Consider the following 47,529-nt stretch of genomic DNA (forward strand, 5'->3'; position numbering starts at 1 on the left):
TTCGAGAAGGCCGGCGTCCACATCTCCACGGTGCATGGGGAGTTCGCCCCGGAATTCCGCGGGCAGATCCCCGGCTCGGCGGAGGATCCCCGCTTCTTCGCCACCGGCATCTCGCTGATCGCCCACCCCTGGAACCCGCACGCGCCGACGGTGCACATGAACACCCGGTTCGTGGTGACGACGAAGGCGTGGTTCGGCGGCGGCGCAGACCTCACCCCGGTGCTGGAGCGGCGCCGCACCCAGGACGACCCGGACAGCCGGCACTTCCATGCCTGCCTGCAGAAGGCCTGCGAGGCTCACGGGGCCGACTACCCCGCGTACAAGGCGTGGTGCGACGAGTATTTCCACCTGAAGCACCGGAACGAGCCCCGGGGCATCGGCGGCATCTTTTATGACTATCGCTGGACCGGGGAGCCGCAGGCCGACCTCGCCTTCACCAAGTCCGTCGGCCTCGCCTTCCTCGACGCCTACCCGCCGATCATGCGCGAGAACATCCGCCGGGCCTGGACCGAGGAGGACCGGACCGAGCAGCAGGTGCGGCGCGGGCGCTACGTGGAGTTCAATTTGCTCTACGACCGGGGGACCATCTTCGGCCTGAGGACCGGCGGCAACGTCGCCTCCATCCTGTCCTCCATGCCGCCGACCGTGCGGTGGCCGTGAGGGCCGGCACCCACCGTCATCGCGGACCCCTCTCCGTCATCGCGAAAGCAGGGAAGCGATCCCTGGCAGCGGCGCCGGCGTGCGTCGCTCCGCTCGCCCTCACGGCAATGGGGCCGGCATGAGCGCCTCGCTGCCCGGCGCCTACGCGCCCCAGCAGGACGCGGCGCTGAAGGCGATCGGTGCATGGCGCCGGGACGGCGGATCGCAGGTGTTCCGCCTGTTCGGCTATGCCGGCACCGGCAAGACGACGCTCGCCCGGCGCATCGCCGAGGATGTCGACGGCACGGTGGTGTTCGGCGCCTTCACCGGCAAGGCCGCCTCGGTGATGCGGCAGAAGGGCTGCCACGACGCCGCGACGATCCACTCGCTGATCTACCGCACCAAGGAAGCGGAAGAGGGTGGCCCGACCTTCACCCTCAACCGCTCCGGCCCGGCGGCCAAGGCCGACCTCATCGTCATCGACGAGTGCTCGATGGTCGATTCCGATCTCGGCAACGACCTCCTGTCCTTCGACAAGCCCGTGCTGGTGCTGGGCGACCCGGCCCAGCTGCCGCCGGTGCGGGGCGGCGGCTTCTTCACCGAGGCCGAGCCCGACGTGATGCTCACCGAGGTCCACCGGCAGGCCAAGGACGACCCGATCGTTCGCATGGCCATGACCGTCCGCGAGGGCGGCCGGCTGGAGCGGGGGGAGTTCGGGGAGAGCCGCGTCGTCTCCCGCCGGGACCTCGACCCCGCCACGGTGCTCGAATGCGATCAGGTGCTGGTCGGCCTCAACAAGACCCGCCGACTTTACAACGGACGCCTGCGGGAGCTCGCCGGCCATACCGACCCGATGCCCGCCGTGGGGGAGAAGCTGGTCTGCCTCCGCAACGACCGGGTGAAGGGCCTTCTCAACGGCTCGACCTGGACGGTCCACGCCCTGCGGGCCCCGCCCCGGCCCGACATGATCCGCCTCGACATCGTGCCCGAGGACGACCCGGCGCTCCGCCGCCGCCCGACGGACATCAAGGTGCTGCGGGCGATGATCAGCGGCGCGGACGAGGAGATCCCCCTCTACCAGCGCCGGGAGACCGACGAGTTCACCTACGGCTACGCGCTCACGGTGCACAAGGCGCAGGGTTCGCAGTGGGACAAGGTGACGTTGTTCGACGAATCCTACGCCTTCCGCGAACACCGGGCGCGGTGGCTTTACACGGGCCTCACCCGGGCAGCGCAGGCGATCACAGTAGTGGTGTGATGCGCCTTCCCGCCTCCTCGCCGTCTTTGCGAGCGAAGCGAAGCAATCCAGGGATCCGCGTCGTCCTGAGGCGTCCCGCTGCCCTGGATTGCTTCGCTGTCGCTCGCAAAGACGATGAGGGTATCGGTGGTCAGCGATCCCATCCGCGACGGTCCCCGCAGGCGGGGAGAGGGGGCCTCACGCCCGCGTCGCCTCGAACCCTTCGCGGATCGCCGCCTCGTCAAGGTTGCGACCGATGAAAACCACGCGGGAAACGCGCTTTTCGTCCTTCCCCCAGTCGCCCTGGACGTCGCCGTCGAGAATCATGTGGACGCCCTGGAAGACGAACCGCTTCGGTTCGTCCGGGAAGGCGACGATGCCCTTGCACCGCAGGATGTCGGGCCCCTGAACCTGGGTCAGGTTCGAGATCCAGGGCATGAACTTCTCCGGATCCACCTCACCCTCGATCTTCGCCGAGATCGAACGGATCTCCGAATCGTGGTGATGGTGGTGGCCCTCTTCCAGGAAGTCGGGCTCCACCTCCAGGATGCGGTCGAGGTCGAAGGCATTGCGCTCCAGCACCGCGTCGAGGGGCACGGCGCAGTTGGTGGTGCGATGGAGCTTCGCCAGGGGATTGATGGCGCGGATCTCGCCCTCCACCCGGTCGAGGTCCGCGGGCGTGACGAGGTCCGCCTTGTTGAGCAGGATCACGTCCGCGAAGGCGATCTGGTTCTTGGCCTCGGGGGCGTCCTTCAGGCGCTCCGTGAGCCACTTGGCGTCGGCCACCGTCACGACGGCGTCGAGCCGGGCGGCCTCGCCGACGTCCTGGTCCACGAAGAAGGTCTGGGCCACGGGGGCCGGGTCGGCGAGCCCGGTGGTCTCCACGATGATGGCGTCGAACTTGCCCCGGCGCTTCACCAGCCCGTCCATGATGCGGATCAGGTCTCCGCGTACGGTGCAGCAGACGCAGCCGTTGTTCATCTCGAACACTTCCTCGTCCGCGCCCACGACGAGGTCGTTGTCGATGCCGATCTCGCCGAACTCGTTGACGATGACCGCGTAGCGGCGGCCATGGTTCTCGGTGAGGATGCGGTTGAGCAGGGTGGTCTTGCCGGCGCCGAGATAGCCGGTCAGCACCGTGACCGGGATCTTGCCGTCCGACTGCGAAGTCGCCGCGGGATTTGCCATGTCGGCCTGCCAGGAAAGGGGAAGGGTCGTTACGGGTTGCGCATGTAACATTGTAGCGCGGCCCCGCCAACGGAAGCCCCCCGGGCACCGCCGGGACCGTCACGAGACCGTCATGCGGGTCGCTCACAGACGAGGGGTGCCTCCCGATGGATGAGCGAGTGTGGCCGCGACAGCGCAGGTGGAGCCCCTTCGGGCGCCTCACGAAACCGTCGTTTGCCCGGCGGCGGGGGAGATTCTAACCCCCATCACCGAGCGGGTCCGCTCGTCCGCCTTGGAAAAGCGCCAACCCTGGATTTCAAGCTGCTGCCGGTGGGCGGCGCGAATCGCGGTCGACCTCTCCCCGCCTGGTTGAAACGACTATGGACGCCCGCAACCCGCACTACCAGGATCAGGCCGGCCTTGAGCCCCAGCGGCCACGCCGCCGGGGCAAGGTGCTGCGCATCCTCGTCCTGCTCGCGGTGCTTGGCGGCGTCGGCGCCTTCGTCGCCCTGCGGCCGGACGAGGCCCGGGAATGGGCCGGGCGGATCGCCGAGGCGGCCCAGGGCCTGTTCTCCTCCAGCAACAAGGATCCGGGGATCGACCTGGAGAAGGCGGGCCCGGTCGAGCGGGTGTTCCGGCCGAGCAAGGAGCAGCGGGCCTCCTTCGAGATCCTCCCCGTGGCGACGCAGGTCTTCCGGCCCGAGGGGGCCGCGGAGGGCCGCATCGCCCTCAACGATGACGACAACGTGCCCGTCGTCTCGCCGTATTCTGGCCGCGTCACCAAGGTGATGGCCCGGGCGGGCGACGACGTGAAGGCCGGCGACGTGCTGTTCGTCGTCGAGGCGACGGACATGGTCCAGGCGCAGAACGACTATCAGGCCGCCCTGAACACCCTTCAGAAGCAGCAGGCCCTGCTGAAGCTCGACCAGACCATCGCCACCCGCCAGCAGGAGCTGTTCCAGGCCAAAGCGGTCGCCCTGAAGGACTACCAGTCGGCCCAGAACGACGTCATCGCCGCCCAGAGCGACCTCAAGACCGCCGAATCCGCCCTCGACGCGGTGAAGAACCGCCTGCGCCTGCTCGGCAAGACCGATGCGGAGATCGTCGCCTACGAGAAGAACGGCACCCTGAGCCCGGAAACGAAGATCCGGGCGCCGATCGCCGGAACCATCGTCCAGCGCAAGGTCGGCATCGGCCAGTACATCAACGCATCGGGCGACCCGCAATTCGTCATCGGCGACCTCTCGACGGTGTGGCTCATCGCCAACGTGCGCGAGAGCGAGATCCCCAAGATCCGCATCGGCCAGGAGGTCGAGGCGAAGGTGGCGGGCTTCGGCAACCGCATCTTCAAGGCGCGGGTCAACTACATGGCCGCCAGCCTCGACCCCGCGACCCGGCGGCTCGCCGTCCGCAGCGAGGTGGACAACCCGGACCGGGTGCTCCGGCCGGAGATGTTCGCCACCTACACGATCATCACCGGCAAGGGCGAGCCGAGCCCGAGCGTGCCCCTTAGCGCCGTCGTCTACGAGGGCGGACGCACCCATGTCTGGGTCGCCCGGCCCGATGGGGCGGTGGAGGCCCGGGACGTTCAACTCGGGCTGATCAATGCCGACAACGCCCAGGTCGTCACCGGCCTCGCGGCGGGGGAGCAGATCGTGACCCGCGGCGCCCTGTTCATCGACAGGGCGGCCAGCGGCGACAAGGCCTCGTGAGGCGGGCGCGATGAACGCTCTGATCGTCTTCGCACTGAGGCAGCGCGTCCTCGTCTGCCTGCTGTTCGTGCTGATGCTCGGCATCGGCTACGCCGCCTACACCAAGCTGAACATCGAGGCCTACCCGGACCCGGTCCCGCCGCTCGTCGACGTCATCACCCAGAACCCCGGCCAGTCGGCCGACGAGATCGAGCGCTACATCACCATCCCCCTGGAGGTGGCGCTGGCGGGCATCCCCAACGCCCAGGTGGTGCGCACGATCTCGCTGTTCGGCCTCTCCGACGTGAAGGTGCAGTTCAACTACGAGTACACTTACTACGAAGCGCAGCAATGGGTGCTCAACCGCCTGTCGCAGGCGCCCCAGCTCCCCAACGGCGCCCAGCCCTCGATCTCGCCGACGAGCCCGGTCGGCGAGATCATGCGCTACAAGCTCGTCGGCCCGAAGGGCTACTCGCCCACCGACATGAAGACCCTGCAGGACTGGGTGCTGCAGCGCCGCTTTAAGGCGATCCCCGGTGTGGTGGACGTCACCGCCTTCGGCGGCAAGGCCAAGGAATACGAGATCGCGGTCGACCTGAACCGGCTCCTGGCACAGGGCCTGACGCTGGTGCAGCTCACGGGCGCCCTGAACAACGCCTCGATCAACGTCGGCGGCCAGACCCTCAACGTCGGCCAGCAATCGGCCGTGGTGCGCGGCGTCGGCCTGATCCGCGACATGGACGACATCAAGGACACGCTGATCAGCCTCGTGAACGGCGTGCCGGTGCTGGTACGGGACGTGGCGGAGGTGCGGGTCTCGAACGCCCCACGGCTCGGCATCGTCGGCCACGACGACCAGCCGGACGTGGTCGAAGGCATCGTGCTGATGACCCGCGGCGGCGAGAGCCTGCCGACCCTGCAGCGGGTCGAGGCCGAGATCGACAAGATCAATTCCTCGACCATCCTGCCGCCGGACGTGAAGATCGAGCGGATCTACGACCGCTCGGGGCTGATCCACACCACCACCCATACGGTGATGCACAACCTCGTCTTCGGCGTGGTCCTGGTCTTCGTGGTGCAGTGGCTGTTCCTGGGGTCGCTGACGAGCGCGATCATCGTGGCGGCGACGATCCCGTTCGCGCTCGGCTTCGCCATCCTGATCCTTGTGGTGCGGGGCGATTCGGCGAACCTCCTCTCGCTCGGCGCCATCGATTTCGGCCTGATCGTCGATGCGACGGTGATCATGGTCGAGAACGTGTTCCGGCATCTGGCCGAGCCCGAGCATTCGGAGGGCCAGGCGGCGCCCGGCGGCCTCAAGGGGCGGCTCGGGACCATCGCCATCGCCGGGGCGGAGGTGAACCGGGCGATCTTCTTCTCAGCCACCATCATCATCGTCGGCTTCCTGCCGCTCTTCACCATGTCGGGCGTCGAGGGCCACATCTTCGGGCCGATGGCCAAGACCTACGCCTATGCGCTCGTCGGCGGATTGATCGCCACCTTCACCGTGTCCCCGGCCCTGTCGGCGCTGATGCTGCCGAAGAAGCTGGAGGAGCGCGATACCCTGATCGTCCGGGTGCTGAGGGTCGGCCACGAGGCGGCCCTGCGCTTCGGCCTGCACAACCGGGTGATCACCATCGCCGTGATGATGGCGGTGCTGCTGGGCTCGGGGCTGGCGGCACGCCATCTCGGCCTGGAGTTCCTGCCGAAGCTGGAAGAGGGCAACCTCTACGTGCGTGGCACGATGCCGGCCTCGATCTCCCTGGAGGCGGGCAACGCCTACGTGCAGCGCCTGCGCAAGATCTTCCAGGAGGTGCCGGAGGTCACGACCGTCCTGTCGCACCAGGGCCGTCCGAACGACGGCACCGACGCCACCGGCTTCTTCAACGTCGAGATCCTGGCGCCGCTCAAGCCCATCGACCAGTGGCGCAAGGGCCTGGACAAGGACACCCTAATCCACGACCTCAACGCCAGGCTCGAACAGGAATTTCCCGGCATCGAGTTCAACTTCTCCCAGTATATCGAGGACAACGTCCAAGAGGCGGCGTCGGGGGTGAAGGGCGAGAACTCGGTCAAGATCTACGGCAGCGACCTCACGGAACTCACCAAGACCGCGAACCAAGTGAAGGCGGTGCTCGCGACGGTGCCCGGGATCACCGACCTCTCGGTGTTCGAGTCCCTTGGCCAGCCCACCGTGCGGATCGACGTCGACCGCCACAAGGCCGCCCGTTACGGCCTGTCGATCAGCGACGTGAACACCACGATCCAGGCGGCGGTCGGCGGCCAGACCGTGGGCGACCTCTACGAATACGGCTCGGACCGGCACTTCCCCATGCGGGTGCGGCTCGCCAAGGAGTACCGCTCGTCGCTGGCCACCATCCGCAACATCGCGGTGGGCGCCCAGAACCCGAATGGCGGCGTGGTGCAGGTGCCCCTCTCCGAGATCGCCGACGTGGACCTCGTCTCCGGCGCCTCGTTCATCTACCGGGAGGACCAGGAGCGCTACATCCCGGTGAAGTTCTCCGTGCGCGGGCGCGACCTCGGCTCGACGGTGCTGGAAGCGCAGAGGCGGGTGCAGCAGGAGGTCGATCTGCCCTCCGGCTACCACATGGAATGGGTCGGCCAGTTCACGAACCTCACCGAGGCGGCGACCCGGCTGAGCCTCGTGGTGCCGATCACGCTGCTGCTGATCGCGCTGCTGCTGTTCGTGAACTTCTCCTCCGTGACGGACATGATGCTGACCCTGTCGGTGATCCCGATGGCGATGATCGGGGGCATCTTCGCGCTGTTTCTGACCGGGACGCCGTTCTCGATCTCGGCGGCGATCGGCTTCATCGCCCTGTTCGGCATCTCGACCATGGAGGGCGTGATCCTGCTCGCCTACTACAACCAGCTCCTCGATGAGGGCTGGGAGCGGGGGGAGGCGATCTGGAACGCCGCCGTGGTGCGCATGCGCCCGGTGATGATGACCTGCGTCGCCGCCTGCGTCGGCCTGCTGCCGGCGGCGATCTCCACGGGAATCGGCTCGCAGGTGCAGAAGCCGCTGGCCCTCGTCGTGGTCGGCGGCATCATCCTGGCGCCGAACCTGATCCTGGTGATCGTGCCGATCCTGATCTCGCTGTTCTCCCGCCGGAAGACCAACCCGGAGGCCCGGGCGCTCCGCGAGCACCGGATGGCGGCGTGATGGGGGGCTGCCCGTGCATCCCCGTGGCCTCGCGGACACAGGCCCGGCGCGGCCTGTGCACCGGCCGTGCCGGCCGCATTGACTCCGCCCTGCGCTCCGGCCCTTGTCTCAGGGGCCGGAGCGGTTTTTCGGCCGCGGCGGGGGAATGATGACGAGGACGGCCCGTAACGGCGCCGCGCGAACCGCGGCGGCCCGGACGATGCCCGGTGTGACGGCTGGCGTGGCGGCCTCCTGCCTCGCGGCCGTTCTCCTCTCCGCCTGCGCGGTGGGACCGAATTTCGTGCCGCCCGAGGCGCCTCCGGTGTCCCGCTACACCAAGGAGAAGCTCGCCAACCCCTCGGCCGCCAACACGATCCGCACCCGGCAGGGCGGCTCGGCCGACCAGAGCTTCGTCTCGGGGGCGGACATCCCGGCCGAATGGTGGAAGCTGTTCCACTCGAAGGCGCTCAACCGCCTTGTGGAGCAGGCGCTGGCCAACAACCCGAATCTGGAGGCCGCGCAGGCGTCCCTGCGCATCGCCCAGCAGAACGTGCTGGCCCAGAAGGGAACCCTCTACCCGAGCCTGAATGCGACGCCCCAGGCCGAGGAGGCGATGGCGCCGGGCCTGCAACTGCAATCGCCTTTGCAGAACCAGAACCGCTACCTCTACTCGCTGTTCACCCCGCAGGCGGTGATCGCCTACAACCCGGACGTGTTCGGCGCGGACCGGCGCCAGATCGAGTCCCTGGAGGCCACCACCGAGAACCAGCGATTCCAGCTGGAGGCCGCCTATCTCAGCCTCACCGCCAACGTCGTGGCGGCGGCGATCCAGGAGGCGTCCCTGCGGGCGCAGATCGACGCCACCAAGAAGGTCATCCAGGCCCAGACCGACGTGCTCGGGCTCTACAACAAGCAGCTCGCCCTGGGGCAGATCGCCGGGGCCGATGTGGTGCAGCAGCAGGCGGCGCTCGCCCTCTCGCAGCAATTGCTGCCGCCGCTGGAAAAGCAGCTCGCCATCCAGCGCAACCTGCTGACGGCGCTGGCCGGCCGCCTGCCCTCGGACGAGGTCGCCGAGACCTTCACCCTCTCGGCCCTGCGCCTGCCGACCAAGCTGCCGGTGAGCCTGCCCTCCCGGCTCGTCCAGCAGCGGCCGGACGTGAAGGCGGCCGAGGCGCTGGTGCAGCAGGCCTCCGCCAATGTCGGCGTCGCGGTGGCCAACCGCCTGCCGCAATTCAACATTTCCGTCACCGGCGGATCGAGCGCCGTGCGCCTCGCGCAGGTGACGAATCCGGGCGCGTCCTTCTTCACGATCATCGGCCAGGCGACGGCGCCGATCTTCGACGCCGGCACCCTGTTCCGGCGCCAGCGGGCGGCGGAGGAGGGGCTGACCCAGGCCCAGGCGCAGTACAAGGCGGTGGTGATCACCGCCTTCCAGAACGTCGCGGATGCCCTGCGGGCGCTCCAGGCCGACGCCAAGGCGGTGGCGGCTGCCCAGGGCGCCGAGGCCGCGACGGGCCAGAGCCTGGAACTGATCCGCAAGCAGTACACGGCCGGCGCCGTGAACTCGACGCAGGTGCTCATCGCCCAGCAGGGCTATCTCTCGGCCCTCGTCACGTCGGCCGCGGCCCGGGCGACGCAGTACGCCGACACGGCGGCCCTGTTCGTGGCGCTGGGAGGCGGCTGGTGGAACCGCAACGACGTCGCGCCTCCGCCTCCGGAAAAGGACCCGCTGAAGTTCCTGTGAGGCATCGCCTCACACGTACATCGTGATCGCGTCCTGCAGCATCTCATTGGCGGCGTTGAGCACCTTGGTGTTGGCGCTGTAGGCCTGCTGCGTCTCGATCATCTTGGTGAACTGGTCCGAGATGCTGGCATTCGACTGTTCCACCGAGCCCGCGGTGACGCTGGCCCCCGCGAATCCGTAGGTCGCGGCGCCGGAACTGGCGGTGGCGACGTAGGTGCCACCATCCAGGGGCGCGAGGTTCTCCGGCCCGTCGAACTGGGCGAGCGTCATCGTCCCGAGGCTCTTGGTGCTGCCGTCGGCATTGGTCGCGGTGAGGACGCCCGCGGGAGAGATGGCGAGGCTCGCCGGGGCGTCGGTGCCGGTGGCCACCTGAACGGGGGTGCTCGCGGAGGGCCCGGCGAACAGGTAGTAGCCCGCGCCGTTCACGAGGTAGCCGTTGGCATCGGTCGAGAAGTCGCCCCGGCGCGTATAGCCGGTCTGGCCGGTGAAGCTCGGCGATGTCACCGTGCCGGAGTTCGGCTTGACGATGAAGTAGCCGTCGCCGGAAATCGCGAGGTTCGTCGCCACCCCGGTGGAGGTGATCGTCCCCTGCAATTGCAGGTTCGACCGGCTGGTGAGGGAGACGCCGCCGGAGGGCTGGTTGCCCGCCTCGGTCTGGGCCAGCATGTCGGCGAAGTGGGTGTCCGTGCTCTTGAAGCCCGCCGTCGACGAGTTGGCGATGTTGCCGGAGATGTTGTTGAGGGCGAAGGCCTGGGCGGACAGACCGCTGGTGGAATTCGAGACGGCGTCGAGGAGGCTCATGGCATCGTCCTGCCCGGACGGCCCGCGGGGGAAGGAGCGGAGCCGGTTCGGCCTACCCTCTATGGTTTAGCGATCGTTAATGTCGGGTATGTTCCCGGATGTTTCGGACGGTCTCGCGTCCCCCTCGCCGTCATTGCGAGCGCAGCGAAGCAAAGACGGAGAGGGGAGAGGAAGGGGCATGCGGCCCGCTAGAGCATTTTCGGGAACCGTTGGATCGCCTGCTCTCCGTCCCAGCTCCCCGTCCTTGCGAGCGAAGCGAAGCAATCCAGGGCAGCGGGCCGCCTCAGGATGGTGCGGATCCCTGGGTTGCTTCGCTTCGCTCGCAATGACCGGGGAGGTGACGTGATCCAAGGATTGCAGAAACCGCTCTAACTCCCCATCACCCCCACCAGAATCTCCCGCCGGTGCGGCCGGTCCCGGTGCTCGATCAGATAGATCCCCTGCCACGTCCCCAGCGCCAGCCGTCCCCCGGCCACCGGCACGACCAGCCCGGAATCGGACAGCATGGTCCGGATATGGGCGGGCATGTCATCGGGCCCCTCGGCGCCGTGGACATAGGCCCCGTGGCGGGGGGCGAGGCCGTCGAGGGCCGTGAGCAGGTCCGTCTGCACGTCCGGGTCGGCGTTCTCCTGGATGGTCAGCGACGCGGAGGTGTGCCGGCAGAACACGTGGGCGAGCCCCGCGGTCACGCCGCTGTCGCGCACGAACTCCGCCACCGCCCCGGTGAAATCCGTGAACCCCTGGCCGGGGGTGGCGATGGTCAGCCGCCCGGTCGCCTGCCGCGTCACCGGGCCGGCGGCCAGGGTCTCGACCCGTCCGATGCTGCCGTGTCCCCTGCCCTGTCTCATGCGTCCTCCTGCAGGCTGCCGCCGGGGGCGATCTCTTTCTCGCCCCGGGCCAGGATCCGCTCCAGCACGTCGATCCGGTCGGCCTCGGCGGGGGGCTTGTCCCAGCGGATGCGGCTGACCCGGGGGAAGCGCATCGCCACGCCGGACTTGTGCCGGGTAGAGCGTTGCACCCCCTCGAAGGCGATTTCCAGCACGAGGCCGCCGTCGCGCCCGTGGGCGACCTCCCGAACCGGGCCGAAGCGCTTGGTGGTGTGGTTGCGGACGTAGCGGTCGAGCTTGGCGAGTTCCGCGTCGGTGAAGCCGTGATACGCCTTGCCCACCGGCACCAGTTCGTCCCCGCCCTCCGGGGCCTCCCGCCAGACCCCGAACGTGTAGTCCGAGTAGAAGGACGAGCGCTTCCCGTGGCCGCGCTGGGCATACATCATCACCGCATCGACGATGTGCGGCTCACGCTTCCACTTCCACCATGGACCCTTGGGTCGGCCGGGCAGGTAGGGGCTGTTGCGGCGCTTGAGCATCACGCCTTCGATGGCGTCCGCATCCTCCCCGGCGCCGACCGAGGCCGGGTCGGCCCGGGCCGCGGCCAAAGCTTCCCAGTCGGCGAAAGGCACGAGGGGCGAGATGTCGACCCGGGCGTGGTCGAGCCTTTTGATGACTTGCTCAAGCCTCTCCCGACGCGTCGAGAACGGTTCGGGGCGCAGGTCCTCGCCGTCGCTGGTCAGCAGGTCGTAGGCCCGGACATGCGCCGGGAACTCCTCGAGGAGCTTGCCCGTCACCGCCTTCCGGTTGAGCCGCTGCTGCAGCACGTTGAAGCTCTGCACCCGGCCCTCGCGGAGGATCAGCAGCTCGCCGTCCAGCGCCCCCTCGAAGGTGATCGCCCCCGCGAGGTCGGGGAAGGCATGGGTGATGTCCTCGCCGGTGCGGGAATAGACCTTGCCGACCTGCACGCCGGCCCGGTCCCGGCCGCCGACGAGTTGCACGCGGATGCCGTCCCACTTCCATTCGGCGGAGAAGGCCTCGGGTTCGAGCTTGTCGAGGTCGTCCCGCTCCTCGATCGGGTGGGAGAGCATCGGCGGCCGGAACGGGGCCGGGTTCAGGGTCTCCGGCCGCTCGGCCCGGCCTTCGACCCAGGCGAAGAGGGTCTCGAAGGGCGGCTCCAGCCCGTGCCAGACCTCCTCCACTTCGTCCGCCTCGTAGCCACCGAGCGCCCCGACCGCGGTCTTGGCGAGCCGCGCCGACACGCCGACCCGCAGGTTACCGGTCACGAGCTTCAGGAGCGCCCAGCGCCCGGTCTCGTCGAGGGCATCGAGCCAGGTGGCAAGGTGCCCCGGCAATTCGCGCTTGGGGATGGTGCTCAGCGTCTCCACCACCTCGGCGAGGGTCGGGGGCGGGGGGTTGTTGTGGCCGATTCCGGCCTGCCGCGGGTGCGCCCCGGACATCCCACCCTGTTCCTCATCCTGAGGTGCTTCCGCGCGGGCGGAAGCCTCGAAGGAGGCCTCCAGAAGGCTCCGCGATCCCTGGAGCCCTCCTTCGAGGCCCGCCGGGGCGGGCACCTCAGGATGAGGACGGGGATGGGAGGGGCCGGCTTCCATGGCAGGGACAGGCGTGGTCGGCCAGATCAGCGCCGTGGTCTCGGCGAGGTCGCCCACGTAGTTGTGCGACAGGCGGAAAAGCAGCGGGTCGATCCGCGCCTCCACCAGCCCGCGGATCAGGGCCGGCTTGGCCTCGCGGAAACTGAGGGTGCCGGTCATGGCGCCCAGGGCGAAGCCGCGCTCGGGGTCGGGCGTCCGGGCAAAATAATCCTGTAACAGCCGCAGCTTGGCGTTGCGGCGGGGCTCGTAGCCGAGGCGGTCGAGGAGATGGGCGAACTCGTTCACGCCGCCTCCTCCGCGGCGGCGGGTGATTCCGCCTCGCCGTCGTCGCCATAGCCCAACAAGTGCAGGGGCTTGGCCCGGATGCCCTCCGTCCCGCACCAGTGGACCAGGGCGTCCTCCTGCCCGTGGGTGACCCAGACCTCCCCGGCCCCGGTCTCGCGGATGGTGCGGCACAGGTCCGGCCAGTCGGCGTGGTCGGAGATCACCAGAGGCAGCTCCACCCCCTTCTGCCGGGCCCGCGCCCGGACCCGCATCCAGCCGGAGGCGAAGCAGGTGACGGGATCGGGAAACTTGCGCGACCACAGGTCCTGGATCGACGAGGGCGGGCAGATCACGATGGCGCCGGCCAGATCCTTGCGCTCGGCGGCCACGACCTTGGGCGTCTCACCCAGCGGGATGCCCTCGCGCTTGTACAGTTCGGTCAGCTTCTCCATCGCCCCGTGCAGGTGGATCGGCCGGTCCCAGCCCTCCTCGCGCAGGAGCGCCATCACCCGCTGCGCCTTGCCGAGCGCGTAGGCGCCGACGATGTGCGTCCGCTCGGGAAAAAGCCGCTGCGAATCGAGGAGCTTGCGCACCTCGCCCCGGGTGTCGGGATGGGTGAAGACCGGCAGGCCGAAGGTGGCCTCGGTGATGAACACGTCGCAGGGCACCACCTCGAAGGGCAGGCAGGTCGGGTCCGGGGCGCGCTTGTAGTCGCCGGAGACGACGACCCGCATCCCCTCCCGCTCGATCACCACCTGCGCCGAGCCCAGCACATGCCCCGCCGGCACGAACCGCACGGTGACGTCGCCGACCCGGATCGCCTCCCCCAGCTTCGCCTCCTGCGACGCGCCGCAAAAGTCCTCGCCGTAGCGCACGGCCATGATCCGCAGGGTCTCGGGCGTCGCCATCACCCGGGCGTGCCCCGCGCGGGCATGGTCGGCATGGCCGTGGGTGATCAGCGCCCGGGGCACGGGCCAAGTCGGATCGACGTGGAAATCCCCGAGCGGGCAGTAGAGCCCCTCTCGGGTAAGAGTGAGCAGGTCGCTCGCGCGTGTGGACATCGACCCTCGGCCATAGGGGGTTCCCAAAGGACGAGTCCTTTGGTGGGGTGTCGGGGCAAGGCCCCGACGCTTGCAGGGCGCTGCCCTGCACCCGCAAAAGGGCTCGCCCTTTTGAAACCTACACCGACGCATGGACACCCACCGCAGTTCCGGCGACCTCTTGGCCGACCGCCGCTATCGCTACGCCGAGGCCTGCCTCGCGGAGGGCGACGCCCCCGCCTGCGCCGACCTCGCCGGGCAGGCGATCGAGATCGCCCCGCGCTATGCCCCCGCATGGCTGCTCCTCGGCCGAGCCCGGGAGGCGCTGTTCCAGGCCTCCGGCGATCCGGCCGACCGGGACGGCGCACGGGCCGCCTACGAATCCGCCCGGAGCCTCGACCCGCAGGACACCCTCGGCGCCGGGCTCCACCTCGCCCGGCTCGGGGGCGGGGCCGGGGCGGAGGATGGCGTCGCCCTCAGCCCGGCCTATATCCGCGCCCTCTTCGACGGCTATGCGCCGCGGTTCGAGAGCCACCTCGTGGAGGGGCTGCGCTATGTCGGGCCGGACCTCGTCGCGGGGGTGCTGCCGGAGGAGCCGGCGCGCTTTCCCGTGGCCCTCGACCTCGGCTGCGGCACCGGCCTCGCGGGGGCGGCGATCACCGGGCGGGTGACGCATCTCACCGGGGTCGACCTGTCCCCCGCGATGCTGGCCCGCGCCCGGGCCAAGGGCTGCTACGACCGGCTGGTGGCGGCCGAACTGGGGGCGTTCCTCGGCGGAGAGCCGGAGGGATCGGCGGATCTCTGCATCGCGGCGGACGTGTTCATCTACTGTGCCGACCTCGGCCCGGTCCTCGCCGGCATCGCCCGGGTGCTGCGGCCGGGGGGCTGGGCGGCCTTCACGGTGCAGTCACCGGCCGAGGGAGGGCCGTCCGGCGTCGTCCTCGGTCGGGACGGGCGCTACGCTCACCCGGACGCCCACCTCCGCGAGGCGGCGGAGGCGTCGGGCCTCGCGCTCCGCGTCCTGCGCGAGGCGGCGGTGCGGTGGGAGGGCGGCGTCCCGGTACCCGGCCGGGTCGTCGCAGGGCAACGGATTGCCGGATGAAACATCCGTCGGCCCCGTCCATTAATGGTCGGCCGTCACGGGGACGGCCAAGCTCGCGGGGTAGCCTTATGGTGGATGAACGGATGGAAACGGACCAGTCCAAGGCCCCGCCGGACAAGTCGTTTCCTGCCGATCCCCGGTCGCGGCTGTTCTTCGCCATCGCCCTGGCGATGCTCGCGGGCACGGCGGATTCCATCGGCTTCCTCGAATTCTCGCAGCTCTTCATGTCGTTCATGTCCGGCAACACCACCCGCTTCGGCGTGGCGGTGGCCAATGCCGACTGGGACAACGTCACCCGCGTGGCGAGCACCATCGCCCTGTTCTGCTTCGGCGCCTTCCTGGGGACGCTGATTGCCGCCGCCGTCGGGCGCTGGCGGCTGTCCGTGCTCCTGACGCTCCAGGCTGCCCTGCTGGCCACCGGCCTTTTCATGCCCTGGGGCACCTTCGCCTACCCGTTGCACGCCTATCCCATCGTCCTGGCCCTGGGGCTGCAGAACGCGACCCTGCAGGACGAGGGCGGGCGCTCCCTGGCGCTCACCTACGTGACGGGCGCCGTGGTGCGCTTCGGCACCGGCTGCGCCAACCTGCTGCTCGGCACGGTGGCGCCCTCGTTCTGGATCCAGGCGCCCCTCTGGGCGGGCCTGAGCACCGGCGCCGTGCTGGGCGGCCTCCTCGACTACCGGTTCGGCGAGATGGCCTTCCTGTTCCCGGCGGCCCTTGCCGCCATCCTCGCCCTGATCGCCATCGCCCTGACCGCCGCCAAGCCGGGGAGCACCCTCGTCGCCGGGTCCTCGCCGGCCCCTGACGCCAGCCCCAAGGCGAAGGTCATCGACGCGATCCATTGACCGGGCACCGCGGCGCCAGCCTGTGGGCGAGGTGACCGCCGCGGTTTCCCCTTGGCCCAGCCTGCCTTAAGCCTGCCTGACCCGGAATCAGGCGGCCTCTCCGCCCGCGACGGGGACGGACGGACGCGATGGACCCCCGCGACACGGGACCCCAACCCCAGGGCGGCCGCCGGTGAGCGCCGCTTTCAGACCCCGCGTCGTGGCCGTCGCGGTCCAGAAGGGTGGGACCGGCAAGACCACCCTGGCCACCTCCCTGGCCGTCGCGGCGACGCAGGCCGGCGAGCGGGTGACGGCCTTCGATGCGGACCCGCAGGGTTCCCTCGCCGCCTGGGGCACCCTCCGGGCGGAGGCCGAGCCCGTGGTGGATCGGCTGCGCCCCTGGGAGTTCGCCCAGTTCTCGGCGATCCTCGAGCAGCAGGCCGAGGAGGGAAGGACCCTAGCCATCGTCGACACGCCCGGCGCCTCGATCGGCGGGATCGCCGCGCTCCTGCGCTTGGCCGATCTCGTCGTCATCCCGATCCGGCCGTCCCGCCTCGACCTGATGGCCGCCCTGCCGACCATCGAGCTCTTGGTCGCCCAGGGCTTGGCCGAGCGGCTCGCCCTGGTCCTCAACCAGTGCCCGCCGCCGCCCTCGCCCCGGACCGGCCTCTATGCCAAGCAACTCGCGGGGCTGGGCATGATGGCCGAGCCCGCCATCCTCCAGCGGGTCGATCATCAGGACGCGATCGCCCTCGGCCGGGGCGTCACCGAGCACGCCCCCCTGGGCTTCGCCGCCGCCGAGATCCGCGCCCTGTGGACGTGGATCGACCGGCGGATCGGCCCCCCCGCCAGGGGCTGATCCGGCGGCACGTCCCACGCCGCGCCTCGCCGGCGACGTTCGGGATGCCGCTTTCATCCCGGTGGAAGCCTGGAAGGTGTGCCGACGCACCGTTCCGGCAAAGTATTCGGATTAAAATCCGACGATATATACTGTGCGAATGCGCACTAATAGACTTTTGATCGTCGCTTATAGTCATCTCATCGGCGCAGGACAGCGGGTCCGGCCCGGAGAACAGCCAAGAAAGGTTGACGAGATGAAGCGCTTCGCGATCCTGGGCCTTGCCACCCTCACCCTGGCCGTGCCGGGCCTCGCCTGGGCCGAAGGCGGCGAGGGGAGCCGCCAATCCGCGGGCGGCGGCCATATGAGCAGCTACATCAGCGACCCGTACCACAACCCCAAGTCGCTCCATTCCCAGCGCATGGGCACGGGCCAGATCTCCGGCGCCCCGATGTACCATGACGGCCACCGGGCGACGGTCTCCCGCGGGGACATCGTCGCCCCGCACTGGGCTTCCGGCACGGCGCCCCGGCGCGCCCATCGCTGACGCCGTCACCGCCCTGAGGGGGGGGAGGACGATCCCGGGACCGGCCCGCCCCCCGGGGGGCGGGGGTCCGGCCCGGAGGGCTCGCCCTTACCCCCGGGCGCCGAGGGCGGAGAGGATCCGCGCCCAGGAGCGGGTGCCCTTGTGGAAGCTTGTCAGGTCGTACTTCTCGTTGGGCGAGTGGATCCGGTCGTCATCGAGGCCGAAGCCGATGAGCAGCGTGTCCTTGCCGAGGATGCGCTTGAAGTCGCCGACGATGGGGATCGACCCACCCGCGCCCACGGTCACTGCGGGCACGCCCCATTCCGCTTCCAGGGCCGCCCTGGCGGCGGTGAGTTCGGGCATGTCGAAGGGCAGGCTGATGGCCCGGGAGCCCTTGTAGGTGACGACCTCGACGGAACAGTCCGCGGGCACCCGCTCGCGCACGAAGGCCTCGAAGCTGCGGGCGAGCGCCGCGGGATCCTGATCGTCCACGAGGCGGAACGAGACCTTGGCCGAGGCGGTGGAGGCGATCACCGTCTTGGTCCCCTCCCCCGTATAGCCGCCCCAGATCCCGTTCACGTCGCAGGCGGGCCGCGACTGCACGAGTTCCAGGGGCAACCGCCCCTTTTCGCCCGCGGGCTCCTTGAGGCCGATGGGCCCGAGCAGGGTCTCGGGCGTCATGCCGAGGCCGCGCCATTGGGCGATGACCTCGGCCGGGCGCTCGTGGACGCCGTCGTAGAAGCCGGGCACCGTGACCCGCCCGTCCGCATCGTGCAGGTCGGCGACGATCCGGGACAGGACGTGGATCGGGTTGCGCGCCGCGCCCCCGAAGAAGCCCGAATGCAGGTCCCGGTCGGCGCAGGTGACCTTCACCTCAAAATAGCAGAGCCCCCGCAGGGACGAGGTGATCTGCGGGGTCTTCGGGTCCCACATCCCGGTGTCGCAGACGAGGACCACGTCGCAGCCGAGTTTGTCGCGGTTCGCCGCGACCCATTCGGGGAGCCCCTGGGAGCCGCTCTCCTCGGCGCCCTCGATCAGGATCGTCACCCCACAGGGCAACTCGCCCGCCATCGCCAGATGCGCCCGGCAGGCTTCCACGAAGGTCATGACCTGACCCTTGTCGTCCGACGCACCGCGGGCGACGATCGTCCTGTGACCCTCCGGCCCGGTCGCGATGCGCGGCTCGAAGGGCGGATGCGTCCACAAGTCCAGCGGGTCGACCGGCTGCACGTCGTAGTGGCCGTAGAACAGGACGTGGGGGGCGCCGGGCTTCGGCTTGTGGGCCAGGACGACCGGGTGCAGCGACGTCTCCTCCACGCTGGTCTGGAAGCCGAGCGCGGTCAGGTCCGTGGCGAGCCACGCGGCGGCCTCCCGGCACTGCCCGGCATAGGCCGGGTCCGTCGAGATCGACGGGATGCGCAGGAAGGCGAAGAGCCGTTCCAGGGCGTTGTCGAGATCCGCGTCGATATCGTTCAGGATCGCGTCGAGGGCGGACATGGGGGCTCCGGGGTGCCTGGGGTCGGCCCAGGGTTAGCCGAGGCCGGCGGCGGGCGGCAATGCCCGCCGCCGCTCCGCCATCCGCAAGGGACGCCGGAGAGGCCCGCTTCCGTGGACGACGCCTAGTGCAGTGACGCACTCACTCCGTTCATGCGCCCCTACCCTAGATCCTTGTTTTTGCATCAATTTTTCCAGACACGGCTGAAGCCTTCGTCTGGATCGATGCACTAGAACGGGATGTCGTCGTCGAGCTCGTAGCCGCCCCGGGAGCCGCCGCCGCCCGAGGACGGAGCCGGCGGACGGCGCTCGCCGCCGCCCTGGGCGCGACCGCCGCCGAAATCGCCGCCGCGGCTGATCTGGCCGCCGCCTTCCTCCTCGGACGCGAACTCGCCGCCGCCGCCGCCCCGGCCGTCGAGGATCGTCAGCTCACCGCGGAAGCGCTGGAGCACCACCTCCGTCGTGTACTTCTCGACGCCCGACTGGTCGGTCCACTTCCGGGTCTGGAGCTGGCCCTCGATGTAGACCTTCGAGCCCTTGCGCAGATACTGCTCGGCGACCCGCGACAGGTTGTCGTTATAGATCACCACCGAGTGCCACTCGGTCTTTTCCTTGCGCTCGCCGGTCGACTTGTCCTTCCAGGATTCCGAGGTGGCGATCCGCAGGTTGCAGACCGGGTCACCCGAACCCAGGCGACGGATCTCGGGATCACGCCCGAGATTGCCCACCAGAATCACCTTGTTGACGCTGCCCGCCATCGATCTCTCCTCGCGTTCCGCATCTCACGGGGCCGTTCGTCGGCACGCCCCAACACATGCGCCCCGCGCCGTCCGTCTTCAATGCCGGCGGATCGGGCGCCCACAGGCAGCTGAGGCGTCCCATATGTTCTAGTTTTGTTCGGTAAACGGGGCAAGGGCCCCGGCCTCTCGCGGCGGCTAAGAACGGGAAGCGGCGCCGGGCCATGGGCGATCCGGCCGAAAAGCCCGAAAGCGATGGGGATCATGCCCTAAAATCCGGCCGAATCGGCGAGACCCGTCAGAATTCGTTGAAGTCTCCCGTGGCATCACCTTCCCCGGCCGATCGCTTTTAGAGGTCGAATTCAACCCCAAAGCGATTGTACGCCGGAGAGCATCATGGTCGCCATCCTCCGTGTTCTGGTTGTGCTGGCTTTCGCCTTGGGAATGGGTCCCGGACCAGCCCTGGCCGAGACCATCCCCGTCGCCTCCGGCGTGCGGTACGAGTTCATCGGCCGCTGGGACACGGACAGGCTCGACCGTATCCTCACCGTCGACACCCCGGCCTTCGCCGGCATCCCGGCGACCTACACGCCAGCCCGGAACGCGGTGAAGCTCTACCGGGTGACCTATCCGTCGGTGATCCCTGAGCGGGGCAATAAGCCGACCGTGGCGTCGGGCCTCGTCGCCGTGCCGGAGACCGGGGCGGTGCCCCTCCCGACGGTGTCGTACCAGCACGGGACGGTCTACGGCAAACAGCAGGTCCCCTCGTTTCCCGACCAGTCCCCCGAGACGCAGCTCATGCTCGCCCAGTTCGCCGGGCAGGGCTACGTGCTGATCGGCGCCGACTATTTCGGCCTCGGCCTGTCGGACGAGCCGGAAGGCTACATGGTGAAGGCCAGCCACCAGCAGGCGACCTACGACATGCTCATGGCAGCCCGGGCCGTCCTCGCCGATCTGAAAATCCCCACCACCGACCTGTTCCTGGCCGGCTGGTCGCAGGGCGGGTTCGTCACCCTCGCCATGCTGGAGAAGCTCGAAGCCGCGGGCGTGCCGGTGCGGGCGACCGGGACGGCGAGCACCCCGGCCGACGTGTTCGCGGCCCTGAGCGGCTTCCTCGACTACCCGCGCCCGAACGATGCGACCTGGGTGCCGACGCTGTTCATCCTGTCGGCCTTCTCCTTCGAGAACTATTACGGCGTGCCGGGCCTCGCCCGGTCGCTCCTCACGGACGAGTCCTACGACCTCTCCCGCCGGGCCTACGAGCGCCTGCCCTTCGACCCGGCCGCGGTGCCCACCGACCTGCACAAGATCGTCAAGCCCGAGTATTTCGACCCGCAGTTCTTCGCGACCTCGGCCTATGGGCGCCTCGTGGCGACCACGCAATGCTACCGCTGGGTGGTGAAGACGCCCGTCCGCACCTTCTACGGCGAGGCCGACGAGGCGATCCGTACGGAACTCGGGCGGTTGCCGATGGCCTACCAGAAGGCCCTGGGCAACGACCGCGTGGAGGCGGTCTCCACCGGTGCCACCAGCCACCGGGGCACCTTCGCCAGGGCCGTGCCCCAGTGGAAGGCGTGGTTCGACGGGCGATAGGGCGCCTCACTCCTCCCGGAGGACGCGGAGCGAACGCACGGTCAGCTCGTCGATCTCCAGGGAGCCGATCCGCGCCCGGCTGACCGACAGGCGGCCGATGGCGACCGCGCCGAACACCACCACGCCCAGCGCCAGTGCCCCGAGGGCGAAGGCGCCGGCTGCCCCGGCACCGAGGGTCTGCGCCCCCGTCGCGGCGGTGCCGCGGGCGCGCGCATGCTCCGGGGGGCGGACGGCGTCGGGTCTCGAAACGGTCATGGGGGGCGGTCTCCTGCGGCCGGTCAGTATAGCCGGGTCCGGTAGGCATCCGCGATGGACGCCTCCGCCTCCTCGACGGGAATCGCCGCCGTCTGATCCGCGAGGATGCGGCCGAGGCTCGGGAAGCTGTCCCGGGGCACATGCCTCTCCGCATCCCACAGGCGCGAGCGGATCAGCGCCTTGCCGCAATGGAACAGTGCTTCCTCGACCCGCACGACGAGGCCGGTCTCGGGGGTCTTGCCCTGGGCCGCCAGGGGTTCCAGCAGGGCCGGATCGCGGGTGATCGACGCCGCGCCGTTGACCCGCAGGGTCTCGGCGATGCCCGGCACGAAGAAGATCAGCCCGACATTCGGATTGCCGAGGATGTTGACGAAGGAATCGACCCGGTTGTTGCCGCGCCGGTCGGGGATCACCAGCGTGTGCGCATCGGGGGTGGCCACGAAGCCGGGGGCATCACCCCGGGGGCTCGCGTCCACAGTCCCCGCCGCATCCGCACTGGCGAGCACGAGGAAGGGCGACAGGGCGATGAAATGCAGGGCGTAGTGGTCGAGGTGGTCGAGCACCTTCTCGGCGGCAAGCGGTCTCACCGGTCCGATACCGGCCCGCAATTCCCCCTCGTCCTGGATCGTCTGATGATCGCTCATGTCGGGCACCCTGGGGCCTGCGGCTGCGGGCAGGAGTGCATTCCCCGGACCATCGGTCAATCGGGCAAGGATCAGGGAAGGGGCCGGGCAAGGATCAGGGAAGGGGCCGCGGAAGGCGCGGGCGACGTCGTCCCCCTTGGCCGGTGCAGCCCTTACGGCCAGACGGTGATCGCCACCGGCCGGCGCAGCAGGTCCCGGTCGGAGGTGACGGTGCAGCCCTCGACGCGCAGGCTCGCGTAGGTCAGCAGGGCGGCGTCGCCCGCATCGTCGAAGTTGCGGCCCTGCGCCTTCGGATCGAGGAGGGAGGGGTAGGCGATCAGGTGCCCGCCCGCGGTGCAGGGGTCGTCGTAGAGGGTCCTGCCCTCCAGGAGGAGCCGGGGCCGGTCCCAGGCGAGGAGGTCGCGGGAGGTGGTCCAGTAGAAGCCGGGCTTCTCGAACTCTCCGCCGGCCTTTGCCATGAACACCGCGACGAAGGCGCCGGTCTCCCGGTGCCGGACTACGGCTCCGACGGGGCCGGGAAACGGGCCGACCGGGCGGCAGGTCGCCGGGTTGCGCACCGATGTCCGGTAGGGATCGGGGAAGGCGGCGGTGAAGCCCAGGCCGGTCCAGGCCCGCCAGCGGGACGGATCGGCGGGGGCGTCGGTGCGGAACAGGCAGACGCCCGGGGGCTGTCCCGCCCAGCCGGTGGTCGCGATGAGGACGTAGCGCCACTGCCCGTCCGAGACGATGTTCGAGGGGTTGAAGAAGCCCCGGTGGCGGCCCTGCCCGACCTCCTGCCGGAAGGGCGCCGCGGCGGCGACGGCGGGCGGGCTCGTCCGGGTGAAGCTGCGCCCGCCATCGGCCGAGGCGGCGGCGGTGATCGTGTTGTACCAGCAGGCCATGGACTCCCCGGCCGGACATCGCCCGGGATGCGTATGGGCCTGATACTCGTGGTGCAGGAGGGCCGCGACGGCGCGCCCGTCCTCGGTCCAGGTCGCGGTGATCCACGACCGGTCGTCATGGGCAGCGGGATCGGCGCTCCCACCGGATTCGAGCACCACCGTGCAGTCGAGCTTGAGGTGGAGCAGGTCGGGCCCGCGCAGCGCCCGGTTGCGATAGTGCATCCCGAACACGGCGACGGCCCCGGCGGCATCGCGAAAAGCGCGGGCGGGGGCGTCCGGGACGTCGGCCCCGTCACAGGCGTCGCGGGTCGCGGAAAAGACCGTCGCCGGCGGCCCGACGAGGGTCAGCGCCGAGAGCGGAGGCTCGCGCCCGTCCTGCCCGAGCGCGGGCGGCACGGCGATCCCCGCGAGCAGGAGGGCGAGGGCGATGCGCAGGGTCGGAACCGGGCTGCGTCCGGGCGGCGCCTGGACAAGCGGTGCGAACTTCGCTTGAGAACCGTTACCGTTCGCTTTTCGCGCGAGGCCCCATGTTCCTGCTCATCCTCGGCCTCGTGCTGTTCCTCGGCACGCATGCCTTCACCATGCTCCGGTCCCGCCGGGCGAGCCTCGTCGGCGAGATCGGCGAGAATCGCTACAAGCTCGGCTACACGGCCCTCTCCCTGCTGGGCCTGATCCTGATCGGGGTGGGGTTCCACGATTACCGGCAGGAGGGGATGATCCCGGTCTGGGATCCCCCCGTCTGGACCCGCCACCTCGCCCTGACCCTGGTGCTGCTCGCCTTCATCAGCTTCGCGGCCACCTACATCCCGAGCCACATCCGCGCGAAGGCCAAGCATCCGATGCTGCTCGCCGTGAAGATCTGGGCGACGGCGCACCTCCTCGCCAACGGCGACCTCGGCTCGATCCTGCTGTTCGGCGGCTTCCTGGCCTGGGCGGTCTCCGCCCGGATCAGCATCAAGCGGCGGGAGCGGGCCGCCGGGATCCCCGCGGGGGGCCGCGCCGCCGTCGCGGTGCCGGCGGGCTGGCGCAACGACGTGCTCGTGGTGCTGATCGGCACCGCCGCGTGGTTCATCTTCGCCCGCTACCTGCACTACGTGCTGATCGGCGTGTCGGTCTGGCCCGGAACCATGGGAGCCTGACGCCATGACGACACGCCGCACGATCCTCGCGGCCCTCTGCCTGACCGGTCTCGCCCCCACCCTCGCGGCGGCCGAAGAGACCGCGGCCTGCGGCCATTCCGCGTGGTCGATCGAGCGGGAGCGGGCCGCCTTCGCCGGGAGTCTGCCGACGGTCGCCTCGGGGTCCGCGCTTCCGGCGGGAAGCCCGGCGGCCGTGGTGACGCTCACCCCGGCCGCGGAACTGTCGCTCCCCGTCCCCTCGGACCGGCCGGCCAAACCCGGGACCTACGGCGGATACGTGACCGCCGCAGCACCGGCCGAACCCGGCACCTACCAAGTGACCCTGTCCGAGGAAGCCTGGATCGACGTGAGCCAGGACGGCCGCACGACCCTCAAGGCGGACGCCTTCGCCGGGAAGATCGGATGCCCCGGCATACACAAGAGCGTGCGCTTCACCCTCGGCGCGGTGCCGGTGATCATCGAGGTCAGCCGGGTGCCCGGCCCGCAGATCAAGGTCGGCCTGTTCAAGGCTGAGTGAGACCGCCCGCTTACGGGATGTCGTCGCCCGTCGGAAGGTCGCGCTTGCGGGTGGCGGGCAGGCCCGCATACTCGCCGTTCGGCACGGTGCTCTTCAGCAGGACGCCGCAGGCCAGGAGCGTGCAGCCCTCGGCCATGGTGACGCCGGGGCCGATCATGCCCCGCGACTGGATCCAGCACCCCCGCTCGATCGTGACCGGGCGGCGGACATGGTCACCCTCCTTGCGGCGGTAGACGCTGTTCTCCGTGTTGTGCGAGCCGGTGATGATCATCGACTGATACCCGAGGCGCGCCCTCTCGCCGATGGAGACCGGCGCGGAACAGTCGATGAACGACCCGATGTTGATCACCACCCCGTCGCCGAGGGTCAGGTTGCCCGGTTGGCCGATGAAGACCTTCTGCGCGATGCGGACCTTGCGGCCGACCTTGGCGCCGAACAGGCGCAGGAGCGGCGGCCTGAGACGCCCGGGAAAGAGCAATGACTGCATGCCCGCCATCGCCACCTTTTCCGCCACCATCTGAAGCCGGCCGAGGCGGCGATGCACCGGCTCGACCGAGGCGGCCCGCGGGGCCGGTGAGAAGGTGTCGTGCATCATCGCTCTCGGGTGCATTTTATCTCCGGCCCCCGGAATGTAGGCTTCACGGGTGGAAAGATTCGGGCCCTAGACGAGCCTGAAGGACTTTTGGCAGTTCGGTGGGAATAGACTTCAGCAACTGGCTGTAAGTCGGAAAATAACGACTATAGCTGCATTGCTGCCGACACAATACTAGCGCCGCTCGACATGCCGTGGCGCGGAAATGTGCTGGCAACACGCCTGGAAGACTGTCCTTAGCCGAGCTATCAAGAATCTGTGTTCAGCACAATAGTACGTTTCCGCTTTGCGGAGCCGCGTGTCCGGCAGGCGACACGGATCGTCCCCGGGACCCCGCAGGCCGGCGAAAGTCGCCAAAGGTCGCCAAGTCCTCGGCCCTGTGTTAGGCGCACGGCCTTCGAGGATCGCGAGGTGGTCCGGCGCCCCGCGCCGACCGGGATACGATGGCCGAGAACAACGAATTCATCCGCGAGGTCGACGAGGATTACCGCCGCGAGCAGATCCTCCAGGTCTGGCGTCGCTACAGCGGCGTGATCATCGCCCTGGCGGTCCTCCTGGTCGCGGGCGTCGCGGGCTGGCGCTACTGGCAGGCGCAGCAGCATGCGGCAGCCGAGGCGGCCTCGATCCGATTCGATGCGGCGAACCGTCTCGCCCGGGACGGCAAGGTCGAGGAGGCCGACAAGGCCTTCACCGCCCTGGAGCAGGATGGCACCGCGGGCTACCGGCTGCTCTCCCGGTTCCGGGCGGCGGCCGAGACGTCGAAGGCCGACCCGGCCAAGGCGGCCTCGGACTTCGATGCCCTGGCCGGCGACGCGGCCCTGGGCGACGGCCTGCGCGACCTCGCCCGGCTGCGCGCCGCGCTCATCCGCATGGACGGGCCGAACCCGGACGCCGCGCTCGCCAACCTCCAGAGCCTCGCCGCGGGCAGCCCCTACCGGCATACGGCACGGGAGATGCTGGGCCTCGCCGCCCTGAAGAAGGGCGATTACGAGGAGGCGAGCCGGTGGTTCGACCAGATCGTCGCCGACCCGGATACGCCCCGCGCCCTGCGCGAGCGGATCGAGGTCTACGCGGCCATCGTCGCGGGGGGCCCCGTCACGCAGACGGCGGCCAAGCCCGAGGCCGCCGCACCGCCCCCGCCGATCACCCGCTGACCGAAGGACTGAGACACTGACGATGGACATGCCGACCGTCGCGATCGTCGGCCGGCCGAATGTCGGCAAGTCGACGCTGTTCAACCGCCTCGTGGGCAAGAAGCTCGCCCTTGTGGACGACCGCCCCGGCGTGACCCGTGACCGGCGCGAGGGCGATGTCGCCTTCGGCGGCCTGATCTTCCGGGTCATCGACACCGCCGGCTTGGAAGAGGCCGACGACGACACCCTGACCGGCCGGATGCGGATGCAGACCGAAGCGGCGATCCTCGCCGCCGACGTGGTGCTGTTCGTGATCGACGCCCGCGCCGGTGTTCTGCCGGCCGACCAATCCTTCGCCGAACTGACCCGCCGGGCGGGATGCCCGGTCATCCTCATCGCCAACAAGGCCGAGGGCGGGGCCGGTATGTCCGGCGCCTACGAGGCGTTCTCCCTTGGGCTCGGCGACCCGATCCCCTTCTCCGCCGAGCACGGCGAAGGCCTCGGCGAATTGCACAACGCCCTGATCGAGGCCCTGCCGAAGCCCGATCCCGACGAGGAGGAAGACGAGGACGGCTCCGGCAGCCGCTCGCTCCGCGTCGCCATCGTCGGGCGGCCCAATGCCGGCAAGTCGACGCTGATCAACAACATGCTCGGCGAGGAGCGACTGCTGGTCGGCCCGGAGGCCGGCATCACCCGCGATTCGATCTCCCTCGACTGGGAATGGCGGGGCCGGCGGATCAAGCTGCACGACACGGCCGGGATGCGCCGCCGCGCCCGCATCGACGACAAACTGGAGAAGCTCGCCGTCTCGGATGGGTTGCGCGCCGTCCGCTTCGCCGAGGTGGTGGTGGTGCTCCTCGACGCCACCATCCCCTTCGAGAAGCAGGATCTCACCATCGTCGACCTCGTGGAGAGCGAGGGCCGCGCCTTGGTGATCGGTCTCAACAAGTGGGACCTCGTGGCCGACCAGCCCGGCCTCCTCAAGCAGCTGCGCGAGGATTGCACCCGCCTGCTGCCGCAGGTGCGCGGGGTTTCCGTGGTGCCTCTCTCGGGCCTCGCCGGCCAGGGGGTCGACAAGCTGATGCAGGCGGTCGTCGATGCCGCCGCAGTGTGGGACCGGCGCGTCTCCACCTCGCGCATCAATGACTGGTTGAGCGAGGCGACGTCCCGCAACCCGCCCCCGGCGGTGTCGGGCCGGCGGATCAAGATCCGCTACGCCACCCAGGTGAAGAGCCGGCCGCCCCACTTCGCCCTGTTCGGCAACCAGCTCGACGCGCTGCCGAAATCCTACACCCGCTACCTCGTGAACGGCCTGCGGGAGGCTTTCGACCTGCCCGGCACCCCGATCCGCCTGTCCCTGCGCACGTCCCAGAACCCGTTTGACAAGGGCTGAGGACGAGCGGAGGCGGTCGTCTCGCACACCGTTACGAAACGTTACCGGCCGGATACCGCCCGGCCACGGAACGGATGCGGCCGACCTGTCTCATGGCCCCGTCGAACCCCGGACCGGGGCCGGCCGGACAGGAGCCAGACCATGACACGCGCCACACCTTCGTTCCTTGCCCTCGCAGTGGTGCTGGGCCTCCCCGCCGCCGCCCTCGCGCAGGCGGAGGCGCCGGCCACGGGCGGACCCTCGGCCAGGGCCCAGTGCCGGGCACAGGTCGACAGCCGGAGCCTGACGGGGCCGGAGCGCAAGGCGGCGATGCACGATTGCATGAAGCCCCAACGCGACGCCTGCCGGAGCCAGGCCGTCGCCAAGGGCCTTGCGAAGGGGCCGGACCGCAAGGCCTTCATGCATCAGTGCCTGACCGGAAGCCTCGCTCAGGCGCAGTAGGGCGGCACCCGGCCCGATCCGGGGGCCTCGTGCTCCGGCGCCTTCACCTCGCGCCATGACCGTGGTGATGACGTGATCCCAGCGTCCCGGAAACCGCCCTAGCCCTCGATCAAACCGCGGATGCGCCCGGCCAGGGCGTCGAGGGCGAAGGGCTTCGTCAGCACCTGCGTGCCGGGGGCGAGGTGGCCATGGTTCAGGGCCGCGTTCTCGGCATAGCCGGTGATGAACAGCACCTTCAGGCCCGGCCGGCAGGTCCTGGCGGCATCCGCCATCTGCCGGCCGTTCATTCCCCCCGGCAGGCCCACATCCGTGATGAGCAGATCGATGCGCAGGTCGGATCGCAGCAGCGTGAGGCCGCCGGGGCCGTCTTCCGCCTCGATGGCGCGGTAGCCGAGATCCTCCAGCACTTCGACGACCAGCATGCGCACGGTGGGCTCGTCGTCCACGACCAGCACCGTCTCGCCCGCCCGCGCCAGGGGCTTGGGCGGGCGGTTCTCGATCTCGTCCGGCCCTTCCGCCTCGCCGCGATGGCGGGGCAGGTAGAGGCAGACCGTCGTGCCACGCCCGACCTCGGAATAGATGCGCGCCTGCCCGCCGGACTGGCGGACGAATCCGTAGATCATCGACAGGCCGAGGCCGGTGCCCTCGCCCAGGGGCTTGGTGGTGAAGAACGGATCGAAGGCCTTGGCGACCACGTCCGGGGTCATGCCGGTGCCGTCGTCCGAGACGCAGATGGACACGTACTGGCCCGGCGCGACGTCGCGTTCCGCCGCGGCCCGGTGATCGAGCCAGCGGTTGCAGGTCTCGATCACGATGCGCCCGCCCCCCGGCATGGCGTCCCGGGCGTTGATGCAGAGGTTCAGCAGGGCGTTCTCCAGCTGGCTCGGATCGACCAGGGTCGGCCAGAGCCCCCCGGCCGCCGCCACCTCCACCGTCACCGGAGGTCCGACCGTGCGCCGGACCAGTTCCTCCATGCCGGCGACCAGCCGGTTCACGTCGGTGGGCTTCGGGTCGAGGGTCTGCCGGCGGGAGAAGGCCAGCAGGCGGTGCGTCAGCGCCGCCGCGCGCTTGGCCGCCCCCTGCGCCGCGGCGATGTAGCGGTCGAGCTCGCCCGTCCGCCCTTGCAGCACCCGGGTCTGCATCATCTCCAGGGAGCCGGCGATGCCCGCCAGCATGTTGTTGAAGTCGTGGGCGAGCCCCCCCGTGAGCTGGCCCACGGCCTCCATCTTCTGCGCCTGCCGCAGGGCCGCCTCGGTCCGCGCCAGGGCCTCGGCCCGCTCCCGTTCCGCGGTGACGTCGCGCCCCACCGCGTTGATCAGGTCCTCGCTCGGCCGCGTGGACCACGCGATCCAGCGGTAGCTCCCGTCCCTGGCCCGGTAGCGGTTGTCGAACCGGGCGTGGGACATGCCCCTGGACAGGTCCCGGACCCCCTCGCGGGGCCGGGCGGCGTCGTCGGGATGGACCAAGTCGGACAGGTTGCGCCCGAGGAGTTCGTCCTCGCGCCAGCCCAGGATCTCGGTCCAGGCCGGGTTCACCGCGGTGATGACGCCCTCGAAGGTGCAGCGGAGCATGAGGTCGCGGGACAGTTGCCAGAGGGCGTTGCGGTCGGCGGTGCGCTCCGCCACCAGCCGCTCCAGTTCCGCCGCCCGGCGCTTGCCCTCGTCGATGTCGACATCGGTGCCGACCCAGCGGGCGATCGCTCCGGCCGCGTCGCGGACCGGTTCGGCCCGGACCAGGAACCAGCGGTAGGCCCCGTCCGCCCGGCGGAGGCGCATCTCGTGCTGGTAGACGACGCCCGTGGCGAGGGCGTGCGCCCAGTCCGCGGCGGCCGGCGGCGCGGTCCTCCGGATGCACCACCGTCTGCCACGCCAGGGGCCCTTCCAGGCCACCCGGCGGCATGCCGGTATAGGCGTAGGTCTGCGCGTTGAACCACGTCAGGCTGCCGTCCGGGCGGGCCGACCAGACGTGGTTCGGGATCGCCTCGGTGAGGATGCGGAACTGCTCCTCGCTCTCCCGCAGGCGTTCCTCGGCCCGCTTGCGCTCGGTGATATCGCGGAACAGCACCGACACCTGGCGGCGGCTCGCCGGCTCGACCCGGGCGGCGGAGACCTCGATATGGCGGCCCACGGCGACGAAGGCCCGCTCGAAGCGGACCGGCACGCCGCTGCGCAGCACCCCGCCGTAGAGGTCGAGCCACCCCTCCTCCTCGCCGGGGGCGATCTCGCGCAACCGCTTGCCGACGATGTCCGGGATGCCCGTATGCCGCTGGTAGCCGGAATTGGCCTCCACATGGACGTAGTCGCTCATCGGGCCGTCGGGACCGTCGATGAACTCGATGATGCAGAACCCGTCATCCACCGCCTCGAACAGGGCGCGGTAGCGCTGTTCGCTCTCGGCCAGGGCCATCCGGACGGCGCGCTCCGAGTCCCCCCGGGCCGGTGTGCCGGGAGAGCCGGCCTCGGCCCGGAGCCGGGCCGCTTCCTCTTCGAAGGCGGCGGCGCGATCGAGCAAGATCTCTGGCTTGGGCCGGTCCATGGAATCGTACTGCAGGACTGTCAGCCCCGTTGTAGTCTCAAAGCCTTACCGAATACGGGACGACCGAAACGGGACAAGCACGGCAAAGTCATGGCAGGAAACCTGTCAGGCCTAGTGGAGCCGGCGATCTCGCCCGACGGCGGCGCAATTTCGCTCTCAGGTTGAACTCTTTGATCCATGTAATTGTCCCGGGGCGGCGTCATCCGCACTGTCGCCGGGTCGGATCCGTCCGGCCGGCCCTGCCGAGTGTGGCATCCCCCCGTTCATGGTCGGTGGGGCCGTTCCTGCGGACAAGCTCCTGGCCCGTCACCAGGATTCGCGTCGGCCACCACGGCCGCTTTCCTTATTTCTAATTTATTTACCTTTTTAATCCGCGAGATCCCGCCAACTCTGTTTTTGAATAGTATAGATTATTTAGGAATCGCCTGCCATTCTAGCGATCCGTCCGAGTCGGAAACGCTCATAATGTCGACTGGGTCATGGTACCACGTCTCCATGTGCTGGTGCGATGCATGGCTCTCCGGCCGGTCTACTCACGCGGGTGAGGGTGGGTCGGCCGAATGACCACTGAGACTGCCGCGGACATCATGTTCCGCAACGTGCGCCGCGAGGAGCGCAAGGAGACGAACTGGATCGCCAAGATCCGGCTCTTCGACGGCAGCGAGATCGCGACGTCGGTCAAGGACATCTCCGCCTCGGGCGCCCGGCTCGCCGTGCCGGAATCCATGGAGCTTCCCGAGCGCTTCATGTTCCGGGTCATCGGGCACGACTTCGTCTGCGCGGTGAAGGTGGCATGGCGCCGGGGCTCCCAGGTCGGGGTCCGGATCGAGCGGGTCGGCAAGCTGGACACGAAGACGGTCAAGCCACAACAGGAAGAGGCACCTGCGGCGGCGGAGACCAAGGAGACCGGTGGCGACATGATGCGCAGGCGCGGCAGCCGGATCTCGCAGTTCTAGCAGGCTGCTGCAAAGGCCCTATGAGGGTGTCCTCAAAGGTGGCAGATCCGAAGCTCTCACTTCGGGGCCGGCGGCATCCTTTCCTGCACGAGGTACTTCACCCCGTGCTCGAACGAGGTGTCGGTGTCGCCGCGGATATCGACGCTGTAGGCCTGCTCGGGCGTGCCTGCCTTGAGATCCTTCACATAGACATTGATGTTGAGGATCAGCGCCGAGACCTTCTGGATCTCGCCGGTGATGGCCACATCCGCACCGAGCTTGCGGGCGTAGTCGTCCGCGCAGCCGCCGCATTGGCGCAGGTCAGCACCATCGCGGACCTCGTCCCTCACCGGCGCCGTGGACACGATCCGGTAGCGGCCCGTATCCGCGAGCCGCTGCCTCAGGAGGTCGCTGATGGGCCGCAGGCGCTTCGTATCCGCCTCGGTCGGCCCCTGGGCCCCGAGATTGGCGAGCTGGAAATCGAACACCGCCGCCTTCGGCGGCTCCGCCCGGGCGGCGGTGGCGGCCAGGACCGCGATCGCGGCCAGCGGCAGGGCACGGCACGTCATGGGATGTCCTCTCGGTCTGCCTGAGGGAAACGCCCCGGGGAGGCACACCGTCCCCGAGCCGTGATACTGCGGGCCGGAGAGGGCTGCGGAGGCGGCTTCGGACCAATGGCGCAGCTCAGCATTCGGATCGATCTCGGCCCGGACTTCCGGATCGGGCCGGGCAAGATCGCGCTTCTGGAGATGATCGCCCGGCACGGCTCGATCTCCGCGGCGGGTCGGGCGCTCGGCATGTCCTACCGGCGGGCCTGGATGCTCGTGGAGGCGATGAATACGGGCTTCGGCCGGCCGGTGGTGGAGGCGCAGAGTGGCGGCCGCTCGGGCGGCGGTGCCCGCCTCTCTCCCCTCGGCGCCGACCTCGTCGCCCGCTACCGGGCGATCGAGCGCGAGGCTACCGCCGCCGCCGCACCGTTCCTCGACGGGCTCGCCCCCGGCCCGGACGGGCACTGACGGGCGGGGATGTCCGCGGCGTCCTGCTGAAGCGGTTTCGGGTTGATCTGGATCGCCCGCTCAACCGTCTTTGCGAGCGACAGCGAAGCAACCCAGGGCAGCGGAACCTGCCCGGATGTGGCGGATCCCTGAATTGCTTCGCTTCGCTCGCAAAGACGAGAGACGCGGCATGATTCGAGGATGACAGAACACGCTCTAGATGACCGCCCCCGCGATCCAGTCCACGGCGGCGACAAGGCCGGCGGAGTGGTCCGACCCTGCGGCCCGCGCCGCCGCGTAGGCCGCGACCTGCCGGTCGGCGCTTGTACCCTCCGCGGCGATGGCACGGGCGCGCGCTACCTCCGGCACGCAACCCAGGGCGTCCGCATCCTCCGCGATCAGGGCCAGCACCGCGTCCAGGGCTTCGTTGAAGGGGACCGCCCCGCCGCGGGCCTCGTCGATCAGGGCGGCGCGGACGCCATCCCGCTGGGCTCGCCAGAGGTTCTCGAGGGTGAGGGCCCGGGAGACGCCGTCGAGGCCGGCATTGAGATCGGGCCGGCGCACGCAGAGCCGCACGAGGCAGCGGAACAGGGCCGCGAGGCAGAGGGAATCCTCGAGCCGGGTGCAGGCGTCGGCGATCCGCAGCTCCAGGGTCGGGTACTTGATCGAGGGACGCAGGGACCACCACAGGTAGCTCGCATCGGCGATGGCGCCCGCCCGAGTCATGATCGCTACGAACCGGTCATGGGCGGCGGCGTCGGCAAAGATCTCCGGGAGCCCGGTGCGGGGCAATTCGCCGAACACGCTGAGGCGGTAGGCCATGAGGCCCGTGGCCTCCCCCTGCCAGAACGGCGAGGAGGCCGAGAGGGCGAGCAGCATCGGCTGGAACGGCAGAAGCCGGTTCATGAGATCGATGCGCCCGTCGGGATCGGGCACCTCGATATGGACATGCATGCCGCAGATCAGCGCCCGCCGGGCGGCGATGCCGAGATCGGAGAGGATGCCCTGGTAGCGCTCGCCGTCCGATGCGGTCTGGCTTTCGCGCCTCGCGACGGGATGGGTGCCGCAGGACAGGAGGGTCAGCCCGTGGCGGCCCGCGATCATCGCGAGGCGGGCGCGCTGCCCGCCGAGGTTGCGGCGTGCTTCGTCCATCACGGCGAGCGGCGGGGTGCACAGCTCGATCTGCGCCGCGACCAGCTCGCGTCCGGTCTCCGGCAGCCCCGCCTTCGCCTCGGCATGAAAGGCCGCAAGGTCGCCCTGCGGCGTTCCCCGGGTCCGCGCATCGGCCAGGAAATATTCCTCTTCGATGCCGAAGCTGTAGGGATGGCCGCTCATGCGCCGCGCAGGCCGCCGCCGACGAGCCAGGCCGGATCGAACCAGCGGTCGGCCTCCCCGTCATAGGGAAGGCGGGTGATGTCCCATTGCTGGATGAAGGGCGCATAGACGTTCCACACCGCGATCCCGCCGCCGACGAAGATCCGCCGGCCGGGATAGCGGGCGAGGACCGCCCGCGGGTCCTCGTGGGAGCGGATCACGTCAATGGTGCGGTCGCGGAAGGCGAAGTCCGGAACCGACGCGATGGTCTTGGGGCCGGCGATCAGCACGTGGCCCTGCGTCTCTGCGAAGAAGCGAGTCACGTCCTCGACGTAGAGCGGATCGGTGTTGCCCTCCCAGGGCAGATGCCCGTGCAGGCCGAGCTGGCCCCGCTGCCCGATGGCGCACATCGCCCGCACGTCGATCATTCGGTGTCTCCCGCCCTCCGGCCCGTCATAGCCGCCCGCCCCCCGGGCGACCAGCGGAGGGACAGCCGTTCCGCCGCGTTTCCGGCATCAGGCCAATTAATCAATCACTACGCTTCATCTATGAAATATAACTCCAAAGCTATCAAGAAATCTATGTAAGAACGTCGCGTTAACAACCGCAGTCTTAAAAGCTGTCATCTCAGGCGAAGGTTCTTCCGCTTCCGGATCTTTCCCATGCGTGCCTTTAACGATCTCAAGCTCATCGCCAAGCTCGCCCTCCCGGCGGCGCTCGTCCTGCTCATGGCGGTGGGGCTCGTGCTCATGGCCCGCTCCGGCCTCGACACCCTGCGCCACACCACCGACGAGGTCGTCGAGCAGCAGGTGAACCGGGTCGTCGCCGCCCTGCGGATGGCGGACGCCCTGAACGCGGCCACGATCGCGCAGAAGGGCGTGATCGTGGAGGGCAGCGGCGACGTGCTCCAGACCCTGGCGGTGCGCCATCAGGAGGCCGTGGCCCGGGCGGAGCGCGAGGCCGACCGCCTCGTCTCCCTCGGCGCCGATGCCGGGCAGCGCACCCAGGACGAGGCCGCCCGCGGGGTGGTGAAGGACTACCTCGCCTTCTCCGACAAGGTGGTCACCAACGCCAAGCAGGGCATGACCGACATCGCCTTCGCCATGTCCACCCAGGAGGATGCCGCCCTCCGGGCGAAGGCCCTCGCCGCCGTCGAGGCGAGGGTGACGCAGGCCCTGGCCGACCTCGCCGCGGCGCGGGAGACCGCCGGGCAGGTCGCCGGCTCCACGAAGGACCGCCTGACCTGGCTGGCAGCGGTCGGCCTGAGCGCGGCTTTCGCCCTGCTCGCGGCCATCGCGGTGCTCGGTATCGCCCGTCCCCTCGCCCGCATGGCGCAGGCGATGAACGACCTTGCGGCGGGTGACCTCGCCGTGACCGTGGTGGGAACGGAGCGCCGGGACGAGGTCGGGCTCCTCGCCCGGGCGCTGCAGGTCTTCAAGGACGACGCCGCCACGGCCCGGCGCCTGTCCGCATCGGAAGTCTCCCGCAGCGAAGCCGCCGCGGGACGGGCGGCAGCCCTGGACAGCCTCGCCCGGTCCTTCGAGGAGCGGGTCTCCGGCCTGACCGGCGCCCTCTCGGCGGCCTCCGGTGAGTTGGAAGCCACCGCCCGGTCCATGACCGGCACCGCGCAGGACGGGACCGGCCGCACCATCGCGGCGGGCGCCGTCGCCCGGCAGACCTCCGAGAGCGTGCAGACCGCCGCCGCCGCCAGCGAGGAGATGACCGCGTCGATCCGCGAGATCGTGGATCAGGTCGCCCAATCCTCCGAGATGGCCGAGCGGGCCGTCGCGGATGCGAAGCGGACCGATGCGACGGTGCAGCAGCTCTCCGCCGCCGCCATGCGGATCGGCGAGGTGGTGCAGATGATCTCCGCCATCGCCGGCCAGACCAACCTCCTCGCCCTGAATGCGACGATCGAGGCGGCCCGGGCCGGGGAAGCCGGCAGGGGCTTCGCCGTCGTAGCCGCGGAGGTGAAGGAACTCGCCGGCCAGACGGCCCGCGCCACCGACGAGATCGGCGTGCAGGTCGGCCAGATCCAGGCGGCGACCCAGGCCGCCGTGGGCGACATCCGCCGCATCGGCGACGCCATCGGCGAGATGTCCGCCCGGGTCGGGGGCGTGGCCGCGGCCATGGAACAACAGGGCAGTGCCACGGGGGAGATCGCCCGAAGCGTCGCCCATGCGGCCGGGGGTACCGCCGAGGTGAGCGCCACCCTCGCCGAGTTGCGCGACGGGAGCGAGCGCACGGGTCAGGCCGCCGCCCGGGTGCTCGAGGCCGCCCGGGCCCTGTCGACCCAGTCGGAGCGGCTCACGCAGGAGGTCGGCGGCTTCCTGGCAGAGGTGAAGGCGGCGTAAGGACGCCACCCCCAACGCCTGCGGTCAGGGTGGTAGAACTCGTCCCACCTTCTCTCTCATCCTGAGGTGCCCGCCCCGGCGGGCCTCGAAGGAGGGCTTCAGAAAACGTCGCGATCCCTGGATCCCTCCTTCGAGGCCGCTTCGCGGCACCTCAGGATGAGGGAAAGGATGGGATCACGCGCGGGTGGCCGGAGTATCGCGCGCCTCTCCGCAGGACGCGGTGAGAGGGGATGTTTCACGGCCGGACTTCCCGCTCACTCCGGCCCGCGCGGCGTCAGCAGGCGGTCCTGCCGGAAATCGTAGATCAGCCCGGTCTCGGCCCAGTTCGGGGAGGCGAGGCGCACGAAATGCGGGGCCAGATCCTCCGGGGTGCGCAGGGTCTGCGGATCCTCGCCGGGCATGGCCGAGCGGCGCATCCGCGTGCGCAGGGGGCCGGGGCTCACCAGCATCGTCCGGATCGCCGTCGTCTCGGTCTCGGCGGCATAGGTCCGCACCAGGGCCTCCAGGGCCGCCTTGGTCACGGCGTAGGGCCCCCAATAGGCCCTGCACGCACTCGCCGCGCCGGAGGTGACGAAGATCGCCCGGCCGGCATCGGACATGCGCAGCAGCGGATCGAGGGACCGGATCAGCCGCCAGTTGGCGGTGACGTTGATGTCCAGGGTGCTCGCCCAGATCTTCGGATCGATATGGGAGAGCGGCATCAGGACGCCGAGCACGCCGGCATTGCCGATGAGGATGTCGAGCTTGCCCCAGCGCTCGTGGATCGCCTTGCCGAGCCGATCGATGGCGTCGAAATCCTTGAGGTCGAGGGGCACCAGGGTGGCGCTGCCGCCGACCTGACGGATCTCGTCGTCGAGTTCCTCCAGGGCACCCTGCGTGCGGGCCACCGCCACGACATGCGCTCCGGCCTCGGCGAGGGCCAGGGCGGCGGCGCGGCCGATCCCCCGCGAGGCACCGGTGACGACGGCCACGCGGCCGTCGAGGGGCAGGTTCGCCGGAAAGCCAGGCATGAGATCAATCGGCCTCGGCGAGCATCGCCATCTGGCGGGGGCTGGCGATCGAAAGGTCCGTCAGGCCCGTCGGGTAGTCGCCGGTGAAGCAGTGGTCGGTGTATTGCGGGCAGGCGCCGTTGCGCTCCTCCTCGCCCATAGCCCGGTAGAGGCCGGGGATCGAGAGGAAGGCCAGGGAATCCGCGCCGATATACTGGCGCATCCCTTCGAGGTCGTGGGTGGCGGCCAGCAGCTTCTCCCGCTCCGGCGTATCGATGCCGTAGAAGTCGGGATGGGTGATCGGCGGCGAGGCGATGCGGAAATGCACCTCCGCCGCCCCGGCCTCGCGCATCATGCGCACGATCTTCACCGAGGTCGTCCCACGCACGAGGCTGTCGTCCACCAGCACGATGCGCTTGCCGGCCACCGCCGCCCGGTTGGCCGAGTGCTTCATGCGCACGCCGAGTTCCCGCACCGATTGGGTCGGCTGGATGAAGGTGCGCCCGACATAGTGGTTGCGGATGATCCCCATCTCGAAGGGGATGCCCGTCTCCTGGCTGTAGCCGAGGGCCGCCGGCACGCCGGAATCGGGCACCGGCACCACCACGTCCGCCTCCGCCCGGGCCTCCCGGGCGAGTTCGTGGCCGATGGCCTTGCGCACGCCGTAGACGCTCTTGCCGTTCACGATGGAATCCGGCCGGGCGAAGTAAATGTACTCGAAGATGCAAGGCCGCATCGGTTTCGCCTCGGCGAAGCGGATCGATTCGATGCCCTCTTCGGAGATCACGACGATCTCGCCGTTCTCGATGTCCCGGACATAGCGGGCGCCGATGATGTCGAGGGCGCAGGTCTCGGAGGCCAGGAGGTAGCGCCCGTCGAGCTCACCCAGGACGAGGGGGCGGATGCCCAGCGGATCGCGGGCGCCGATCAGCTTCTTGTTGGTCAGGGCGACGAGGGCGTAGGCCCCCTGGATCGCCTGCAGGGCGTCGATGAAGCGCTGGATGATCCGCGGCTTCCGGGACCGGGCGGCGAGGTGGAGGATCACCTCCGTGTCCGAGGTGGACTGGGTGATGGCCCCGTCGCGGACGAGGTCCCGGCGGATCGAGAGCGCGTTGGTCAGGTTGCCGTTATGGGCCACCGCCAGCCCGCCGCCGGCGAGTTCCGCGAAGAGCGGCTGGACGTTGCGCAGGATCGTCCCGCCCGTGGTCGAGTAGCGGACGTGGCCGATGGCAGACCGGCCCTTCAGGCGCTCGATGGTGGCCGCATCCGAGAACGAATCACCCACGAGGCCCGGCCTGCGCTCCGAGTGGAACACCGACCCGTCGAAGGACACGATGCCCGCCGCCTCCTGGCCGCGGTGCTGCAGGGCGTGCAGCCCCAGCGCCACGATGGCCGAGGCATCCGGGTGGCCGAAGATGCCGAACACCCCGCATTCCTCGCGCAGGGTATCGCCGTCGAGATCGAAATCGGCGGAGGTGTCAGCGTCAGTTCGCGACATGCTCGGGCTCGGTCCCTTCCAGGGGCGACGTGTCGGTGCGACGTGTCAGGGTGACCGGCGCTGCAACGGGCCGCGCGTCACGCACTCGTCATGTAATCGCTCCGGCACGTCAGGCCAACGGCGTTGGCCGCAGGGCAGCGGCCCGCGCGGCTCAGCGCTTGAAGCCCGCGCGGGCTAGCGCTTGGGGGCAGGCGCCGTCTCCGTGCGCTTCTGGACCGCCGTGTCGTCGGCCGGCGCGTCGGCCGCCTCGTTGGGCGGGGTGACGGGCTTGGGCTTCTTGAACTGCTTGAGGAACCCTTCGGGGTTCTCGGGAAGCTGGGCCACCAGGGCATCGCCGGACTTCTCCAGCATCGGCCGGCTGCGGGCCTGGGCTGCCCAATCCGGCACCTTGCCCTGGACCAGCCAGGACAGGAACACCCAGCCGATCACGCAGATCAGGAAGCCCCGGGCGGCGCCGAACAGGAAGCCGAGGGAGCGGTCCACCGCGCCGATGCGCGAATCGAGCACCACGTCGGAGATCTTCACGGTGATGATCGACACCACGATCAGCGTGACGAGGAAGATCGAGGCGATGGATCCCACCAGGGCGACCGTGTCGCTGCTGACGTGCTGCTTCACCGTGGGAAGGAGCAGGGGATAGAACGACCAAGCCACCGCGGCCGCGACGACCCAGGCGACGATCGCCAGGACCTCACGGGTGACGCCGCGGACGGCCGCCAAAAGCGCGGACACGGCAACGATGCCGAGGACCACGAGATCGAGGACTGTAAACGGCATCGCCTCACTTCAGGATACGCACGGGAGGCGCCGACGAGGCCCGTGCGGCTCTCCCGACGAAGGGGTTCACTATAAACTGCCGAACCTCGGCCGTCACCACCATGCGGGCCGGGATGCCCATTCTGTGTCGCCGATGCATCGGGGCGTCACCCGATGCCCTTTCAGTAGGCGCCCGCGCCACCGAGGCAGGCCGCCGCCGCGGAGCTGGCACAGGGGTCGTTGGCCGCCGTCGCGGGAGCCCCGGAGATGCCGGCCCCCCCGCCTCCGGCCCCCCCGCCTCCGGCCCCGCCCGCCGTGGGGGTGACCGCGGCGGGGGTCACGGAGGCGGCGACAGGGTCCGTCGCCCCGCTGCCGGCCGCGATGCCGGCACCCCCCGTGCCGCCGCCACCCCCTGTGGCCGGCGTCGCGATCCCGCTCCGGGCCGTCGTGGCCGTGCCGCCGAGGCTGAACCCGCCGGTGGTGAGGGTCCCGAGGCCGGTCGCGGCGGTCTGGCTCGTTCCGGAGAAGCCGGTGGCACCGATGCCCGCCGTCGCGAGCCCGCTCGATGCCCCTACGCCGCCCAAGCCTGTGAGGCTGCTGCCCTGCAGGCCGGAAATCCCGCCTCCGAAGGAAGAGCCGCCGAGGACCGAAGAGGACAATCCAGTCGACGAGAGTCCCGTCGACGAGAGGCCGAGGCTGCCGGTGGCCCCGATGGACAGGCCCGTTCCGGTGGTGGTTCCGATCCTCCCCACGGAGACGCCGGAGCCGAAGCTCAGCCCGCTGGCGTTGAGGATGCTTCCGGTCTGAGCGGAGACCGTCGGAAAGGCCCCAGAGCCCGAACTCGACGTGCTGCCGAGGCTCAGGCCGCCGGGGTTGGTGAGGGAGACCTGCGGTTCGACGGCGGCCTGCTGATTCGTGAAGCCGGGGGCCGCCGGCGCCACGGTGACCGTGCCGAGGGAGCTTCCCCCCGGCCCGATGGGGGTGGTCTGCGCCAGGGCCGGGCCTATCCAGGGCATCAGCGCCGCAGCGAGGATGGCGATGCGCATCAGACGGGTCCTCGACAGGGGTGTCTCCCTGGAATCGGGGGCGGGAACCGGAGTTCCGTCGTTGCCAGGGCATCGGGTGTGGCACTAGGTCCGGGGCGTGCATCGCGGCGGGTCGGGCGGGCGGGAGCGTTGGGCGTGGCGGGTTCGGGACGGAGCGGGACGGGGGTGCACGGCGCCCGGCTGACGGTCGATCTCTCCGCCCTCGCGGCCAACTGGCGCCGCCTCGCCGCCCTCGCGGCGGGGGCGGAATGCGCGGCGGTGATCAAGGCCGACGCCTATGGCACCGGCATCGGCCGCGCCGCGCCGGCCCTTTGGGCGGCGGGCTGCCGCACCTTCTTCGTCGCCCACCTGTCCGAAGGCCTCGCCGCCCGGGCCGTCGTGCCGGAGGCGGCGGTCTACGTGCTGAACGGGCTCCCCTCGGGCTCGGCGGAGGCCTTCGCGGCGGCCGGCCTGCGGCCCGTCCTCGGCAGCCTGGAGGAATTGACGGAATGGGCCGCCCTGGCGGGAGGCCCCCGGCCGGCGGCGCTCCATGTCGACACCGGCATGAACCGGCTCGGCCTCTCCGTCCCCGACGCCCTGGCCCTGGCGGGGGATCCACGGATCCCGGCGGCGGGGATCGACCTCGTCATCAGCCACTTCGTCAGCGCGGAAAGGCCGGAGGACCCGGTCAACGCCCGGCAGATCGCCGACTTCGCCCTCGTGCGGGCGGCGCTGCCGGGGCCGCGGGGCTCGCTGGCCAACTCGTCCGGCCTCTTCCTCGACGGTGCGAGGCACGATCTCGTGCGGCCGGGCTACGCCCTGTTCGGGGGCAACCCCACCCCCGGCCGGACCAACCCGATGCGGCCGGTGGTGCGCCTGGAGGCGGGGATCGTCCAGGTGCGCGAGGTCGAGGCCGGCATGACCGCAGGCTATAATGGGCGCTGGACCGCGCCGGGCCCGCGCCGCCTCGCCACCCTGTCGCTGGGCTACGCCGACGGCCTGCCCCGGTCCCTGAGCGGGCGCGGCCATGCGCTGGTGGGCGGCGTGGCCTGCCCGATCCTCGGCCTCGTCTCCATGGACCTGATCATCCTCGACGTCACGGAGGCCCCCGACGCGCGCCGGGGCGCAGGCGCGGTGCTGATCGGCGATACCCTCGACGTCGATACGGTCGGCCGTTCGGCAGGGACCATCGGCTACGAGATCCTCACCAGCCTTGGTTCTCGTTATGTTCGAGATTATGGTGGGTAGGACGGCGAGTCTCCCGGCCTCGCCCTCGTCTTCCTCCGAAACCGAACCGGACAATCACCGGAACCTTCCGTCCTTGCGAGCGGAGCGAAGCAATCCAGGGATGCGCCAAGGCCTCGGGATGTCCCATTGCCCTGGGTTGCTTCGCTCCGCTCGCAAGGACGGCAAGAATTTCCGGATGAGGGCGACGGCCGGAGACCGGTGACAAGCGGCAAAAGTCTTCGAAAGCATGGCCAAGATCCACCAGACCTTCGTCTGCCAGTCCTGCGGGGCGGTCTACAACCGCTGGCGCGGGCGCTGCGAGGCCTGCGACGGCTGGAACACGATCCAGGAGGAAACCTCCGCCGGGCCCGGCCAGTCCGGCCCCGCCGCCACCCGGCCCTCTCGGGCCCGGGGGCGGATCTTCCCCCTGGAGGGCCTGACCGGGGAGGCCAAGGAGGCCCCCCGCACCCCCTCCGGCATCGGCGAGCTCGACCGGGTGACCGGCGGCGGCTTCGTCCGCGGCTCGGTGATCCTGCTCGGCGGCGATCCCGGCATCGGCAAGTCGACCCTGCTTATGCAGGCCGCCGCCGCGATGGCCAAGCAGGGGGCGGGGGTCGCCTACATCTCCGGCGAGGAGGCGGTGGGGCAGGTGCGCCTGCGGGCCGAGCGCCTCGGCCTCGCCCAGGCCGACGTGCAGCTCGCGGCGCAGACCAACGTCGAGGACATCGTGGAGACCCTGAGCCAGGGCAGGCCCCCGGCGCTGGCGGTGATCGATTCGATCCAGACCATGTGGACCGAGACCGTCGAATCGGCCCCCGGCACGGTCACGCAGGTGCGCTCCTCAGCCCAGGCGCTGATCCGCTTCGCCAAGACCACGGGGACGGCGGTGATTCTGGTGGGCCACGTCACCAAGGACGGGCAGATCGCCGGCCCGCGCGTGGTGGAGCACATGGTCGATGCGGTCGCCTCCTTCGAGGGCGACCAGGGCCACCACTTCCGCATCCTCCGCGCCGTGAAGAACCGCTTCGGGCCCACCGACGAGATCGGCGTGTTCGAGATGACCGATGCCGGGCTCTCGGAGGTCCCGAATCCCTCGGCCCTGTTCCTGGCGGGGCGGGACCAGCAGGCGGCGGGCACCGCCGTCTTCGCGGGGATGGAGGGCACGCGGCCGCTGCTCGTCGAGATCCAGGCCCTGGTGGCCCCCTCCTCCCTGGGCATGCCCCGCCGGGCGGTGGTGGGCTGGGATCCGAACCGCCTGTCCATGGTGCTCGCCGTGCTGGAGGCCCATGCGGGCATCCGGCTCGGGAGCCACGACGTCTACCTCAACGTCGCGGGGGGCCTTCGGGTGGTGGAGCCGGCGGCCGACCTCGCGGTGGCCGCCGCCCTGGTCTCGTCCCTGTCGGGGGCGGTGCTGCCGGCCGAGACGGTCTATTTCGGCGAGATCGGCCTGTCGGGGGCGATCCGCCCGGTCGCCCAGGCGGGGGCTCGGCTGAAGGAAGCCCAGAAGCTCGGCTTCGCCAAGGCCCTCATCCCCCAGGGGCGGGGCGAGGGCGAGAAGGTGCTGTCCGTCGAGACCCTGCGCCACATCGCCGACCTCGTGGCCGGCATCGGCGCCGGCTCGGCCCGCCGGGGCGGGCGCGGCCGGGCGCCGGCCCGGGCGATGGAGGACGACGATTACTGAGCGCCCTCAGGCGATGTAGGGCGTGTGCTTGTCGCCGCCGTGGGCGTTCGATCCGTCGTTCTCGCCGGAATTGAAGGGGTTGGTCTCGCCGCGCTGATCGTGCGGGGGCTCGGGGAACTGGGTGAGCGGACGCCAGGGCGTCGGCGGAACGCCCATACGCAGGGCGCTCGGCAGACGAAACAGCCACGCCGCCAGGAGCATCCAGGGGACGACGAAGAACACGAACGCGGCGAGACCCATCTCGATCCTCCCGAAAGAGGGGCAATGCGCCAGGGGCCAAAGGGGATCCGGGGCGCGGTGCAACAGGCCGCGGCTCCCCCGACCAAGTAGGGGTTCGGCACTCGCCCGCGTTGCGTGACGATCCTCCCGGCGGAGACGGAAAGGACGCGTCAGCGGGACAAGACCCGCCATCCCTCGCCGGGCTCCCCCGCTCCGCATCATCCGGCTGTGGACGCCCCACCCCTCCCCTGCGTAAGAACTGAAGGGTGAGCGCGCGACAGCCCTCCCCTGGAGCGGCGGCCGAACCGGACGCCGGACCCGTGGCCGCTCAGGCCCGCGGGCGGCGGGTTCATGCGCCCTTCGTCCAGGCGCCGGGTCGGCTGCGGGCCTTCGTGCGTCGGAGCGAAGGCGGCCTCGTCCTTCTCGCGACCTTCGTCGGCGCCATCTCGGGCGTCGCCGTCTCGGGCATGACGTGGATGACCCAGGGCCTGCGCGAGGTGCTCTACCGGCTGCCCGCCGGCAGCCGCCTCAGCGCGATGGATGTGGTGACGCCGATCCTGCTGCTGGCCGGCCCTTGCCTCGGGGGCATGGCGCTCGGCCTTCTCATCGTCCTGGTCAACTACATCCGCGGGCCGCGCAAGCGCCCGGCCATCGACCCGATCGAGGCAAATGCCCTGCACGGGGGGCGGATGTCCCTGCGCGACAGCCTCTACCTCGCCCTGCAGAACATCATCTCCAACGGGTGCGGCGCCTCCGTCGGCCTGGAGGCGGGCTATACGCAGCTTTGCTCGGGCGTCGCGTCGCGGCTCGGCATCGCCTTCGAGCTGCGCCGGGGCGACCTGCGGACGCTGGTCGGCTGCGGCGCGGCGGCGGCCATCGCGGCGGCGTTCGGCGCGCCCCTCACAGGGGCCTTCTACGCCTTCGAACTGATCATCGGCACCTATTCCATCGCTACGTTGACGCCCGTCGTGGTCGCGGCCTTGTGCGGGAGCCTGATCTCGCAGGCGATCCTCGGCACCCAGCCCCTCGTGGCCTTCGACAACATGCAGGCGGTGACGACCTCCCACGTCACCAGCCTGGAGATCATCCCGAGCCTGATGCTCGGCCTGTTCTGCGCGGTCCTCGGCATCGCGGTGATGCGCGGCGTCACCCTGGTGGAGCAGGTGGTGCAGGCCTCCGGCCTTCCCCGGATCACCGCCCCGGCCATCGGCGGCCTCTGCGTCGGGGCCCTGGCGCTCGCCGGGACGCCGCAGGTGCTTTCGGGGGGCCACGGCGCCCTACACATGCACTTCGCCGAGAGCGCCCAGGGCACCACGGCCCTGGCCCTCGCCGGGCTGTTCGCGGCCAAGGCGGTCGCCTCCGCCGTCTCCATCGGCTCAGGGTTCCGGGGCGGGCTATTCTTCGCCTCCCTGTTCCTCGGGGCGGTCGCGGGCAAGTTCTTCGCCGTGGCCGCGCCCCTCCTCGTGCCCGTGATGGCCGGGTTCGGGCTGACGCCGCTGGCCTATGCCGTGATCGGCATGAGCGCCCTCGCCGTGGCGGTGATCGGCGGCCCGCTCACCATGACCTTCCTCGCCCTGGAGGCGACGGGGAGCCTGCCCATCACCGGCCTCGTGCTGGCGGCGGTGATCGCCTCCTCCCTCACGGTGCGGAAGACGTTCGGCTACTCCTTCGCCACCTGGCGCTTCCACCTGCGGGGCGAGAGCATCCGCAGCGCCCACGATATCGGCTGGATCCGCTCCCTCACCGTCGGCCGCCTGATGCGGCGGGAGGTGCGGCCCGTACCCCTCGACACTCCGCTGCCGACCTTCCTGCGCGCCCATCCCCTCGGATCGCCCTCGCGGGTGGTGGTGATCGACGGGAAGGGCCGCTACGCCGGCATCGTCTCCGTGCCCGAGGCCCATGCCCTGGCGCGGGAGGCCGCCTCCGGGGAGCAGCCGGCCCTGGCCGACCTCCTGCGCCTCACGGACGACTTCCTGACGCCGGAGATGAACGCCAAGGAGGCCGCCGCCGCCTTCGACCGGACGGAGAGCGAGGCGCTGGCCGTGCTCGACGCCTCGCGGACGGTGCTCGGCCTGCTCACCGAGAGCCACACCCTCAAGCGCTACAGCGAGGAACTCGACCGCCAGCGCCGGGCGATGGTGGGGGAACCCGGATAGAGCCCTGCTAATCCCAAGGGCTTCGCCCCTGGACCCCACCCAAGGACGTAACGCAGGGGCGTGACGCAGGGGCGTGATGCCCTTGGGGATCCCCGGCACCTTGACCGGGCGACCGGTCTCATCACCTTGAGCCCAACGAGACCAGCGGAGGATTCCATGTCCGGTTCTGAGCGCAGCTACCGCATCGCGGTGATTCCCGGCGACGGCATCGGCAAGGAGGTCGTCCCCGAAGGCGTGCGCGTGCTGGAGAAGGCCGCCAAGCGCCACGGATTCACCCTCCAGCTCGACTGGTTCGACTTCGCGAGCTGCGACTACTACGAGCAGCACGGCCGGATGATGCCGGAGGACTGGAAGGCCCAGATCTCCGGCCACGACGCGATCTTCTTCGGCGCCGTCGGCATGCCGGCCCGGGTGCCGGACCACATCTCCCTCTGGGGCTCGTTGATCCTGTTCCGGCGGGAGTTCGACCAGTACGTCAACCTGCGCCCGGTGCGGCTGATGCCCGGCGTGAAATGCCCCCTTGCCGACCGGAAGCCCGGCGACATCGACTTCTGGGTCGTCCGCGAGAACACGGAGGGCGAGTACTCGAACGCGGGTGGGCGCATGTTTGCCGGCACCGACCGGGAATTCGCCCTGCAGGAGACGATCATGACGCGCTACGGCGTCGACCGCGTCCTGAAGTTCGCCTTCGAGCTGGCCAAGACGAGGCCGCGCAAGCACCTGACCTCGGCCACCAAGTCCAACGGCATCTCGATCACCATGCCGTACTGGGACGAGCGGGTGCGGGCCATGGCGAAGGACTATCCCGACATCACCTGGGACCAGTACCACATCGACATCCTGACCGCGCATTTCGTGCTGAACCCGGACCGGTTCGACGTGGTGGTCGCCTCGAACCTGTTCGGCGACATCCTGTCGGACCTCGGCCCCGCCTGCACGGGCACGATCGGCATCGCGCCGTCCGGCAACATCAACCCGGAGCGGGTGCATCCGTCGGTGTTCGAGCCGGTCCACGGCTCAGCCCCCGACATCGCCGGCCAGGGCATCGCCAACCCGATCGGTCAGATCTGGTCCGGGGCGATGATGCTGGAACACCTCGGCGAGGCCGAGGCGGCGGCCGAGATCGTCACCGGCATCGAACGGGTGCTAGCCGAGCGGACTCTTCGGACCCGCGACCTCGGCGGCAACGCCGACACGCAGGCCTGCGGCAAGGCAGTGGAAGAGGCGTTGGGCTGAAGGCTGGCCGATCGTCGCTTTTCTCCCCTCTCCCCGCCCGCGGGGAGAGGGCTTCGGCGACCTCGTCGTCGCCGGAGCGAGGCGGCAGCCGGGGGTGAGGGGTGGGCCGAAGGCGTCACATCCTGTGAGCCCCCTCACCGCCGCTACGGCTTCGCCTCCGCTTCCCGCCGACACGACAAGGTGTCGGCGGGCCTCTCCCCGCAAGACGGGGAGAGGGGGAATAACGCCCTCAGCGCGGCCGGCGGCGGACGTTGACGACGTTGCTGGCCTGATCCGCCGTCTCGGCCTTGTCAGACGGCAGGGCGGCGGTGACGGCC

At 70.1% G+C, this 47,529-nt stretch carries 42 protein-coding genes and 1 pseudogene (1 of these 43 cut by a window edge); 22 read left to right on the top strand and 21 right to left on the bottom strand.

The window, feature by feature from the left end; translation table 11 throughout:
• Positions 1 to 660, top strand: partial view of an oxygen-dependent coproporphyrinogen oxidase gene (gene hemF, locus MFF22_RS08585; protein ID WP_238248547.1) — the 3' portion only. 273 nt of this gene lie to the left of the window's left edge; 660 of the gene's 933 nt are visible here — the last part of the coding sequence; its start codon lies beyond the left edge, outside the window; its stop codon occupies positions 658 to 660.
• A 118-nt stretch (positions 661 to 778) separates the two neighbouring features.
• Positions 779 to 1,897: an ATP-dependent DNA helicase gene (locus MFF22_RS08590; protein WP_238248548.1), complete on the top strand. Its 1,119-nt coding sequence runs from the start codon at positions 779 to 781 to the stop codon at positions 1,895 to 1,897.
• A 177-nt stretch (positions 1,898 to 2,074) separates the two neighbouring features.
• Here MFF22_RS08590 and MFF22_RS08595 read toward each other — a convergent pair whose 3' ends face one another.
• Positions 2,075 to 3,064: a CobW family GTP-binding protein gene (locus tag MFF22_RS08595; protein WP_238248549.1), complete on the bottom strand. Its 990-nt coding sequence runs from the start codon at positions 3,062 to 3,064 to the stop codon at positions 2,075 to 2,077.
• 359 nt (positions 3,065 to 3,423) lie between these two features.
• Between MFF22_RS08595 and MFF22_RS08600 the strand changes: the two genes are divergently transcribed.
• From MFF22_RS08600 to MFF22_RS08610, 3 genes are all read left to right on the top strand, one after another.
• A complete protein-coding gene (locus MFF22_RS08600; protein ID WP_238248550.1) occupies positions 3,424 to 4,755 on the top strand; it encodes an efflux RND transporter periplasmic adaptor subunit in 1,332 nt (443 codons plus the stop codon).
• Positions 4,756 to 4,765: 10 nt separating this feature from the next.
• Positions 4,766 to 7,915 (top strand): efflux RND transporter permease subunit, encoded by a 3,150-nt coding sequence (locus MFF22_RS08605; RefSeq protein WP_238248551.1) that lies wholly within the window; start codon positions 4,766 to 4,768, stop codon positions 7,913 to 7,915.
• A 145-nt stretch (positions 7,916 to 8,060) separates the two neighbouring features.
• On the top strand, positions 8,061 to 9,638 hold the full coding sequence (locus tag MFF22_RS08610; protein WP_238248552.1) for an efflux transporter outer membrane subunit: 1,578 nt from the start codon (positions 8,061 to 8,063) through the stop codon (positions 9,636 to 9,638).
• A gap of 9 nt (positions 9,639 to 9,647) precedes the next feature.
• On the opposite strand, the gene MFF22_RS08615 is transcribed toward MFF22_RS08610, so the two are convergent.
• From MFF22_RS08615 to MFF22_RS08630, 4 genes are all read right to left on the bottom strand, one after another.
• Entirely contained in the window at positions 9,648 to 10,439 is a 792-nt protein-coding gene (locus MFF22_RS08615) for a flagellar hook basal-body protein (RefSeq protein ID WP_238248553.1), read from the bottom strand.
• A 368-nt stretch (positions 10,440 to 10,807) separates the two neighbouring features.
• A complete protein-coding gene (locus MFF22_RS08620; protein WP_238248554.1) occupies positions 10,808 to 11,287 on the bottom strand; it encodes a secondary thiamine-phosphate synthase enzyme YjbQ in 480 nt (159 codons plus the stop codon).
• Positions 11,284 to 13,164: a cisplatin damage response ATP-dependent DNA ligase gene (locus MFF22_RS08625; protein WP_238248555.1), complete on the bottom strand. Its 1,881-nt coding sequence runs from the start codon at positions 13,162 to 13,164 to the stop codon at positions 11,284 to 11,286. Before MFF22_RS08625 ends, MFF22_RS08620 begins: the two co-directional genes overlap by 4 nt.
• Positions 13,161 to 14,204, bottom strand: coding sequence for a ligase-associated DNA damage response exonuclease (locus tag MFF22_RS08630; RefSeq protein WP_238248556.1), 1,044 nt, complete (start codon positions 14,202 to 14,204; stop codon positions 13,161 to 13,163). The genes MFF22_RS08625 and MFF22_RS08630 overlap by 4 nt, the downstream gene beginning before the upstream one ends.
• 130 nt (positions 14,205 to 14,334) lie before the next feature.
• Here MFF22_RS08630 and MFF22_RS08635 point away from each other — a divergent pair, with 130 nt between their 5' ends.
• The 4 genes from MFF22_RS08635 (at position 14,335) to MFF22_RS08650 (ending at position 17,494) form a co-directional block, all read left to right on the top strand.
• Entirely contained in the window at positions 14,335 to 15,285 is a 951-nt protein-coding gene (locus tag MFF22_RS08635; protein WP_238248557.1) for a class I SAM-dependent DNA methyltransferase, read from the top strand.
• Between the two features lie 83 nt (positions 15,286 to 15,368).
• Entirely contained in the window at positions 15,369 to 16,130 is a 762-nt protein-coding gene (locus MFF22_RS08640; protein WP_238248558.1) for a YoaK family protein, read from the top strand.
• 172 nt (positions 16,131 to 16,302) lie between these two features.
• Entirely contained in the window at positions 16,303 to 16,968 is a 666-nt protein-coding gene (locus tag MFF22_RS08645; protein WP_238248559.1) for a nucleotide-binding protein, read from the top strand.
• A 235-nt stretch (positions 16,969 to 17,203) separates the two neighbouring features.
• Positions 17,204 to 17,494: a hypothetical protein gene (locus MFF22_RS08650; RefSeq protein WP_238248560.1), complete on the top strand. Its 291-nt coding sequence runs from the start codon at positions 17,204 to 17,206 to the stop codon at positions 17,492 to 17,494.
• 87 nt (positions 17,495 to 17,581) lie between these two features.
• On the opposite strand, the gene MFF22_RS08655 is transcribed toward MFF22_RS08650, so the two are convergent.
• A complete protein-coding gene (locus MFF22_RS08655; protein WP_238248561.1) occupies positions 17,582 to 18,970 on the bottom strand; it encodes a M20/M25/M40 family metallo-hydrolase in 1,389 nt (462 codons plus the stop codon).
• A 227-nt stretch (positions 18,971 to 19,197) separates the two neighbouring features.
• Positions 19,198 to 19,725, bottom strand: a complete 528-nt coding sequence (gene ssb, locus MFF22_RS08660; protein WP_238248562.1) for a single-stranded DNA-binding protein — start codon at positions 19,723 to 19,725, stop codon at positions 19,198 to 19,200.
• Positions 19,726 to 20,100: 375 nt separating this feature from the next.
• Here ssb and MFF22_RS08665 point away from each other — a divergent pair, with 375 nt between their 5' ends.
• Positions 20,101 to 21,297 carry an alpha/beta hydrolase family protein gene (locus MFF22_RS08665; protein WP_370877571.1) on the top strand — a complete coding sequence of 399 codons (1,197 nt, stop codon included), beginning with the start codon at positions 20,101 to 20,103 and terminating at the stop codon, positions 21,295 to 21,297.
• Between the two features lie 6 nt (positions 21,298 to 21,303).
• Here the strand turns inward: MFF22_RS08665 and MFF22_RS08670 are convergent, their stop codons facing one another.
• From MFF22_RS08670 to MFF22_RS08680, 3 genes are all read right to left on the bottom strand, one after another.
• Positions 21,304 to 21,552 (bottom strand): hypothetical protein, encoded by a 249-nt coding sequence (locus MFF22_RS08670; protein WP_238248563.1) that lies wholly within the window; start codon positions 21,550 to 21,552, stop codon positions 21,304 to 21,306.
• A gap of 23 nt (positions 21,553 to 21,575) precedes the next feature.
• Positions 21,576 to 22,196: a pyridoxamine 5'-phosphate oxidase family protein gene (locus MFF22_RS08675; protein ID WP_238248564.1), complete on the bottom strand. Its 621-nt coding sequence runs from the start codon at positions 22,194 to 22,196 to the stop codon at positions 21,576 to 21,578.
• A 152-nt stretch (positions 22,197 to 22,348) separates the two neighbouring features.
• Positions 22,349 to 23,506 (bottom strand): hypothetical protein, encoded by a 1,158-nt coding sequence (locus MFF22_RS08680; RefSeq protein WP_370877573.1) that lies wholly within the window; start codon positions 23,504 to 23,506, stop codon positions 22,349 to 22,351.
• 98 nt (positions 23,507 to 23,604) lie between these two features.
• On the opposite strand from MFF22_RS08680, the gene MFF22_RS08685 reads away from it, so the two are divergent.
• Positions 23,605 to 24,216 carry an NnrU family protein gene (locus MFF22_RS08685; protein ID WP_238248565.1) on the top strand — a complete coding sequence of 204 codons (612 nt, stop codon included), beginning with the start codon at positions 23,605 to 23,607 and terminating at the stop codon, positions 24,214 to 24,216.
• A gap of 4 nt (positions 24,217 to 24,220) precedes the next feature.
• Complete coding sequence (locus MFF22_RS08690) at positions 24,221 to 24,733, top strand: hypothetical protein (protein WP_238248566.1); 513 nt, start codon at positions 24,221 to 24,223, stop codon at positions 24,731 to 24,733.
• Between the two features lie 10 nt (positions 24,734 to 24,743).
• On the opposite strand, the gene MFF22_RS08695 is transcribed toward MFF22_RS08690, so the two are convergent.
• Complete coding sequence (locus MFF22_RS08695) at positions 24,744 to 25,343, bottom strand: LbetaH domain-containing protein (protein WP_238248567.1); 600 nt, start codon at positions 25,341 to 25,343, stop codon at positions 24,744 to 24,746.
• Between the two features lie 425 nt (positions 25,344 to 25,768).
• Here MFF22_RS08695 and MFF22_RS08700 point away from each other — a divergent pair, with 425 nt between their 5' ends.
• The 3 genes from MFF22_RS08700 to MFF22_RS08710 all read left to right on the top strand — a co-directional run bounded on the left by MFF22_RS08700 (position 25,769) and on the right by MFF22_RS08710 (position 28,292).
• The gene (locus tag MFF22_RS08700) at positions 25,769 to 26,479 is read left to right on the top strand and encodes a tetratricopeptide repeat protein (RefSeq protein WP_238248568.1); all 711 of its coding nucleotides are present in this window, start codon (positions 25,769 to 25,771) and stop codon (positions 26,477 to 26,479) included.
• Positions 26,480 to 26,501: 22 nt separating this feature from the next.
• On the top strand, positions 26,502 to 27,851 hold the full coding sequence (gene der / locus MFF22_RS08705; RefSeq protein WP_238248569.1) for a ribosome biogenesis GTPase Der: 1,350 nt from the start codon (positions 26,502 to 26,504) through the stop codon (positions 27,849 to 27,851).
• A 141-nt stretch (positions 27,852 to 27,992) separates the two neighbouring features.
• Positions 27,993 to 28,292 carry a PsiF family protein gene (locus MFF22_RS08710; protein ID WP_238248570.1) on the top strand — a complete coding sequence of 100 codons (300 nt, stop codon included), beginning with the start codon at positions 27,993 to 27,995 and terminating at the stop codon, positions 28,290 to 28,292.
• A gap of 98 nt (positions 28,293 to 28,390) precedes the next feature.
• Here MFF22_RS08710 and MFF22_RS08715 read toward each other — a convergent pair whose 3' ends face one another.
• Both MFF22_RS08715 and MFF22_RS08720 read right to left on the bottom strand, forming a co-directional pair.
• A complete protein-coding gene (locus MFF22_RS08715; protein ID WP_238248571.1) occupies positions 28,391 to 30,181 on the bottom strand; it encodes a PAS domain-containing hybrid sensor histidine kinase/response regulator family protein in 1,791 nt (596 codons plus the stop codon).
• Between the two features lie 187 nt (positions 30,182 to 30,368).
• A pseudogene (locus MFF22_RS08720) lies at positions 30,369 to 30,827 on the bottom strand (hybrid sensor histidine kinase/response regulator); the annotation flags it as partial.
• Between the two features lie 560 nt (positions 30,828 to 31,387).
• Here MFF22_RS08720 and MFF22_RS08725 point away from each other — a divergent pair.
• On the top strand, positions 31,388 to 31,783 hold the full coding sequence (locus MFF22_RS08725; RefSeq protein WP_238248572.1) for a PilZ domain-containing protein: 396 nt from the start codon (positions 31,388 to 31,390) through the stop codon (positions 31,781 to 31,783).
• 56 nt (positions 31,784 to 31,839) lie between these two features.
• On the opposite strand, the gene MFF22_RS08730 is transcribed toward MFF22_RS08725, so the two are convergent.
• Positions 31,840 to 32,331, bottom strand: coding sequence for a DUF3280 domain-containing protein (locus tag MFF22_RS08730; RefSeq protein ID WP_238248573.1), 492 nt, complete (start codon positions 32,329 to 32,331; stop codon positions 31,840 to 31,842).
• 105 nt (positions 32,332 to 32,436) lie between these two features.
• Here MFF22_RS08730 and MFF22_RS08735 point away from each other — a divergent pair, with 105 nt between their 5' ends.
• Positions 32,437 to 32,778: a winged helix-turn-helix domain-containing protein gene (locus tag MFF22_RS08735; RefSeq protein ID WP_238248574.1), complete on the top strand. Its 342-nt coding sequence runs from the start codon at positions 32,437 to 32,439 to the stop codon at positions 32,776 to 32,778.
• Positions 32,779 to 32,973: 195 nt separating this feature from the next.
• On the opposite strand, the gene MFF22_RS08740 is transcribed toward MFF22_RS08735, so the two are convergent.
• Complete coding sequence (locus tag MFF22_RS08740) at positions 32,974 to 34,092, bottom strand: carboxylate-amine ligase (protein WP_238248575.1); 1,119 nt, start codon at positions 34,090 to 34,092, stop codon at positions 32,974 to 32,976.
• A complete protein-coding gene (locus tag MFF22_RS08745) occupies positions 34,089 to 34,499 on the bottom strand; it encodes a dihydrofolate reductase family protein (protein WP_238248576.1) in 411 nt (136 codons plus the stop codon). Before MFF22_RS08745 ends, MFF22_RS08740 begins: the two co-directional genes overlap by 4 nt.
• 234 nt (positions 34,500 to 34,733) lie before the next feature.
• Between MFF22_RS08745 and MFF22_RS08750 the strand changes: the two genes are divergently transcribed.
• On the top strand, positions 34,734 to 36,425 hold the full coding sequence (locus MFF22_RS08750) for a methyl-accepting chemotaxis protein (RefSeq protein ID WP_238248577.1): 1,692 nt from the start codon (positions 34,734 to 34,736) through the stop codon (positions 36,423 to 36,425).
• A 254-nt stretch (positions 36,426 to 36,679) separates the two neighbouring features.
• Here MFF22_RS08750 and MFF22_RS08755 read toward each other — a convergent pair whose 3' ends face one another.
• The 4 genes from MFF22_RS08755 to MFF22_RS08770 all read right to left on the bottom strand — a co-directional run bounded on the left by MFF22_RS08755 (position 36,680) and on the right by MFF22_RS08770 (position 40,714).
• Positions 36,680 to 37,435, bottom strand: a complete 756-nt coding sequence (locus tag MFF22_RS08755; protein WP_238248578.1) for an SDR family NAD(P)-dependent oxidoreductase — start codon at positions 37,433 to 37,435, stop codon at positions 36,680 to 36,682.
• Between the two features lie 4 nt (positions 37,436 to 37,439).
• The gene (gene purF / locus MFF22_RS08760) at positions 37,440 to 38,912 is read right to left on the bottom strand and encodes an amidophosphoribosyltransferase (RefSeq protein WP_238248579.1); all 1,473 of its coding nucleotides are present in this window, start codon (positions 38,910 to 38,912) and stop codon (positions 37,440 to 37,442) included.
• A gap of 174 nt (positions 38,913 to 39,086) precedes the next feature.
• Positions 39,087 to 39,689, bottom strand: coding sequence for a CvpA family protein (locus tag MFF22_RS08765; RefSeq protein ID WP_238248580.1), 603 nt, complete (start codon positions 39,687 to 39,689; stop codon positions 39,087 to 39,089).
• 161 nt (positions 39,690 to 39,850) lie between these two features.
• Positions 39,851 to 40,714, bottom strand: a complete 864-nt coding sequence (locus MFF22_RS08770) for a hypothetical protein (protein WP_238248581.1) — start codon at positions 40,712 to 40,714, stop codon at positions 39,851 to 39,853.
• A gap of 135 nt (positions 40,715 to 40,849) precedes the next feature.
• On the opposite strand from MFF22_RS08770, the gene alr reads away from it, so the two are divergent.
• Complete coding sequence (gene alr, locus MFF22_RS08775; RefSeq protein ID WP_238248582.1) at positions 40,850 to 41,941, top strand: alanine racemase; 1,092 nt, start codon at positions 40,850 to 40,852, stop codon at positions 41,939 to 41,941.
• Between the two features lie 226 nt (positions 41,942 to 42,167).
• Complete coding sequence (gene radA, locus MFF22_RS08780) at positions 42,168 to 43,601, top strand: DNA repair protein RadA (RefSeq protein WP_238248583.1); 1,434 nt, start codon at positions 42,168 to 42,170, stop codon at positions 43,599 to 43,601.
• Positions 43,602 to 43,607: 6 nt separating this feature from the next.
• Here radA and MFF22_RS08785 read toward each other — a convergent pair whose 3' ends face one another.
• On the bottom strand, positions 43,608 to 43,841 hold the full coding sequence (locus MFF22_RS08785; RefSeq protein WP_238248584.1) for a hypothetical protein: 234 nt from the start codon (positions 43,839 to 43,841) through the stop codon (positions 43,608 to 43,610).
• Positions 43,842 to 44,140: 299 nt separating this feature from the next.
• On the opposite strand from MFF22_RS08785, the gene MFF22_RS08790 reads away from it, so the two are divergent.
• Positions 44,141 to 45,976, top strand: a complete 1,836-nt coding sequence (locus MFF22_RS08790; protein WP_370877570.1) for a chloride channel protein — start codon at positions 44,141 to 44,143, stop codon at positions 45,974 to 45,976.
• Positions 45,977 to 46,132: 156 nt separating this feature from the next.
• The gene (locus MFF22_RS08795) at positions 46,133 to 47,212 is read left to right on the top strand and encodes a tartrate dehydrogenase (RefSeq protein ID WP_238248585.1); all 1,080 of its coding nucleotides are present in this window, start codon (positions 46,133 to 46,135) and stop codon (positions 47,210 to 47,212) included.
• Positions 47,213 to 47,529 lie beyond the last annotated feature (317 nt).

Origin of the sequence: Methylobacterium persicinum (genome assembly GCF_022179525.1) — a bacterium.
Lineage (GTDB): Bacteria > Pseudomonadota > Alphaproteobacteria > Rhizobiales > Beijerinckiaceae > Methylobacterium > Methylobacterium persicinum.

Coding starts and splice junctions, on each gene's coding strand:
- MFF22_RS08740 (WP_238248575.1), bottom strand. CDS start 34,092: ATGAGCGGCCATCCCTACAGCTTCGGCATCGAAGAGGAATATTTCCTG.
- radA (WP_238248583.1), top strand. CDS start 42,168: ATGGCCAAGATCCACCAGACCTTCGTCTGCCAGTCCTGCGGGGCGGTC.
- MFF22_RS08635 (WP_238248557.1), top strand. CDS start 14,335: ATGGACACCCACCGCAGTTCCGGCGACCTCTTGGCCGACCGCCGCTAT.
- MFF22_RS08620 (WP_238248554.1), bottom strand. CDS start 11,287: ATGAGACAGGGCAGGGGACACGGCAGCATCGGACGGGTCGAGACCCTG.
- MFF22_RS08600 (WP_238248550.1), top strand. CDS start 3,424: ATGGACGCCCGCAACCCGCACTACCAGGATCAGGCCGGCCTTGAGCCC.
- MFF22_RS08765 (WP_238248580.1), bottom strand. CDS start 39,689: ATGCCGTTTACAGTCCTCGATCTCGTGGTCCTCGGCATCGTTGCCGTG.
- MFF22_RS08665 (WP_370877571.1), top strand. CDS start 20,101: ATGGTCGCCATCCTCCGTGTTCTGGTTGTGCTGGCTTTCGCCTTGGGA.
- MFF22_RS08590 (WP_238248548.1), top strand. CDS start 779: ATGAGCGCCTCGCTGCCCGGCGCCTACGCGCCCCAGCAGGACGCGGCG.
- MFF22_RS08785 (WP_238248584.1), bottom strand. CDS start 43,841: ATGGGTCTCGCCGCGTTCGTGTTCTTCGTCGTCCCCTGGATGCTCCTG.
- MFF22_RS08710 (WP_238248570.1), top strand. CDS start 27,993: ATGACACGCGCCACACCTTCGTTCCTTGCCCTCGCAGTGGTGCTGGGC.
- ssb (WP_238248562.1), bottom strand. CDS start 19,725: ATGGCGGGCAGCGTCAACAAGGTGATTCTGGTGGGCAATCTCGGGCGT.
- MFF22_RS08655 (WP_238248561.1), bottom strand. CDS start 18,970: ATGTCCGCCCTCGACGCGATCCTGAACGATATCGACGCGGATCTCGAC.
- MFF22_RS08640 (WP_238248558.1), top strand. CDS start 15,369: ATGGAAACGGACCAGTCCAAGGCCCCGCCGGACAAGTCGTTTCCTGCC.
- MFF22_RS08675 (WP_238248564.1), bottom strand. CDS start 22,196: ATGAGCGATCATCAGACGATCCAGGACGAGGGGGAATTGCGGGCCGGT.
- MFF22_RS08735 (WP_238248574.1), top strand. CDS start 32,437: ATGGCGCAGCTCAGCATTCGGATCGATCTCGGCCCGGACTTCCGGATC.
- MFF22_RS08690 (WP_238248566.1), top strand. CDS start 24,221: ATGACGACACGCCGCACGATCCTCGCGGCCCTCTGCCTGACCGGTCTC.
- MFF22_RS08610 (WP_238248552.1), top strand. CDS start 8,061: ATGATGACGAGGACGGCCCGTAACGGCGCCGCGCGAACCGCGGCGGCC.
- MFF22_RS08650 (WP_238248560.1), top strand. CDS start 17,204: ATGAAGCGCTTCGCGATCCTGGGCCTTGCCACCCTCACCCTGGCCGTG.
- MFF22_RS08730 (WP_238248573.1), bottom strand. CDS start 32,331: ATGACGTGCCGTGCCCTGCCGCTGGCCGCGATCGCGGTCCTGGCCGCC.
- MFF22_RS08695 (WP_238248567.1), bottom strand. CDS start 25,343: ATGCACCCGAGAGCGATGATGCACGACACCTTCTCACCGGCCCCGCGG.
- MFF22_RS08755 (WP_238248578.1), bottom strand. CDS start 37,435: ATGCCTGGCTTTCCGGCGAACCTGCCCCTCGACGGCCGCGTGGCCGTC.
- MFF22_RS08795 (WP_238248585.1), top strand. CDS start 46,133: ATGTCCGGTTCTGAGCGCAGCTACCGCATCGCGGTGATTCCCGGCGAC.
- MFF22_RS08685 (WP_238248565.1), top strand. CDS start 23,605: ATGTTCCTGCTCATCCTCGGCCTCGTGCTGTTCCTCGGCACGCATGCC.
- MFF22_RS08700 (WP_238248568.1), top strand. CDS start 25,769: ATGGCCGAGAACAACGAATTCATCCGCGAGGTCGACGAGGATTACCGC.
- MFF22_RS08605 (WP_238248551.1), top strand. CDS start 4,766: ATGAACGCTCTGATCGTCTTCGCACTGAGGCAGCGCGTCCTCGTCTGC.
- MFF22_RS08770 (WP_238248581.1), bottom strand. CDS start 40,714: ATGCGCATCGCCATCCTCGCTGCGGCGCTGATGCCCTGGATAGGCCCG.
- MFF22_RS08725 (WP_238248572.1), top strand. CDS start 31,388: ATGACCACTGAGACTGCCGCGGACATCATGTTCCGCAACGTGCGCCGC.
- MFF22_RS08750 (WP_238248577.1), top strand. CDS start 34,734: ATGCGTGCCTTTAACGATCTCAAGCTCATCGCCAAGCTCGCCCTCCCG.
- MFF22_RS08670 (WP_238248563.1), bottom strand. CDS start 21,552: ATGACCGTTTCGAGACCCGACGCCGTCCGCCCCCCGGAGCATGCGCGC.
- der (WP_238248569.1), top strand. CDS start 26,502: ATGGACATGCCGACCGTCGCGATCGTCGGCCGGCCGAATGTCGGCAAG.
- purF (WP_238248579.1), bottom strand. CDS start 38,912: ATGTCGCGAACTGACGCTGACACCTCCGCCGATTTCGATCTCGACGGC.
- MFF22_RS08615 (WP_238248553.1), bottom strand. CDS start 10,439: ATGAGCCTCCTCGACGCCGTCTCGAATTCCACCAGCGGTCTGTCCGCC.
- MFF22_RS08745 (WP_238248576.1), bottom strand. CDS start 34,499: ATGATCGACGTGCGGGCGATGTGCGCCATCGGGCAGCGGGGCCAGCTC.
- MFF22_RS08595 (WP_238248549.1), bottom strand. CDS start 3,064: ATGGCAAATCCCGCGGCGACTTCGCAGTCGGACGGCAAGATCCCGGTC.
- MFF22_RS08630 (WP_238248556.1), bottom strand. CDS start 14,204: ATGTCCACACGCGCGAGCGACCTGCTCACTCTTACCCGAGAGGGGCTC.